This is a genomic window from Rhizobium sp. RSm-3 (assembly GCF_001854685.1).
Lineage (GTDB): Bacteria > Pseudomonadota > Alphaproteobacteria > Rhizobiales > Rhizobiaceae > Rhizobium > Rhizobium ecuadorense.
The window spans coordinates 1-56,933 of the sequence record NZ_MAWZ01000009.1; the positions used below are offsets into that span (position 1 = coordinate 1).

50 protein-coding genes (1 of these 50 running past the window's edge) are annotated in these 56,933 nt (G+C 63.4%); 14 read left to right on the forward strand and 36 right to left on the reverse strand.

What is annotated here, in order from left to right:
* From BBJ66_RS11225 to BBJ66_RS11250, 6 genes are all read right to left on the reverse strand, one after another.
* Positions 1-541, reverse strand: a 541-nt coding sequence (locus tag BBJ66_RS11225) for a helix-turn-helix domain-containing protein (protein ID WP_145926487.1), incomplete at its 3' end; no start/stop codon positions are given.
* 275 nt (positions 542-816) lie between these two features.
* Positions 817-2,034, reverse strand: coding sequence for a methyltransferase family protein (locus BBJ66_RS11230; protein WP_071086995.1), 1,218 nt, complete (start codon positions 2,032-2,034; stop codon positions 817-819).
* A 14-nt stretch (positions 2,035-2,048) separates the two neighbouring features.
* Complete coding sequence (locus BBJ66_RS34735) at positions 2,049-2,384, reverse strand: hypothetical protein (RefSeq protein WP_161492674.1); 336 nt, start codon at positions 2,382-2,384, stop codon at positions 2,049-2,051.
* A gap of 24 nt (positions 2,385-2,408) precedes the next feature.
* Entirely contained in the window at positions 2,409-4,991 is a 2,583-nt protein-coding gene (locus BBJ66_RS11240; protein WP_071086997.1) for a caspase family protein, read from the reverse strand.
* A 245-nt stretch (positions 4,992-5,236) separates the two neighbouring features.
* Positions 5,237-6,514 carry an L-fuconate dehydratase gene (locus tag BBJ66_RS11245; RefSeq protein ID WP_071086999.1) on the reverse strand — a complete coding sequence of 426 codons (1,278 nt, stop codon included), beginning with the start codon at positions 6,512-6,514 and terminating at the stop codon, positions 5,237-5,239.
* A 67-nt stretch (positions 6,515-6,581) separates the two neighbouring features.
* Positions 6,582-7,316: an SDR family oxidoreductase gene (locus BBJ66_RS11250; RefSeq protein ID WP_049736303.1), complete on the reverse strand. Its 735-nt coding sequence runs from the start codon at positions 7,314-7,316 to the stop codon at positions 6,582-6,584.
* 301 nt (positions 7,317-7,617) lie between these two features.
* Between BBJ66_RS11250 and BBJ66_RS11255 the strand changes: the two genes are divergently transcribed.
* From BBJ66_RS11255 to BBJ66_RS11265, 3 genes are all read left to right on the forward strand, one after another.
* Positions 7,618-8,403 (forward strand): IclR family transcriptional regulator, encoded by a 786-nt coding sequence (locus tag BBJ66_RS11255; RefSeq protein WP_071087001.1) that lies wholly within the window; start codon positions 7,618-7,620, stop codon positions 8,401-8,403.
* A 77-nt stretch (positions 8,404-8,480) separates the two neighbouring features.
* Entirely contained in the window at positions 8,481-9,317 is an 837-nt protein-coding gene (locus BBJ66_RS11260; RefSeq protein ID WP_071087003.1) for an amidohydrolase family protein, read from the forward strand.
* Between the two features lie 203 nt (positions 9,318-9,520).
* A complete protein-coding gene (locus BBJ66_RS11265) occupies positions 9,521-9,925 on the forward strand; it encodes a helix-turn-helix domain-containing protein (RefSeq protein ID WP_003563605.1) in 405 nt (134 codons plus the stop codon).
* Between the two features lie 184 nt (positions 9,926-10,109).
* Here the strand turns inward: BBJ66_RS11265 and BBJ66_RS11270 are convergent, their stop codons facing one another.
* From BBJ66_RS11270 to BBJ66_RS11325, 13 genes are all read right to left on the reverse strand, one after another.
* Complete coding sequence (locus tag BBJ66_RS11270) at positions 10,110-10,376, reverse strand: hypothetical protein (RefSeq protein WP_049736306.1); 267 nt, start codon at positions 10,374-10,376, stop codon at positions 10,110-10,112.
* A gap of 66 nt (positions 10,377-10,442) precedes the next feature.
* Positions 10,443-11,186, reverse strand: a complete 744-nt coding sequence (locus BBJ66_RS11275; protein ID WP_049736307.1) for a TfuA-like protein — start codon at positions 11,184-11,186, stop codon at positions 10,443-10,445.
* Positions 11,183-12,547: a YcaO-like family protein gene (locus BBJ66_RS11280; RefSeq protein WP_244511654.1), complete on the reverse strand. Its 1,365-nt coding sequence runs from the start codon at positions 12,545-12,547 to the stop codon at positions 11,183-11,185. The genes BBJ66_RS11275 and BBJ66_RS11280 overlap by 4 nt, the downstream gene beginning before the upstream one ends.
* A 13-nt stretch (positions 12,548-12,560) precedes the next feature.
* Positions 12,561-12,704, reverse strand: a complete 144-nt coding sequence (locus BBJ66_RS34935; RefSeq protein ID WP_167347838.1) for a hypothetical protein — start codon at positions 12,702-12,704, stop codon at positions 12,561-12,563.
* 102 nt (positions 12,705-12,806) lie between these two features.
* Positions 12,807-14,759: a BTAD domain-containing putative transcriptional regulator gene (locus BBJ66_RS11285; RefSeq protein WP_071087007.1), complete on the reverse strand. Its 1,953-nt coding sequence runs from the start codon at positions 14,757-14,759 to the stop codon at positions 12,807-12,809.
* 304 nt (positions 14,760-15,063) lie between these two features.
* Entirely contained in the window at positions 15,064-15,984 is a 921-nt protein-coding gene (gene nadC, locus BBJ66_RS11290; protein WP_184341520.1) for a carboxylating nicotinate-nucleotide diphosphorylase, read from the reverse strand.
* Positions 15,962-17,497, reverse strand: coding sequence for an L-aspartate oxidase (locus BBJ66_RS11295; protein ID WP_071087011.1), 1,536 nt, complete (start codon positions 17,495-17,497; stop codon positions 15,962-15,964). Before BBJ66_RS11295 ends, nadC begins: the two co-directional genes overlap by 23 nt.
* On the reverse strand, positions 17,494-18,465 hold the full coding sequence (nadA, locus tag BBJ66_RS11300) for a quinolinate synthase NadA (RefSeq protein ID WP_049736312.1): 972 nt from the start codon (positions 18,463-18,465) through the stop codon (positions 17,494-17,496). Before nadA ends, BBJ66_RS11295 begins: the two co-directional genes overlap by 4 nt.
* A 69-nt stretch (positions 18,466-18,534) precedes the next feature.
* A complete protein-coding gene (locus tag BBJ66_RS11305) occupies positions 18,535-19,464 on the reverse strand; it encodes an NUDIX hydrolase (RefSeq protein ID WP_190238083.1) in 930 nt (309 codons plus the stop codon).
* A 120-nt stretch (positions 19,465-19,584) separates the two neighbouring features.
* Positions 19,585-20,397, reverse strand: coding sequence for a 3-methyl-2-oxobutanoate hydroxymethyltransferase (locus BBJ66_RS11310; RefSeq protein WP_071087015.1), 813 nt, complete (start codon positions 20,395-20,397; stop codon positions 19,585-19,587).
* A 29-nt stretch (positions 20,398-20,426) separates the two neighbouring features.
* Entirely contained in the window at positions 20,427-21,650 is a 1,224-nt protein-coding gene (locus BBJ66_RS11315; RefSeq protein WP_071087017.1) for an NAD(P)/FAD-dependent oxidoreductase, read from the reverse strand.
* Positions 21,651-21,661: 11 nt separating this feature from the next.
* Positions 21,662-21,976 (reverse strand): MocE family 2Fe-2S type ferredoxin, encoded by a 315-nt coding sequence (locus tag BBJ66_RS11320; RefSeq protein ID WP_049736316.1) that lies wholly within the window; start codon positions 21,974-21,976, stop codon positions 21,662-21,664.
* Between the two features lie 39 nt (positions 21,977-22,015).
* The gene (locus BBJ66_RS11325) at positions 22,016-23,104 is read right to left on the reverse strand and encodes a fatty acid desaturase family protein (protein ID WP_071087019.1); all 1,089 of its coding nucleotides are present in this window, start codon (positions 23,102-23,104) and stop codon (positions 22,016-22,018) included.
* A 131-nt stretch (positions 23,105-23,235) separates the two neighbouring features.
* On the opposite strand from BBJ66_RS11325, the gene BBJ66_RS11330 reads away from it, so the two are divergent.
* Together BBJ66_RS11330 and BBJ66_RS11335 are read left to right on the forward strand one after the other, a co-directional pair.
* On the forward strand, positions 23,236-24,264 hold the full coding sequence (locus tag BBJ66_RS11330; RefSeq protein ID WP_071087021.1) for a LacI family DNA-binding transcriptional regulator: 1,029 nt from the start codon (positions 23,236-23,238) through the stop codon (positions 24,262-24,264).
* A 163-nt stretch (positions 24,265-24,427) separates the two neighbouring features.
* Positions 24,428-25,240: a TIM barrel protein gene (locus BBJ66_RS11335; protein WP_071087023.1), complete on the forward strand. Its 813-nt coding sequence runs from the start codon at positions 24,428-24,430 to the stop codon at positions 25,238-25,240.
* A 232-nt stretch (positions 25,241-25,472) separates the two neighbouring features.
* Here the strand turns inward: BBJ66_RS11335 and cobM are convergent, their stop codons facing one another.
* On the reverse strand, positions 25,473-26,231 hold the full coding sequence (gene cobM, locus BBJ66_RS11340; protein WP_071087025.1) for a precorrin-4 C(11)-methyltransferase: 759 nt from the start codon (positions 26,229-26,231) through the stop codon (positions 25,473-25,475).
* Positions 26,232-26,235: 4 nt separating this feature from the next.
* Positions 26,236-27,468 carry a precorrin-6y C5,15-methyltransferase (decarboxylating) subunit CbiE gene (gene cbiE / locus BBJ66_RS11345; RefSeq protein ID WP_071087027.1) on the reverse strand — a complete coding sequence of 411 codons (1,233 nt, stop codon included), beginning with the start codon at positions 27,466-27,468 and terminating at the stop codon, positions 26,236-26,238.
* On the opposite strand from cbiE, the gene BBJ66_RS11350 reads away from it, so the two are divergent.
* Positions 27,467-28,237 (forward strand): cobalt-precorrin-6A reductase, encoded by a 771-nt coding sequence (locus BBJ66_RS11350; protein WP_071087029.1) that lies wholly within the window; start codon positions 27,467-27,469, stop codon positions 28,235-28,237. The two genes, cbiE and BBJ66_RS11350, sit on opposite strands and share 2 nt — an antisense overlap.
* Here BBJ66_RS11350 and BBJ66_RS11355 read toward each other — a convergent pair.
* The 5 genes from BBJ66_RS11355 to cobF all read right to left on the reverse strand — a co-directional run bounded on the left by BBJ66_RS11355 (position 28,201) and on the right by cobF (position 32,545).
* The gene (locus BBJ66_RS11355; RefSeq protein ID WP_049736322.1) at positions 28,201-28,965 is read right to left on the reverse strand and encodes a precorrin-3B C(17)-methyltransferase; all 765 of its coding nucleotides are present in this window, start codon (positions 28,963-28,965) and stop codon (positions 28,201-28,203) included. The two genes, BBJ66_RS11350 and BBJ66_RS11355, sit on opposite strands and share 37 nt — an antisense overlap.
* Entirely contained in the window at positions 28,962-29,696 is a 735-nt protein-coding gene (locus BBJ66_RS11360; protein ID WP_049736323.1) for a precorrin-2 C(20)-methyltransferase, read from the reverse strand. The genes BBJ66_RS11355 and BBJ66_RS11360 overlap by 4 nt, the downstream gene beginning before the upstream one ends.
* Entirely contained in the window at positions 29,693-30,325 is a 633-nt protein-coding gene (locus BBJ66_RS11365; RefSeq protein WP_071087031.1) for a precorrin-8X methylmutase, read from the reverse strand. Before BBJ66_RS11365 ends, BBJ66_RS11360 begins: the two co-directional genes overlap by 4 nt.
* A 2-nt stretch (positions 30,326-30,327) precedes the next feature.
* Complete coding sequence (gene cobG / locus BBJ66_RS11370; protein WP_049736325.1) at positions 30,328-31,710, reverse strand: precorrin-3B synthase; 1,383 nt, start codon at positions 31,708-31,710, stop codon at positions 30,328-30,330.
* 70 nt (positions 31,711-31,780) lie between these two features.
* Positions 31,781-32,545 (reverse strand): precorrin-6A synthase (deacetylating), encoded by a 765-nt coding sequence (gene cobF, locus BBJ66_RS11375; RefSeq protein WP_049736326.1) that lies wholly within the window; start codon positions 32,543-32,545, stop codon positions 31,781-31,783.
* Between the two features lie 201 nt (positions 32,546-32,746).
* Here cobF and repA point away from each other — a divergent pair, with 201 nt between their 5' ends.
* From repA to BBJ66_RS11395, 4 genes are all read left to right on the forward strand, one after another.
* The gene (repA, locus tag BBJ66_RS11380; RefSeq protein WP_049736327.1) at positions 32,747-33,943 is read left to right on the forward strand and encodes a plasmid partitioning protein RepA; all 1,197 of its coding nucleotides are present in this window, start codon (positions 32,747-32,749) and stop codon (positions 33,941-33,943) included.
* Positions 33,940-34,935, forward strand: coding sequence for a plasmid partitioning protein RepB (repB, locus tag BBJ66_RS11385; protein ID WP_071087033.1), 996 nt, complete (start codon positions 33,940-33,942; stop codon positions 34,933-34,935). Before repA ends, repB begins: the two co-directional genes overlap by 4 nt.
* Before the next feature lie 154 nt (positions 34,936-35,089).
* Positions 35,090-36,304, forward strand: a complete 1,215-nt coding sequence (gene repC / locus BBJ66_RS11390) for a plasmid replication protein RepC (RefSeq protein ID WP_071087035.1) — start codon at positions 35,090-35,092, stop codon at positions 36,302-36,304.
* Between the two features lie 179 nt (positions 36,305-36,483).
* Positions 36,484-37,617: an RHE_PE00001 family protein gene (locus tag BBJ66_RS11395; protein WP_049736330.1), complete on the forward strand. Its 1,134-nt coding sequence runs from the start codon at positions 36,484-36,486 to the stop codon at positions 37,615-37,617.
* A 179-nt stretch (positions 37,618-37,796) separates the two neighbouring features.
* Here BBJ66_RS11395 and BBJ66_RS11400 read toward each other — a convergent pair whose 3' ends face one another.
* From BBJ66_RS11400 to BBJ66_RS11410, 3 genes are read right to left on the reverse strand one after another with little or no spacing between them, the layout of a single operon-like run.
* Positions 37,797-38,507 (reverse strand): Bax inhibitor-1/YccA family protein, encoded by a 711-nt coding sequence (locus BBJ66_RS11400; protein ID WP_049736331.1) that lies wholly within the window; start codon positions 38,505-38,507, stop codon positions 37,797-37,799.
* Positions 38,508-38,527: 20 nt separating this feature from the next.
* Positions 38,528-39,295, reverse strand: coding sequence for an anti-sigma factor family protein (locus tag BBJ66_RS11405; RefSeq protein WP_049736332.1), 768 nt, complete (start codon positions 39,293-39,295; stop codon positions 38,528-38,530).
* Entirely contained in the window at positions 39,282-39,821 is a 540-nt protein-coding gene (locus tag BBJ66_RS11410; protein WP_071087036.1) for a sigma-70 family RNA polymerase sigma factor, read from the reverse strand. The genes BBJ66_RS11405 and BBJ66_RS11410 overlap by 14 nt, the downstream gene beginning before the upstream one ends.
* A 153-nt stretch (positions 39,822-39,974) precedes the next feature.
* Here BBJ66_RS11410 and BBJ66_RS11415 point away from each other — a divergent pair, with 153 nt between their 5' ends.
* Positions 39,975-40,256, forward strand: a complete 282-nt coding sequence (locus tag BBJ66_RS11415; protein WP_049736334.1) for a hypothetical protein — start codon at positions 39,975-39,977, stop codon at positions 40,254-40,256.
* Positions 40,257-40,284: 28 nt separating this feature from the next.
* Here the strand turns inward: BBJ66_RS11415 and cueR are convergent, their stop codons facing one another.
* The 5 genes from cueR to BBJ66_RS11440 all read right to left on the reverse strand — a co-directional run bounded on the left by cueR (position 40,285) and on the right by BBJ66_RS11440 (position 53,656).
* Positions 40,285-40,674 (reverse strand): Cu(I)-responsive transcriptional regulator, encoded by a 390-nt coding sequence (gene cueR / locus BBJ66_RS11420; RefSeq protein ID WP_071087038.1) that lies wholly within the window; start codon positions 40,672-40,674, stop codon positions 40,285-40,287.
* 9 nt (positions 40,675-40,683) lie between these two features.
* Complete coding sequence (locus tag BBJ66_RS11425; RefSeq protein WP_071087040.1) at positions 40,684-43,209, reverse strand: heavy metal translocating P-type ATPase; 2,526 nt, start codon at positions 43,207-43,209, stop codon at positions 40,684-40,686.
* Positions 43,210-43,329: 120 nt separating this feature from the next.
* Positions 43,330-45,939 (reverse strand): malto-oligosyltrehalose synthase, encoded by a 2,610-nt coding sequence (treY, locus tag BBJ66_RS11430; RefSeq protein WP_071087042.1) that lies wholly within the window; start codon positions 45,937-45,939, stop codon positions 43,330-43,332.
* 167 nt (positions 45,940-46,106) lie between these two features.
* Entirely contained in the window at positions 46,107-48,188 is a 2,082-nt protein-coding gene (pbpC, locus tag BBJ66_RS11435; RefSeq protein WP_071087044.1) for a penicillin-binding protein 1C, read from the reverse strand.
* Entirely contained in the window at positions 48,185-53,656 is a 5,472-nt protein-coding gene (locus BBJ66_RS11440) for an alpha-2-macroglobulin family protein (protein WP_071087046.1), read from the reverse strand. Before BBJ66_RS11440 ends, pbpC begins: the two co-directional genes overlap by 4 nt.
* Before the next feature lie 208 nt (positions 53,657-53,864).
* Between BBJ66_RS11440 and msrA the strand changes: the two genes are divergently transcribed.
* Positions 53,865-54,572 carry a peptide-methionine (S)-S-oxide reductase MsrA gene (gene msrA, locus BBJ66_RS11445; RefSeq protein WP_049736340.1) on the forward strand — a complete coding sequence of 236 codons (708 nt, stop codon included), beginning with the start codon at positions 53,865-53,867 and terminating at the stop codon, positions 54,570-54,572.
* A gap of 7 nt (positions 54,573-54,579) precedes the next feature.
* Here the strand turns inward: msrA and BBJ66_RS11450 are convergent, their stop codons facing one another.
* On the reverse strand, positions 54,580-55,119 hold the full coding sequence (locus BBJ66_RS11450; protein WP_071087048.1) for a L,D-transpeptidase family protein: 540 nt from the start codon (positions 55,117-55,119) through the stop codon (positions 54,580-54,582).
* A gap of 262 nt (positions 55,120-55,381) precedes the next feature.
* Between BBJ66_RS11450 and BBJ66_RS11455 the strand changes: the two genes are divergently transcribed.
* Positions 55,382-55,822, forward strand: coding sequence for a response regulator (locus tag BBJ66_RS11455; RefSeq protein ID WP_049736342.1), 441 nt, complete (start codon positions 55,382-55,384; stop codon positions 55,820-55,822).
* Positions 55,823-55,848: 26 nt separating this feature from the next.
* On the opposite strand, the gene BBJ66_RS11460 is transcribed toward BBJ66_RS11455, so the two are convergent.
* The gene (locus BBJ66_RS11460) at positions 55,849-56,589 is read right to left on the reverse strand and encodes a TetR/AcrR family transcriptional regulator (RefSeq protein ID WP_083335548.1); all 741 of its coding nucleotides are present in this window, start codon (positions 56,587-56,589) and stop codon (positions 55,849-55,851) included.
* Positions 56,590-56,759: 170 nt separating this feature from the next.
* Between BBJ66_RS11460 and BBJ66_RS11465 the strand changes: the two genes are divergently transcribed.
* Positions 56,760-56,933, forward strand: the beginning of a protein-coding gene (locus BBJ66_RS11465) for a multidrug effflux MFS transporter (RefSeq protein ID WP_071087051.1). It continues 1,026 nt past the right edge of the window; the window shows 174 of its 1,200 coding nt (coding positions 1-174); its start codon is at positions 56,760-56,762; its stop codon lies beyond the right edge, outside the window.

Genomic DNA, 56,933 nt, shown 5'->3' on the forward strand with positions numbered 1-56,933 from the left:
TGCGCACATCGATCAGAAACCGGCTGTAGCTGTCGCTGATCGTCAGCGGATCGATGCGCTGCTGGTCGCGGGTGCGGAACCAGCCCTTGAAGTCCACGCTCCATTCATCATTGGCTTGTCTTGCCTCGCTGAACGGGCGACCCTGATCCAGGGCCCTGCGCCGCCGCCTGGAAGTCTCCACAAGACCTGCCCGTTTGAGGATGTCGCCGATCGTCGAGGCCGCCGGCCAAGATGTCTGCGCCGACTGGCGCCGCAACAATGCCAAAAGCTTGCGCGGCCCCATATGCGGAAACCGCTGACGCAGCGCAATCACCTGATCGACAAGGGCTGCCGGCGTGCGATGTGGGCACGAAACCGTACCGTGCGAGCGGTCGACAAACCAGTCTTCCGCACCGCTCATCTGCCGCTTGCGCCAGGCGTAAAATGTCTCCCGGCTCACACCGTAACGACGGCAAAGATCACTCACACTCCAATGCCCCGAAACATAGTCCGACAGCATCCGAACACGTTCTTCCATGCGACAAGTCTCCACAAATGGCATCGGAAGCCCTCCCTCCGATGCACTATGACTTGTCAACCATCAACCCGGTTCATTCTGTCAGGGATCTGCCCGGGCTGTACCCATGGCTGCCCCTCACCCTAACCCTCTCCCCGTAAAACGGGGAGAGGGGACGTGCCCCACGAGACGTTGGTGAGGGACGGAGAGGCTGCGGCATACACCCTTCTCCCCGTAAAACGGGGAGAAGGTGCCGGCAGGCGGATGAGGGGCCGACCTCGCAGATCGTCTGCCTCCCCTGCCCTACATCCTATGCCTTTTCAGACGCGTGGCGCGGTCGGCGCCAGACGACGCTTCGCCATCGCCAGAAGCCCATTTGCGGCGACGGTCTCGGCGTAGTCCCGATAGGCGGGATCTTGGCTGAGCATGCGCTCTTCGGCCTGCGCGCGCAGCAGATAGATCAGGCTGACGATCGCCAGCATGCCGGCCCGCGCCAGTCCTTCGGTAAGGCCGCTGGCGATGAAGCTCGGGGTCGCAAACAGCCACCAGGAGATGTTCTTCGAGACATAGGCCGGATGTTTGATGAAGCGGTAGGGGCCTGAGGTGATGATGCCGCGATGCGTCAGGTTGGAAAATCGCGGCCCGAAGGCAATGGTCGCCCAGACGTAGATTACGGCGCAGAACAGCGTCGCAACGCTCCAGAGGATGTAGACCACCGATCCCTCCTGGATCACGCTTTCCCAACCCGGCCCGTCGCCATAGGGCACGAAGGCATGCGAAATCGCCGGGAAGAACGGCTCATAACAGATGAGGCAGACGAGCCAGCCGAGCGCCGTCGTCTCCGTCGCCCTGACATGCCATCCGAACAGTTTGAAGGTGGCGATGTAGCCGCCGGCAGCCAGGATGACGTCGAGAAGCAGGACAAGCCGCAGCAGGCCTTCGAACCAGGCGGCTGAAAGTGGGGCAAACAGCCAGGCGGGCTTTTCGGCAAGGTCGGAAAGCGCGGCTATGCCGCTGGAAAACATCAGCACGAGGAAGAAGCATTTGATCGCCAGCAGGCGCAATGCGAACAGCACGTCCGCTTCGCGAAAATCCTGCATCAGCACCGCACGCCCGACCTGATGGAGATAATCGTCGGGCTCGTCGGCGACGCGATCGGTGACCGCGACATAGAGAATGGTGGCGCCGGCAAGGGTGATGGAGATGGGGATGGTGGTATGGCGGGCCTCGATGAACCATTGGATCGCCGACGACTGCGTGAAAAACGGAAAGACGGAACAGGCGATGACGACCGCACCCAAAAGCGCGGCAATGCCGACAAACTTGGTCCCGATGCGCCGCCAGAAGAGGGCCGAAGCTTCGTTCCGCCTCTGTCTCGACGCCCAGCCCACTCGGGCGGCCGGCATGCCATCAACGACGATCCAAACCAAGAGAAGGCAGAACAGCGCAAGCGCCATCGCCTTGCCGGGTTCAAGGAGCAGATAGTTCGAGAGCGCAATGCCGGCGACGCCTCCGATAAGGGTCGCAGCTTGAATCATGAAGGATCCTGCCCCTACCAGGATGGGCCGCCGCTCGAAGAGTTGCCCGAGCTAGAAGAACTGCCGGAACTCGATGAGCCGCCGCCCATGCCGCCGGAACCGGAGCCGGAATTCGAACCGGAGTCATTGCCTGAACGGCCGAAAGCCGTCTCATTGCTCTTTGCAACAACTTTCTTGACGGTGGGCGTTGTTTTCCTGGTCGGCGTGGCGTTCGGGGTATTCCTAATCGGCTCTTCATTGGCGAACAGCGTCTTGGCGCCTGGGTCGAACACACAACTCTGCAGGATTGCGGCTGAGCCGGCGATGAAGGTAGAGCACAATAGGACACGAATGATGAGCTTGCTTTTCATGTAGGGCGCCCCCGGATCGCCGTTTCAGAAGAGATCGTACCTCGGATTTCGTTTTACCCATGTCGCCTTGGCGAGCTTGACTAGCCTGTCATCGATCGACTTGGATTTTGGAATTGTTTTTTGCTCCTGAGCGGTCAGCTCGGCGGTAAAGGCGGCCTCCGCGTTCTTTTTCGCAGCATTGGGCAGCTTCTTGAGTTCCGCCAAAGCCTGGTTCTTCGGATCGCCGCTGCCCGGCATATTGATGGCGGTCGCCAGCGCAAAATAACGCGCCGCGGTCGCAAGGCCGTCCGCCTCCGCTCCTTCTTGCTTCGCCAGAACGGCGCGGTCGAGAGCACCCCAATAGTCGCCGCGTTCGGCGCCCATCTCCAGCCACTTCACAGCTTGCGTCTTGTCTGCGGCAACGCCAACACCGTCACGATACATGCGCCCGAGGTTTGTCGGGGCATGAGGCTGTCCGCCTTCTGCAGCCCGGGTGAAAAGGTCAAGTGCCTTGGTAAGGTCCTGAGGGGCACCTTTTCCAAAGCGATAGACCAGGGCAAGATTGTTCAGCGAGTAGATGTCGTTCCGTTCGGCGCCGGCCTCATAGAAACGAATACCGCGCTCAGGGTCGGCCGGAACGTTGACTCCGTTCAGGAAGATGTAGCCGAGTTCGTTCATCGCATAGGTATGGCCGAGATCGGCGGCCTGCAGCATCAGGCGCAATCCCAGCTGCTGATCGGCCTTGGTGCCGCGGCCGTGGTAGAGGGCTTTGCCGTAGCTGTGCAGGGCAAAGGGATCGCCCTTGGCCGCGCCGGCCTTGGCGATCTCGCTGGCCTTGGCTGCATCGCGCGGAACGGAGGCGCCGAACTCGTAAAGTCTTGACAGTTCCTGGATAGCCCGCACATGCCCGGCATCCACCGCCTTCTTGATCGTCGCGAAAGCGGCCTTGGTGTCGCGGTTGGCAAGCTGGGCGCGGCCGAGCTGGTAGACGAAGCGCGCCACCTCGGGATAGGCCTTTATCGCCTCGCTGCAGGCCGGCAGCGCCTCGTCGGGGTCGATCTCGTTCGGCAGTTTGCCCGCAGTCACGCCCTGCAGGTCGAGGGGTGCTGCGGCTGCGCTGTCGCAGGCGTCGAGCACCGGCTTGAAGGTGACGGTCGCCGGCGGCAGGTTGTCGTTGGCGGCCTGTAGCGTCAGGGCGAACGGCTGGTTTTCCGTGCCGATCTGCGGCTCGTAGGAAAGGCCAGGAATATCGGCTGCCTCAAGCACGTGGCCGAGGCCGATCACCCGGTCTCCGGCGCGCAGCGTGCCCTTGTCGGGCAAGGCCACGACCTTGAAGGTCATCTCCGCCGCCGATGCCGGAACGACCGGCAGGCTGGCCGCGACCGGGCCGACGCCGATCGTGGTGCTCACGTCGCGCGGCAGCGTTTTCAGATAGGCATCGGCATCGGCAAGCCGCACCTGCTTTTGCTGTTCGAGCTGGGCGAGCTTGGCGCCGGCATCCGCCGCCACGGTGATCGCGACGACGCCCTGCGTCGCCTGACCATAAGGATCGCTGACGCTATAGCCGATCAGGCCGACAGTTCCGGCGGCGACACCCGAGGAATCATAAGTCAGCGCCGTCAGCGCCGCGGCCGGCAGCTTGGCGCCCTGCTCGACCGGTTTGCCGTCGAAGCTGAGCTTGCCGGTCTGTGGGAGCTGGTTGAGGGTGACGAGCAGCGTCGAGCCGGTCTCGTCATGCGGCGGGGCGATCGGCAGCTTGGTGGCGGCAGCCCCTTCCGGCACGCTCACCTGCTGCATCGCTTCGACGCTCGGCGGCGGCGGCGCCGGGATGAAATAGAAGCTGTCCATCAACGAGGAGTTTTCCCAGGGAACCTGCTTGCCGCCGGTCATGGCGATCACATCGCGACGGACATCGGTCAGCACCTGGCGGATTTCCTTGTTCGGTTCGCTGGCGCGTTTGATGAAGGATTCGGAATAGGGGCTGAGCGCCCCGGCGCCATCGAGCGCCACCTGGCCCGGTTCTGTTGAGAAGGCGATCAGGCTGCCGAGATCGCTGTCGATGCGGGCAAGGCCGCGGGTGGCGCCGACCGGTTCGAGCTTTTCCGCCATCCAGAATTTCTGGGCATTGAAGGGATTGTTGCGGCAGGCATCGAGGAAGATCAGCTGCACCCGCGAATTCTGCTTGAGATGGTTGAGGATGAGGTCGAGCGGCATGGTCTGCGTCTCGACGTCATAGGGCGTCTCCAGCGTTGCATCGACCGGCACGATGAAATTCTGCCCGCCCACCTGGATGCCGTGGCCAGAATAATATATCAGGCCGGCCTCGGCATTGCTGGTCGAACGCAGGAAGCGGCGCACCGTATCCTCGAGCCCGATGCGGTCGACATTGACGCCGATCGTCACGTCGAAACCGGCCGAGCGCAGCGTGTTGGCGACCTCTTCGACATCATTGGCGGGATTGGGAAGCGAGGGCAGCGTCTTATAGACCGAGTTGCCGATGACGAGCGCGACGCGGCGGCCGTTTTCACCTTCCGTGATGGCGGCATATGCGGTGGCCGTCGACAGCAGTATTGCTGCGATGGTCAGCAGATAGGCGCACAGTCTCCTGATGTGGTGAAACTTGGGCATGGCTCGATCGCAAACATTCTATTGTTTAAGTTCAATAAAATTTGCTGGCCTGCTGGTGCTGGGCCCCCTCCGCATTCACCCTTTGAAAATATTCCTCACCGCTAAAAAAAGCAAGCTTCGCCCGCCTCCAAGTGAATTGGAGCAGTCCCGTCAGATTGGAAGCCCGTCGGCTGCGGGAAAGACTGTCGGCATCAGGAAATTATCCTGCGGCCGGCAGCGGATACGTCAGCGCGGGCGAAGTTTTCTTAGCCTGGAAACGTATAGTTGCTGATCGAGGCCGGTTTCATCTCGATCGAGAAGCCCGGCAGGCTGGGCGGCATGTAGGCGGCGTTCTCGATCCGGCAGGGGTCGAGGAAATGCTCGTGCAGGTGGTCGACATATTCGATGACGCGGCCTTCCTTGGTGCCCGATACTGCGACGTAATCGATCATCGACAGATGCTGCACATATTCGCAGAGGCCGACGCCGCCGGCATGCGGCCAGACCGGCAGGCCGAACTTGGCGGCGATCAGCAGCACGGAGAGAACCTCGTTCAGCCCGCCCATGCGGCAGGAATCGATCTGGACGATGTCGATCGCGCCTTCGGCGATGAACTGCTTGAACATGATGCGGTTCTGGCACATCTCGCCGGTCGCGACCTTCACCGGCGCAATCGCCTGGCGGATCTTGCGGTGGCCGGCGACGTCGTCGGGGCTTGTGGGTTCCTCGATGAAGAAGGGCTTGGCCGGGGCAAGCGCCTTGACCCAGTCGATCGCCTGGCCGACATCCCAGACCTGGTTGGCGTCGATCATCAGATAACGGTCGGGACCGATCACCTCGCGGGCGATCCTCAGACGGCGGATATCGTCTTCCAGGTCGCGGCCGACCTTCATCTTGATATGGTTGAAGCCGGCGTCGATCGCTTCCTTGCAGAGGCGGCGCAGCTTTTCGTCTTCATAGCCTAGCCAGCCGGCCGAGGTGGTATAGCAGGCATAACCCTCCTTTTCGAGGATGGCGATGCGTTCGGCCTTGCCGGCTTCGGCGCGCTTCAGGATCTCGACCGCCTCCTCACGCGTCAGCACATCGGTGAGATAGCGGTAGTCGACGATATCGGCGATCTCCTCAGGCGACATCTCGGCGACGAGGCGCCAGACCGGTTTTCCCGCCTGTTTGGCAAGCAGATCCCAGACGGCGTTGACGACCGCGCCGGTCGCCAGATGGATGGCGCCCTTCTCCGGGCCGATCCAGCGCAACTGGCTGTCGCTCGTCAGATGCCGCCAGAATTTGCCGGGATGGGCGAGCACTTCGGCAAGATCGGTGCCGACGACGAGATGGCGCATCGCCTCGATCGCCATGCAGCAGATGTCGTTACCGCGGCCGATGGTGAAGGTCAGGCCGTGGCCGGCAAGGCCGGGCGCATCGGTATCGAGAATGACGTAGGCGGCCGAATAGTCCGGATCGGGGTTCATCGCATCCGATCCATCCAGGCTCTGCGAGGTGGGAAAGCGGAGATCGAAGACACGAAGGTCGGTGATGCGGGTCATGGTTGTTCTCCCAAATTGCAATAGCCGGATGGCCGGCAGGGCTGCCGGCCGGCTTCCTTGGCCGAAATCAGATCGTCCAGCCGCCGTCGATGGCGATCGCCTGGCCCGACGTATAGGTGGCGCCGGCCAGATAGACGGCGAGATCGGCGATCTCCTCAGGTGAGCCGAGCCGGCCCATCGGCTGGCGGGCGATGAAGGCGGCGCGGGCCGCGTCATAATCGCCCTGGGCGCGCATGCGGTCCTGCAGCGACGGGCTTTCCACCGTGCCCGGGCAGATGGCGTTGCAGCGGATGCCCTCGGCGACATAATCGGCGGCAACGGATTTGGTCAGCCCGATGACCGCCGCCTTGGTGACGCCATAGGCGAAGCGGTTCGGGACGCCCTTGATGCTGGAGGCGACCGAGGCCATGTTGATGATCGACCCGTCCTTGCGCTCCCGCATGCCGGGCAGCACGGCGCGGATGGTGCGGATCATCGCCTTGACGTTGAGGTCGAGGGCAAATTCGAAATCGGAATCCTTCATCTCCAGGATCGAGCCGGCGTGAACGAAGCCGGCGCAGTTGAACAGCACGTCGACAGCGCCGATGTCGGCGACGAGAGCCTTGACCGCATCTTCTTCGAGCACGTTCAGCTGATGAGTGGACACCCCGGTTTCTGCTGCAAGCGTCGCCAGTGCGCCGGTATTGATGTCGGTCGCGTGGACCTTGGCGCCGACCGCGGCAAAGGCTATCGCCGTCGCCCGGCCGATGCCCTGGCCGGCGGCGGTGATGAGAACGGTCTTGCCGGAAAGTCTGTTTGTCATGTCACGGGCCTCTTCTGGAATTGTCTGTGCCGAACGATCGAATGCAGTTTCATGTCTTGGCGAAGGCTCGGGCATTCACCCTTTTCTATTTTGCGCGCTGTGGCTGCCCTCCGGCAAGATGGCGCTGGCAAGCCTGCCGTGTTTTCCGCGTGCGATTTCTCACCCAATGTCAAGCTGCGTCTTCAGTGATGATTTGTCTGTTTATAGACAAACAGACGATTAGCCAAGGGTCAAGCGCAAACTTTTCCTTTTCCGGCTGCGGTTCTGCGTATATGCAGGATGATATTCACAGGAGGAAGGAATGGAGACCGACGAGTCAGACCGCTACCGCGCTCCTGCGCTCGACAAGGGCCTCGATATCCTGGAATTGCTCGCCGGCGTCGACAGCGGCCTCACTCAGGCCGATATCGCCAAGCGGCTCGACCGCAGCCCCAATGAATTCTACCGCATGCTCGACCGCCTGGTGCGTCGCGGCTACGTCACCCGGCTGGACGGCGACCGCTATTCGCTGACGCTGAAGCTCTTCGGTCTGGCGCAACTGCACACCCCGGTGCGCCGACTCGCCTCCTACGCCACGCCGCTGATGCGCGATCTCGCCCAGCGCTCGCGCCAGGCCAATCACCTCGCCGTTTTCGATCGCGGCGCGGCTGTCGTCATCGCCCAGCAGGAGGCGCCGGACTATTGGGGCTTCTCGATCCGCATCGGCGCCCATATCAGCCTGTTCGACACCGGTTCTGGGCATGTGCTGCTCGCCTTCCGCAGCCCGGAGGAGCGGGAGATGATGATCTCCGAACATGTGCGCAGCCGCGCGGAGATAGAACTCGGCCCCGATTTCTACGATCGTCTCGACCAGATCCGCGAGCGCGGCTACGAGATGATGGCTAGCGCCCAGACCTCCGGCGTCTATAATCTCTCCGCACCGGTCCTCGGGCCGGACGGGCGCTGCATCGCCGCCCTCACCTGCCCCTTCATCGCGCTCGTCAATGCGCCGGCAGCACCCGATATCAGCCAGGCGATCATGCTGGTGCAAAAGACCGCCAACCAGCTTTCGCTGCTGGCCGGCGCCGACGTCGTAAGCCCTGCCTGAACGGGCGGCAATTTCTATTTGAACAATCCATTCACCGGGGATAGCTTGCGGCACAGCCTGGCTTGGAGGAGAAAAGCGTGCTCATCGACACCCATCTGCACATTATCGATCGCTCGGCACTGCCCTATCCCTGGCTTTCCCAGGTGCCCGATCTCGATCGTGATTTTCTCTATGAGACCTATGCGGCCGAGGCGCGGCGCTGCGGCATCACCACGGCCCTGCACATGGAGGTCGATGTCGATCCCGCCGCCATGCAGGGCGAGACCGACCACATTGCCGGCATCGCGGGGAAGACAGGCAGCCTGATTGCCGGCGCCATCGTCTCCTGCCGGCCGGAGGAAGAAGACTTTGCCGCCTATCTCGAACGGCAAAAGGCCGATCGCTTCGTCAAGGGATTCCGCCGCGTGCTGCATGTCGTGCCCGACGACGTGTCGGAAGGCGCCTTGTTCCGCGAAAACATCCGCCGCATCGGCGGCAGCGGCCTGACCTTCGACCTTTGCACATTGCCGCACCAGGCCGGCCGCGTCACGGCCCTCATCGATCTCGCGCCGGATGTGCAGTTCGTACTCGACCATTGCGGCGTGCCCGATATCCGCTCCGGTGCCTTCGAGCCGTGGAAGGCCGGCATATCGGAGATCGCCCGGCGGTCGAACGTCGTCTGCAAGGTTTCCGGCGTCGTTGCCTATGCCGATGCCAGGACATGGACGGCGCAGACGCTGCAGCCCTATATCGAACACGTGATTGCAAATTTCGGCTGGGATCGCGTCGTCTGGGGCAGCGACTGGCCGGTCTGCACGCTCGGCGGCGGCTTGTCCACCTGGGTCGCCGCGACCCATGCCGTGCTCTCCGGCAGCAGCGAGGCGGAGCGGTCCAAGCTGCTTTTCGCCAATGCACAGCGTCTTTGGGCGCTTTGAGGTCACGAAATCACATGATGTGCTGTGCCTAATAAAAGTGCTACTTTGGCATGTCTTTTGCTTCTGTAAGGATGAAGCGACGCGGTGTTTCGGTTTGGGACGACTTACCACCAGGCAATTGCTAGCTTTAGCCATCTCAGGTAAAAGTTGTCAGACACGGATTTGGCGAATACTTCTAATCCGGTGTCCTCAGGAGGGAAAAAATGAAAGAAGAACCGCATTCCGTCGATGTTCACGTCGGAAAGACCATCCGTATCCAGCGTTTGTTGAGGAAAGTTTCTCAGACGGAACTGGGCGATCGGGTTGGTGTAACGTTCCAGCAGATCCAGAAATACGAAAAGGGTTCGAACCGCGTTTCCGCCAGCATGCTGGTTGAAATCGCCGGCGCGCTGAAGGTCGACGTCAGGACGTTTTTCGACGATCTGTCGACCCCCGATACGGCCAACGACAACCCTGCTCCCAGCGAGGAATTCATCATCTCGCGCGAAGGCGTGCTGCTCAATGCGGCGTTCTTTTCGATCAAGAACGAAGCTCTTCGCAAGAAGATCCTGAAGCTCGTCCAAGCGATCGCGCATACCGAACAGCTGGAAGGCGACGCGGCAGAATAACACTCCTGATCTTCACGCGGTCCGGGCAAGCCGCATGATGATCGATCGGTGATCGGGGGTGGCGATCGTGGTCGATAGTATCGACCGGGGACCGATCGCGACCACTGGCTATCGATCGGGATCGATCAGGGATCGATTGAGATCAATCAGGGATTGATCGGGATCAATCAGGGATCGATCGGGATCAGTGGCGATCGATCAGGATCAGATTCTCGCTGGCATCCTTCATTGCGATCTTGGCTTTGCTGCCGAGCAGTTTTTCGAGATTGACGTCTAGCTCCCTGTCGGGATCTATGCCGTCCCAATCGATGGCGACCTGCAGCAGCGCCATGTTCGTCAGGTGCATCAGATTACGCAGCTGAAGCTTTTCAGCCTCCTCCTTGGCCGCCGACAGCAGCCGGAAGATCCTTGCGTATTCGCTGCCTGTACCTTCGTTGCGTTGTTCAAACATCGGTCCCGCCCCTTTGGCCGTGAAACCCTACGATTCCATCACCACTGCATCTTTCCGCCGTGACCGTTATTCAAGCGTTACAGCAACCGCATTGCGCGTGACTTCGGCGTGCAGCAGCTCCCAATGCGAGGTTGCGGCAAAGCGCCAGTCACGGTTGACGGGCAGGAATTCGTCCCGGCGCAGCCAATCCAGCACCAGCCGGGCGTCGCTGCGCTTGCGCTCGACGCGATGCTGGCGGACAGCGGCGAGGATCTGGTCGCGGCGCGGCTTGCGGAAATGGCACTCGTCGACGACCTTGGCATAGGTGCGCTCGGAAAAATGCAGGAAACGGCCGGCAAGCAGCAGTTTCTTGCGCTCGCCTGACGAGATCTCGCCACCGGCAAAAAGCGCATCAACGGTCGGCTCGAAATCGACCCAGGGCACCGAAAGCGGCAGCCAGCCGAGCGCCTGCGGCGCATGCACCAGCGCGACGGCTTCGTCGTCGAGCAGCCGCCCGGCCTCGTAATCTTCGAAGATCGAGCCAAGCCCGACCATGCCGAAGGGCGCGCATTCGGCCGCCCGCAACGCGCCCATGCTGGCGCCGCCGGCAACGGCGACATCATGCTCGAGCGCGAACAGAATTTCCTTGTGCCAGACCGAGGGCAGGTCGCCGAAATAACCGTCGACGAGGCCGATGGCGGTGGCGCCGTCGTGAACGGCCTTCAGGATGTCGCCGCAGGCGGCCGGCGGCCGGAAATCGATGCGGGGGGACATGGCTCTCGCCGCCGCGAGATCGCTGCCAAGGCTCGGGCCGACGAACAGCACCTTCATGACTGGGCTCCTCTCATCGTGTTGACCGCCCGCATGCCGAGCTGGATGTACTGGCCCGAGATATCGACCTCCAGGCCCGGCACGATCACCCTGACGACGGAGACGGGCAGGACCCGATGCGCAAACGGCACGACGACGATCTGCTCGATGCCGGTTGCCGCCAGCCGGCCGGCAATCTGGCCGATGGTGTCCTGGATCGTCGCCGCGCGGGGATGGCGGGCCTGGAACGGGCGCATCCGGCCGTCGCCCTCGCAGAGCTCGACCACCTGCTGCATCGCCTCGCTCCGGTCGAGCCGCTGATAGACGCGCGGCGAAAAATCGTCGCGGCTGCCGGCAATCGCGGTCAGCCGGCTCTGCGCCGCTTCGGTGATGGCGCGCAGCGCGGCGCGCACGGGGTCGGGATGGCAGCCGCAGCCGCCGCAGACATGGGCCCAGCGCGCATCGACGCGGTCGGAAAGATTGCCGGGCATGATGACGGCGAGAAAGGCAGGCACGCCGATATCGGTGGTCATGTCGAGCAGCAGCAGCCGCATGCCGGCGCGGGTGATCCGATCGGTCATGATATCGATGACCGCATCGCCGAAGCAGGCGGGGTCGATGCGGCTTTCCTTCAGCCGCTGTGGCGATTTCAGCTGGGTCAGGGCCCAGGCGTCGCGTTCCACCAGTTCGCAAAGCCCATGCAGGACCGCTTCGGACGGCGTGTTGCCGGAGGCGAGCCCGTCGCTCGACTGCTCGAAGCCCGGCGGCCGCTCGCCGCGGTGGTCGAGGCCGACGAGCCACCAGGGCACGAAGACGCTGCTGCCGGAAAGAATGTCGAGCCCGGAGCACCAGGGAATGAGGCCTGTGCCGATCTCGTCGGGTGCGCAGCGTGCGACATTGTCGAGATCGATCATGGCGGCATGTTCGGCCCGGATGCCCTCGACCGTCGCCAGCGTCAGGTCGGCGGGTGGGATTTCGGCGATCCGCGTCTCGATCGCTTCCATGGCGGCCGAGGTCATGGCGGCGTCATTGTCGATGCCCTTGCCCTGAAAGACCGAGAGCGTATGGCTGTTCGGCCGCGTGGCGAAAGCGACAGGGATGTTCAGGACGTCGAGCGCGGTCAACAGGCCGACGCGGGTAATGCCGAATTCGCGCAGATGCGGCCTGATGGCTGCAAGGGTCTGCGCCGGCGTGACGGCGCGGTCATGATACTCGCTGACGCCGGCCGATGATCGTTCGAGGTCATCGGCGAGCGTTTCGAGAGCATTTCCGTTTTTCTTCGGATCACGAAAATGCTCTGTTTCTTTGTTTTCACACAATCCCGGACGCAAAACCACTTCACATTTTTGCTGGAATTGCTCTAGATCGGCGAAAGCGGACATACCAATCTCGCCCTTAACGGAACCTCAGCGCGTGCGTCAGGCTTTCGAGCGCATTGGCGGAAACGTTGAGTTCGTCCTGTTTCATCGCTGCTCTGGCGGCTGCAGAGAAGCGCAGGGACTGGGTCTGAACTGCAGTGCTTTCAGCATTCGTCTTCATGTTCCATCTCCGATTGGTTGGGCAGCGCGCTGCCGTTAACCATCAGAGGGAAACATTGCCTGCGTCATTTAAGCGTTACAGGCTTCGTTAAAAGGCGGTCTATCAGGGAAGACCGGCCAGTTGCAGGCCCTTTATCAGCGGTTCGGTAAAGGCGGGATCGCGATCGGGGACGAAATGACGGATGTCCTCGCTGCGGAAATCGGGGAAGTTGTCCAGAACCGTTCTGGCGTAGCTGTGGGCCTTGCCGGTATTGCCCGACATGGCATGCGAGGCGGCGAGCAGGCGGGCGGTCGCCTGTTTCGTCTTTACCGGTTCCAGCGCGTCGATCGCCTTTTCATATTCCTCGCGCATGAAGTGGATGCCGCCGAGGTTCCAGTAATAATAGTCCGGCGGCAGCGGATTGAGCTTGAAGGCTGCACGGCTGAGCTCCAGCGCCCGGTCGAAATCGCCGTCATGGGAAAGTGCGTCGGAGAAATCGGCGAGAATATCGGCATCGTTGGGATTGAGATCCTGTGCCTGCTGGAAATATTCGAGGCTTTCGTCGAAGCGGCGCCGATAAAGCGCGACAAAACCGAGCTCGCGATAGGCCCGGCCGCTGTTCGGGTCGGACTGCTGTGCCTGCCGGGCGGCGCCGTTCGCCTCATCGAGCAGGTCGGTGTCGCGCATCCCGCGGATCAGCCATTCCATGCCGAGTGCCCGCGACACACCGGCATGGGCGGCGGAGAAATGCTCATAACGATTGAGCGAGGATTTGAACCATTTTCGCGCCTGGCGCAGATGCTGCAGGTCGGTCTGGGCGATCAGCCGCTTGCCTTCCAGGTAAAGGCGATAGGCGGAGGCCGGCGCCTCGCCGATCGGCATCGCCAGTTCGTGGCGCTCGATCGTGTCGGCGAGCGAGGAGACGATCCGCCGCGTCAGATGCGCGAAGGATTCGCTGATCTTCTGCATCACCAGCGGCAGTTCCAGCGCCCAGATCACTTCGGACGTCGTCGTCCGCGTCAGCCGGCAGGTGGCAAAGACGTCCTCGTCGCGGCCCTGGATGGTGACATAAACCGCATAGTCGAAGCTGAGGTCGAGCGGGCCGGACACGGCACGTGCCGGATCGATCGAGCGGCTGAGGATTTCGAGGCTCGTATGCGCCGCGATCACCTTGAAGCCGCGCTGCTGGCTGAGGCCGATGGTGACGTCTTCGAGAAGCGCTCTGCCGACACGCTCCATCAGCGGATCGGTGAAGATGCTTTCCGGCGGCAGGATGATGATGCGCGGCTGGCCGAGGAGATCGCCAAACACTCCAGGCACAGGCGGGCGCTCCGACGCGGCTGCCTGTGCCGCCGGAATCAGGCCGAGTTCGCGGGCGAGTGCTGTGGTGCTTTCCTCCGGCTCGGTGTCGAACTCGTCTTTCAGCTGGCTCTTGCATTTCAGATAGGCCTGGCGGGCCGCAGCCGGATCGTTCATCCTGACATGGGTGCGCATCAGGGCGCGATAGGCCGTCTCACTGGCAGGATCGAGTTCCAGCAGGCGCCTGGCAAGCGCGACCTGCTCGTCATCGGACCTGTCTTCCGATGTTTCGATCAGCCGCGTCAGATGGGTCGAGCGCCATTCGTCGATCCGCTGGCGTTCAAAGGTCAGCCAGTCCTCGGCACCCTGCGTCGGCGATTTGGCGCCTTCCAGCAGTTCGCCGTTCAGCATATCGCTGTCTTCGGGGGCGAGCGGCCCTTTCTGTTTCAGGATATGAACGTCGACCTCCCAGCCATCCGCAAGCCCGATATGGGTTCGGGTCGCGGCAAGCAGCGGCGGAAGGTCGGCGGGAATGCTCTGCTCGATGCGCGACAGCAGCTGGCGCAGGCTGCCTGCCCGTTTTTCCGGCAGTTCCGACTGCCAGAGCTGTCGCCTGACGGTTTCGCGGTCGAGTTCGAGATTGGCTTCGGCGGCGAGCATGGCGAGGAGAAAATAAGACTTCTCCGGCAAAGGGAGTTCCCTCCCCGTTGCCAGCAGCCTCGGTCTTCCGAGCAGGCACAGCCTGTTCTTCGACATCAGTCCGGATCTCCGTTGCATCCCGGTTCTCACCCCTGAAAGCCATGGCGCGCAAACGTAGCGGTCGCGAAAACACGTTAGAGCTATAAGAGCGCCGCGCATAGCGGTTTTTGCTATAAAGAGAAGAAGTTTCAGCGAATATTTGCATTTTCGCGTGCCGCTCGCCGAGAAGATGCTTCGCCAACACTTGCCGATTAAGGTGCTGTGGACCTTCTCCGGCGAGGAGTTGTTTGAGCCGCGGCTGGCCTTCATAGCCAGCAGAGTAGAACAGGATGATTTTAGGCCGGATCGGAGTAAAATCTGAATCCTGTTCTAAATTAAATAGTTAGAGCATCTGCGCAACCCGTTTCGGGCTTGTTTCCGCCGCGGCCGCCTCGACGAAATCGAGCCCGATGTCCAGTACCGGGGCGCTATGCGTCAGCCAGCCGACGGAAATGAGGTCGACGCCGGAGGCGGCGATTGCGGCGGCCGTTGCCGGCGTGACCCGGCCGGAGGCCTCGGTGATCGCCCGGTCGGCGACGATGGCGACGGCCTGGCGCAGCTGATCCGGCGTCATATTGTCGAGCAGAACGGCGTCGACGCCGGTCTCCATCGCTTCGCGCAGCTGGTCGAGCGTGTCCACTTCGACCTCGATCTTCACCAGATGACCGATGCCGGCGCGTGCCCGGCGGATCGCCTCGGTGACGCCGCCTGCAATGGCGACGTGATTGTCCTTGATCAGCACCGCGTCATGGAGCGCGAACCGGTGGTTCATGCCGCCGCCGGCCCGCACCGCATATTTCTCCAGCGCTCTCAGCCCCGGCGTCGTCTTGCGGGTGCAGGCAACGGAGGCTTTGGTGCCGCGGATGGCGGCGGCAATCTCTGCCGTGACCGTCGCGATGCCGGAGAGATGGCCGAGGAAATTCAGCGCGGTGCGCTCGCCCGTCAGCAGACCGCGGGATGGACCTTCGATGGTGGCGATCACGTCGCCGGGCTTGACCGCGTCACCGTCCTGGAGATGGCGGCGCAGGGTGATCTCGGGATCGACGAGGGCGAAGGCGAGTTCGGCCGCATCCAGACCGGCGATGACGCCCGGCTGGCGGGCGGCCATCACCACCGTCGAGCGGTGATCGTGGGGGATGACCGAGGCCGAGGTGATATCGCCGGCAAGGCCGAGATCTTCGAGCAGGGCTGCCCGGACCAAGGGTTCGACGATCAGGCGCGGAAGCGGGACGAGGTTCATCTCAGGCACTCCTGGCAAGGGCATAGGGCACGCGGGCGATCTCCAGCGCTTGGGAAAGGCGCATGCGGCAGCGCTCGGCAGCGCCGAGCTTCAGCGGAAAATCGGTGCGGGCATGGGCGCCGCGCGATTCCGTCCGCAGGCTGGCAAAGACGGCGATCAGCAGCGCGACGATAGCGGGATCGGCGGCAGGGCCGTCGCCTTCGGCAAACGGCAGCAAGGCGGCGATCGCGCCCTCAACGGCGCCGGCATTGCGCAGCACGCCGAGATGGCGCGAGACGATCGGCCGGACGAGCGATGCATCGGCGGGCGCCGGCAGTCTATCGGCGAAGATGGTGCCGACAGCGCGCGCTGGCATGGCCGAGATGTCGCGCGCCGCCCGCATGCCCATCACCGCCGCCTCCAGCAGCGAATTGCTGGCAAGCCGGTTGGCGCCATGCAGGCCGGTCGAAGCCGCTTCGCCGGCGACCCAGAGACCGGCAACCGAGCTGCGGCCGTTCGCATCGGTGGCGACGCCGCCCATGTGATAGTGAACGGCCGGGCGCACCGGAATGAGGTCGTTCGCCGGATCGATGCCGGCCTCGCCGCAAAGGGCTGCGATGACGGGAAAGCGTGCGGCAAAGCGGCTGCCGAGTGCCGCGCGGGCATCGAGGAAGACGCGGCCGCCGCGGGCGATTTCGGCGCTGATGGCGCGTGCCACCACATCGCGCGGCGCAAGTTCGGCGCCCGGGATGCGGGCCATGAAGCGTTCGCCGCGTTCGTTGACCAGCAAGGCCCCCTCGCCGCGCACTGCTTCGCTGACCAGCGCCAAGGGCCGGCGGCGGGAATCGAGCGCAGTCGGATGGAACTGGACGAATTCCATGTCAGTGAGATCGGCACCGGCTCTTGCCGCGAGCGCGATGCCCTGGCCGAAATTGCCCGTCGGATTGGTGGTCGCGTCGAAAAGGCCGCCGATGCCGCCGGTGGCGAGCACCAGTTCTGATGTCGGCAGGATGGCGGCGCCATTCACGGTCGCGCAGAGCAGGCCGGCGACATGCTCGCCCTCCATCAAGATCCGCCGCGCCTCAAAGCCTTCGAGCACGGTGACGGACGGTGTCTGCTTCACCGCCCGCACCAGGGCGGCGACGATCGCCGCTCCCGAACCATCGCCTTCGGCATGGACGATGCGGCGGCGGCTATGGGCGGCCTCCAGCCCGAGCGAAAGTTCGCCCGCGGCATTGCGGTCGAAACGCACGCCGGCTTGCTCCAGCGCTGCGATCGCCGCCGGTGCTTCGGCAATGATGCCGGCGGCAACCGAGGGATCGCAGAGGCCGTCACCGGCGGCGAGCGTGTCGGCAAGGTGCAGTTCGGCGCTGTCGTCGGCGCCCATGCCGGCGGCGATGCCGCCCTGCGCCCAGGCGCTCGACGTCTCCGTGCCAAGGGCGGCGCGGGTGACGATGACGGAAGGTTTCGGCGCCAGCGTCAGTGCGGTCATCAGCCCGGCAAGGCCGCTGCCGACGATCACCGTGCGGCCGGCGAGATTGTGGAGAGCCTCGGTCATATCGCCAGCATCCTTTCGACGGCGCGGCGCGCGGCCACGGCAATCGCCGGATCGACCGTCACTTCATGGCGGTTTTCCTCAAGCGCTCCGCGAATATTGGCCAGCGTGATCCGCTTCATATGCGGGCAGAGATTGCAGGGGCGAATGAACTCGACGTCAGGATGGTGCACGGCGACATTGTCGCTCATCGAACACTCGGTGAGCAGCACGACGCGCGCTGGCTTCCGGCTGCCGACATAATCCGACATCACCGCGGTCGAGCCGGCGAAATCGGCTTCGGCCACCACCTCGGGCGGGCATTCGGGATGGGCGAGCACCGTTACGCCGGGATGGTTTTCGCGCAGCTGGCGCACGTCGTCGGCGGTAAAGAGTTCGTGCACCTCGCAATGTCCGTGCCAGGCGATGATCTCGACATCGGTCTCGCGGGCGACGTTGCGCGCCAGGTATTCGTCCGGGATCATCAGCACTTTGGGAACGCCGAGCGATTCCACCACCTGCTTGGCATTGCCAGAGGTGCAGCAGATGTCGGAGGCGGCCTTCACCGCGGCCGAGGTGTTGACATAGGTGATGATGGGCACGCCGGGATGGGCTTGGCGCAAGAGCGCGATATCTTCAGGCGTGATCGAATCCGCCAGCGAACAGCCGGCACCGAGATCCGGGATCAGCACGGTTTTCTCAGGATTGAGCAGCTTGGCGGTCTCGGCCATGAAATGCACGCCGGCCAGCACGATCACGTCGGCATCGACTTCGATCGCCTTGCGGGCGAGCGCCAGGCTGTCGCCGACGATATCGGCGACGCCATGAAAGATCTCGGGCGTCTGGTAGTTATGCGCGAGGATGACGGCGTTGCGGCGGCGCTTGAGCTCAAGGATGGCGTCGACATCGTTTTCGAAGGTCATCCATTCGGCTTTGGGAATGACGCGGCTGACGCGCTCATAGAGCGAGGATGCGGAAACAGGGTGATTCATGACCGGCTCCTAATTATGCTCCATTTGAGCATATCATGGGCAAATAGATATTCTCACCATGAGCATATGTCAATTGCGGGAGAGCGGTAATTTCGTTCCGGCGAGCGCGCGTTCTTCGAGCACGGTATGGCGGAAGCGGAAGAGCTTGGCCGGCCGGCCGCCGGTTTCGCTTTCCGTGCCGCCGGTTTCCTCGACCAGTTCCTGCTGTTCGATCAGGCGGCGGAAATTCTGCTTGTGCAGCGTCAGCCCCGCGAGTGCCTCGATGGTGCGCTGCAGCTGCAAGAGCGTGAAACTTTCGGGCATCAGTTCGAAGACGACGGGGCGGTATTTGATCTTGGCGCGCAGCCTGGCGATGCCTGTGGCCAGAATCCGGCGGTGATCGGCAAACATCGCCCGGCCGAGATTGGCTTCGGCGATGCACCCGGCTTCGGCGACCAGCCCCGCTTCATAGAGCAGTTCGTAGCGCTGCAAGGCGAGATCCTCGTTCCAGCCGCCGCCGTCGAGGCCGAAGGTGAAATCCGCCCGGCGATGACGATGGTCGCGCCTGAAAGGATCGACATCCGCCCAATCCCGCAGGCGCGTCATGATCTCATCCAGCACCGCCGGGCGGCCCTGCCGATGGTCTTCCCAGGGAAAATATTCGTACCAGCCGTGCCAGCCCGGCCGGCCGGCGCCCGACTGTTCGTTGACGAGACCGAGATAGCTGATCGAGATCGTCCGCCCGCCCGGGATGTCGTTGTTCCGGTCGCGGTCGGCGAAAGTATAGAGCTGTTCGAGATAGCCGACGGGGTGCTCGGTCTGCTCCTGCACCCATTCGCGCAGGCCCGATTGCAGGGTGCGATGGCCCATTTCGAAGGGGCCGGACGGCAGCGCATTGCCGGAGCGGATGGTCATCACACGCGGCTCGTCGCCCGTCACCGCGACGAGCACCGCAATCAATTCCGCATGCGCAAAGCCGATCGTCACAGGGGACCGAATACTCCGTTCCGAATGGGTCATTCCTGACACAGGCGGGAGCGGAAGCCAATGGTAGGTTCCCCCTTCTCCCCAGCGGGGAGACGATGCCGGCAGGCAGATGAGGGGTGAGCGAAGCGAAGGCAAAGAATAGGTGGGACTACTTCAACGATTCCCCGTCTCGGTCGCCAACCGATCCAGGAAAGCCTTCAATTCCGCTTCGTCGATGCCGACGAGATGGCGTTTTTCCGGGTAGGCGCCGGTGCGAACATCCTCGGCGAATTCGGTGAAGGCGGCGATGCGTTCGCGCTGCAGCCGGTCGTGTTCGGTGGCGAAATTGCGATAGACCTTGGCATGGCGGGGATAGTGGTCGCGATTGGCGCCGAGCACGTCGTCGGCGAAGAGATACTGGGCGTCGCAGCCGCTGCCGGCGCCCATGGAGATCATCAGCATCGAGGTATTGCTGCTGATGGCGGCGGCGACATCGCCCGGCACGACTTCGATTTCGGCGGCAAAGGCGCCGGCCTCTTCCAGCGCCTTGGTCTGCCGCCAGATCTCGGCCGCGCTCGCCGCCGTCTTGCCGACGGCGCGGAAGCCGCCGGTCCAGGTCGCCTTCGAGGGGATCAGCCCGAGATGGCCGCAGACCGGAATGCCTTCGTCGCGCAGGCGCCGGATCGTCTGCAGGCTGGCGGCGCAATAGACCGCATCGCCGCCGGCCTTCAGCGCCGCAAAGGCCGCGCGCAGATAATCTTCGGCCGAGACAAGATCGCCATATTCCAGACCCGGAATGGCAAAGGGCGTCGGCGCGATCTCGCGAAAGACCGGGCCGAGCAGCGAAGGCGGCACCGAGACGATGTCGATCCCGGCCTTTTCGGCCGCTTCCGCCTCCTCCAGTGAGGTGACGCGCAGCATGGTGAGCTGGCGCTTGCCCTTTTCCGCCAGCAGGTCGGCGACGGTCGCGCGCTTGTGTTTCTTCATCGTCATTTCCTTTGAGGATATCGGGCGGCTCAGGCGGCCAGCAGGGATTTCAGTTTGATGTCGCTGGCGGCGAGCGCCGCCGGGTCGGGATGGGCGCGCGCTGCGATCAGCATTTCGGCGAGGCGGATATCGCGCGCCACCGCGTTGCCCGGGCCGATGCCGCTGGCGGCGATCAATCGTCCGTCGGCATCGAGATGGAACAGAATGAAGGCGCCGGGTCCGAGGTCGCGGCGCCGATGCGTGACGGCGCCTTCGGCAAGGCCTGCTATCTGCAGCGTCAGATCGTATTGATCCGACCAGAACCACGGCACGGATGAAACGGCTTCGTCGCGGCCGAGCAAGTTGGCCGCGGCCAATGTGCCCTGCTCCTGGGCGTTGCGCCAGGATTCCAGCCGCACCCGGCGGCCGCCATAGACCGGCAACGGAAAGGAGCAGCAATCGCCGGCGGCAAAAACATCCGGCGCCGAGGTCCTGAGATAGCTGTCGACGGCAATGCCGTTTTCGAGTGCAAGCCCCGCTTTTTCGGCGATTTCGACATTCGGCCGCGCGCCGATGCCGACAAGGGCGAGATCGGCTTCGATCGCCTCGCCGGCCGACAACCGGATCACGGCCTTTCCGCCTTCCTCGCTCAGCCTCTCGATCGAGATGCCGCAGCGGATATCGACGCCCTCGGCGCGGTGGCGCTCGGTCAGCAGGTGCGCGATTTCCTCAGGCACACCGCGCTTCAGCACCCGTTCCAGCCCCTCGATGACGGTGACCTCGGCGCCGAGAAGGCGGGCGGTCGCCGCCAGTTCCAGGCCGATGAAGCCGCCGCCGATGATGGCGATATGCTTCCCCGGCCGCATGGTCTTGCGCAGTGCCGTCGCATCATGATGCGTCCTCAGCGAGCGAATAAAGGTGGTGCCGTCCGGGACGCCGGGGAACGAACGCGCGGCGGCACCCGTCGCCAGCAGAAGCCTGTCATAGGAAAGCGTCGTCCCGTCGGAAAGCGTGACGGTTCTCGATGCCGCGTCGAACTCCTTCGCCTCCAGGCCGGTCAGCAGCCGGATGCGGCTTTCGGCGTATTTTTCCGCCGCAGCGATGAATTTCGGATCGCTTGCATCGGAACCCGCCTTCGAAAGCGGCGGCCGTTCATAGGGATGAAGGGGTTCGGCGCCGACAAGCGTTATTTCGCCGTCAAAACCCCTTTCCCGCAGGGCGAAAGCGGCGCGCGCACCGCATTCGCCGGCACCCAAGATAACGAAATGGGCCACATCAGCCTCCGTCAGACCGAGATGAAGACGCTGCCGCCTTCGACCTTCACAGGATAGGTCTTGAGATTGACGCAGACCGGCGCGCCCTTGGCTTCGCCCGTCTTGTAGTTGAAACGGCCGTTATGCTTCGGGCATTCGATGATCTCCTCCATGACGAGCCCGTCGGCGAGATGGATATGTTCATGCGTGCAGAGCCCGTCGGTCGCGAAGAATTCGTCGTCGGGGCTGCGGTAGACAGCAAAGGTGCGCCCCCCATGATCGAAGCGGATGACATCCTCTTCGTCGATCTCGTCCTTGCCGCAGACTTCGATCCAGTTTCCGCTCATCTCATCCTCCCTCGATTGTGATTATTGCCTTGATCGTGATTATTGCGCAGCCGGAGCCAGCTCATTGTGGAACTCTTCGCGATAGGGCCGCGCGGTGGCCGGCAGTTCGCGCTTCAGGAAATAATCCTCGTTGCGCAGCTGGCGCAGGAAGGCCGGGATCATCTCGCGATAACCGGAGAGGATCGACGGGTTTGCCGCCGGCAGGTCGTGCTTGATCATCGCGTGCAGTCTGGGCAGCGCGTGGTAGGGCACCATCGGGAACATGTGATGTTCGACGTGGTAGTTCATGTTCCAGTAGATGAAGCGGCTGATCGGGTTCATATAGACCGTGCGGCTGTTCAGCCGGTGGTCGATGACGTTGTCGGCCAGGCCGCCATGCTGCAAAAGCCCGGTCAGCACATGGTGCCAGGCGCCGTAGAGGCGCGGCAGGCCGATCAGCATCAGCGGCAGGATCGAACCCGTGGCGAGTGCTGCGGCGATCGTGGCGACATAGATCGCCAGCCAGATGCGGGCGATGCGGATCGCCTTCGGCTGCTCCATCTCCGGAATGAAGGTCTTTTCCGCCGCGCCGATGATGCCGGCGGCATTGCGCAGCATGTCGATAACAGCATGCCAGACATCGAGGATGCCGAAGAAATTGAGGACCAGCCGGACGAGGTCGGGCGGGCGCATGACGGCGATCTCGGGATCGCGGCCGACGATGACGGTATCGGTGTGATGGCGCGTGTGGCTCCAGCGCCAGGTCACCGGATTGCGCATGATCATGAAGCAGGCGATCTGGTAGACGGCATCGTTCATCCAGCGCGTCTTGAAGGCGGTGCCGTGGCCGCATTCGTGCCAGCGGCTGTCGGAGGCCGAGCCATAGAGCACGCCATAGGCGAGGAAGAAGGGCAGTGCGATCCACGCGCCCCAGAAATAGATGCCGAGCCCGGCAAGGACTACCATGCTGCCGAGCCAGATGACGGTGTCACGGATACCAGGCGCATCCGAGCGCTGCATCAGCGCCTTCATCTCCTTGCGTGGAATATCCGTGTGGTACCACTGTGCTGCCGCCAGTCCCGTCTCGACGGCGATGCGGCCGCTTTCGCCGAGCAGGTCATAGTCGCGTTTCTTTGCCTGGATCGTCATCATCGCCTCCCGTTATGCCGTTGCCGAGAGAATAGGTTGACTTCGGAAGAGGCTCAATGCAGGCTTGATGCAATCTATCAAAAGCCATCATGAATAGCTCGCATTCATGATCGAATCCATCAGGAACGCCGATGCGCCGTCCGACCATATCCGATCTCGCCCGCGCCTCCGGCGTCAGCGTCGCCACCGTCGATCGCGTCTTGAACGGCCGCCACCGCGTTCGCGAGGAAACGGCGCGGCGGGTCTATGATGCGGCCCAGTCGATCGGCTATCACGCCGTCGGCCTCATCCGGCAACGTGTCTTCGAGGATTTGCCGCAATATAAGCTGGCCTTCTTGCTGCAAAAGCCGATGCAGCCCTTCTATCAGGCTTTTGCTCGCGAGATCGAAGTGGCGGCGCGCGCCGTGACCACCGCCCGTCTCCAGATCCAGATCGACTATCCCTCCGCTTCGACACCGGCGGCGATCGTCGAGAAACTCAGGGCTCTCGGCGCCCGCAATCAGGCCATCGCTCTCGTCGCTCCAGACTATCCTGCGGTGACGGCGGCAATTGAGGAACTGAGGGAAAGAGACATTCCCGTCTTTTCACTGCTTTCCGACTTCGCCTCAGGGGTGCGCAATGCCTATATTGGCGTCAACAACCGCAAGGTCGGCCGGACCGCCGCCTGGGTGATTGCCAAGACTGCCCGTGTGCCGGGCAAGGTCGCCTGTTTCGTCGGCAGCCACCGTTTTCACGGACATGAGCTGCGCGAGATCGGTTTTCGTTCCTATTTTCGTGAAAACGCGCCGGAATTCGACGTCATCGATACATTGATTAACCTGGATACTCCGGAGATCACTCATGAGGCAACGCTGACACTGTTAGAGAAATATCCCGATCTCGTCGGCCTTTATGTCTGCGGCGGCGGCATGGAGGGCGCGATCTCGGCGATCCGTGAGGAAAGTCTCGGCGGCAAGATCGTCCTCGTGGTCAACGAGCTGACGCCCGACAGCAAAGCGGGGCTTGCCGACGATATCGTCGCCATGGCGATCGGCACGCCCCTGCCCGCCCTGTGCAAGGAGCTGATGGCACTGATGACGAGTGCGATCGAAAACAGCGAAACGGCCGTTCCAGGCCAGTTCTTCCTGCCCTTCGATATTCATATCTCGGAGAACATTTGAGAAATGATGGGATTCTATCATTTCGGCTGAAATTCTTTCAGCAATGAAAGCGGGCGACGGCGATGGCCGATGGATTGCCGCAGGAATTCCGATAGAGATTCGCGGGCCCATTCACGAGGAACTGCTCCGCTTATGTCGCGGAGACGAGGAGGAACTATCCGTCATGACTTCGATCCGCTTTGCGCTCAACCATATGGCCGCACCGTCGCTCGCCATCGATGATTTCTTCGCGCTGGCAAAGTCGCTCGGCATCGACGCGGTCGAGATCCGCAACGATCTTTCCGGCAATGCCATTCTCGACGGCACCAAACCGGAAGCGATCAAGGACGCGGCCAGCCGCCACGGCCTGACGATCATCTCGATCAACGCCCTGCAGCGTTTCAACGAGTGGAATGTCGCAAGGGCCGCTGAAGCGCAGGAACAGATCGATTACGCCAGCGCTTGCGGCGCCAAGGCGCTCGTCCTCGTTCCGAAGAACGACGGCACCGGCTGCGCCGACGGCGAGCGCCAGGCCAATCTGCGCCAGTCGCTGACGGCGCTGAAGCCGATGCTCGATAAAGCCGGCATCACAGGCCTCGTCGAGCCGCTCGGTTTCGAGATCTGCTCGCTACGTTCGAAGACCGAGGCGGCCGAGGCGATCCGGGAACTCGGCGCGCAATCGACCTTCAAGCTCGTCCACGACACCTTCCACCATCACCTTGCCGGCGAAGCCGCGACCTTCCCGGAGCTTGCCGGCCTGGTGCACATTTCCGGCGTCAGCAACCCCTCTGTTTCCGTTGCCGATATGCGCGATTCCCATCGTGTGCTCGTCGACGGCGACGACCGGCTCGACAATGCCGGGCAGATCAAGGCGCTGCTGCAGGCGGGCTATCAGGGCCCCTTTTCCTTCGAGCCCTTTGCGGCGGAAGTGCACGCCGTGAAGGACCCGGCCGGCGCGCTTCGCGCCAGCATGGATTATCTCACCGCACGGGTTTGAGACAAAGTCTCCTCCGTCATGCTCGGCCTTGTGCCGAGCATCTGACCACTGCTGTTGGTTGACAGGAAAACATTTCTTTTCAGATGCTTAATTGGACCGGCGCAGATCCTCGGCACAAGGCCGAGGATGACGCCGCGGGTTTTGCAGCGCTTGTCAACAAACCGAGGGCGAGCAGGCTCGCCTGTTATTGAGCTCCGAGAGGTCGCGCCACCAGCGCGGCCAGTTTTTGAAATTATTCCCGTCCTCGGAACCGGCGCTGATAGGCGGGGTCGTAGAGTGAGCTCTCGCGGAAATCCTCTGCCGCAAGCGACGGGCCGACGAAGATGATCGCCGTGCGTTCGATCGGCTCGGCCACAACCTTCGCCTCGATATCGGAAAGCGTGCCGCGCAGGATGCGTTCGTCCGGCCAGGAGGCCTTGACGACGATCGCCACCGGGCAGTCGGCGCCATAAAGCGGCGTCAATTCCTCTACCACCTGCTTCAGCGCGTGGATTGCCAGATGGATCGAAAGCGTGGCGCCCGTCGCGCCGAATTTCGCCAGGGTCTCGTCGTTCGGCATCGGTGACGCCCGGCCGGAAACGCGGGTGAGCACCAGGCTTTGGGCCACTGACGGGATCGTCAACTCACGCCCGAGCGCCGAGGCGGCCGCCGCAAAGGCCGGCACACCCGGCGTCATCGTATAGGCGATACCGTGTTTCTCGAGCCGGCGCACCTGCTCGGCGACGGCACTCCAGACCGAGAGATCGCCGGAATGCAGCCGAGCGACATCCTGGCCGGCCGCTGCGGCGCTCAGATATTCCGCCTCGATCTCGTCGAGCGACATCGGCGCGGTATCGACGATACGCGCATCCGGCGGGCAATATTGCAGCAGTTCGGGCGAGACGATCGAGCCGGCATAGAGGCAGACCGGGCATCTAGCGATGAGATCGCGGCCACGCACCGTGATCAGATCTGCAGCCCCTGGTCCCGCGCCGATGAAATGCACCGTCATTCCGTCATCCTTTCGTCCAGCGCCACTGCGTCACCGGCATGGCCGGCCGCCAGCCACTCATGCCGCCGATGGGCAAGGCGCGTGATATTTCGATCCGTGTGAGAAAGCCGCCGCGTTTTGTGTGTTCTGCGAGCAGCACGGCTTCCATCTCCAGCGTCACGGCATTGGCGACGAGCCGCCCTCCCCGCTTCAGCGCGGCGATCGCGGCATCGATGACGCCGGGCTCGCTGCCGCCGCCGCCGAGGAAGATCGCGTCCGGTTCCGGCAGGCTTGCCAGCGCGCCGGGTGCTGCGCCTTCGACGATGGCGAGATGCGGCACGCCGAAGGCGGATGCGTTGCGGGCGACGCGCGCGGCCCGCTCCGGTGATTGTTCGATGGCGATTGCCTTCAGCGACGGATCGGCCAGCATCCATTCGATGCCGATCGATCCCGAACCCGCGCCGATATCCCAGAGCAGCTCACCGTGATGCGGCGCGAGCGCGGACAGCGTCATCGCCCGGACCTCGCGTTTGGTGATCTGTCCGTCATGCTCGAACAACGCATCTTCGAGCCCGGCGACGAAAGGCAGAATACGCGCCCCCTCCCCTGCCGTGATTTCCAGCGCGCAGACGTTCAGGGAATCGATGTCCGTGAGATTAAAATCCGCGGCCAGGGCATGTCTCCGCCGTTCCCGTGCGCCGCCTAGCGCCTCGAGCACGGTAAGCTGCGACTGACCGAAACCATGGGCGGCAAGCAGGGCCGCCAGATCGCCCGGGCCCTTCTCGTCCGAGGTCAGCGCGATGATGCGCCGCCCAGCATGCAGATGCGGCCGGATCAGGTCGATCGGCCTGCCATGCAGCGAAATCGTCGCGACGTCCTGCAACGGCCAGCCAAGGCGCGAGGCGGCAAGGCTGAAGGCCGAGGACGCGGGGATGGTGCGCATTTCTTCTGCCGCCACATGGCGGGAAAGCGTTGCGCCGACGCCGTAAAGAAACGGGTCGCCGGAGGCGAGCACGACGACGGGCGTGCCGCGCCTTTGGAGGATGGCATCGACCGAGCGCTCGAACGGGCTCTGCCAGGAAAACCTCTCGCCCGATATCAGCGATGCGGCAAGCGCATGGTGCCGTATCCCGCCGAAGACGGCGGGCGCGGTGGCGATCAGCTCCCTCGCCTCTTCGCCAAGCCCTTCTGGACCATCTTCGCCGATGCCGATAATAGTCAGCCAGCGCGGGCCTGAAGCAGGAGAGAGATCAGACATGGGCAGACCTGGCATTCTGATCCTCGGCGGCACCAGCGAAGCGCGCCTGCTCGCCGAGGCGCTCGCGGCGCGGGGAAATGGCGATATTCTTCTGTCGCTGGCCGGCCGCACTGAAAAACCGGCCGCGCAGCCGGTTCCGGTTCGCAGCGGCGGTTTCGGTGGCGCTGCGGCGCTGGCCGATTTTCTGAAGGCCGGCGGATATGATCTGCTGATCGATGCCACGCATCCCTTCGCCGAGCGCATTTCCGCCAATGCCGCCTTTGCCGCCGAGACCACCGGCATCGCCGCGATCGCTTTGCGCCGTTCCGAATGGCAGCGCTTGCCGGGCGATCGCTGGCGGGGGGTGCGGAGCATTCCGGCCGCCATCGCGGCGCTCGGCCCCTCCCCTCGCCGGGTCTTGCTGGCGACGGGCCGGCAGGGCGCCCATCATGCGGAGGCGGCGCCGCAGCATTTCTATCTCATCCGCAGCGTCGATCCCGTCGAGCCGCCGCTGGCGCTTGTCGATGTCGACTATGTGATTGATCGCGGCCCCTTCCCGCTGGAGGGCGAATGCGCCTTGCTGAAGCAGCACCGGATCAACGCCATTATTGCCAAGAACAGCGGTGGCGCCGCCACCTATGCGAAGATCGAGGCGGCCCGCCTGCTCGGCATCGAGGTGATGATGGTGGCGCGCGCGCCGGCCTCCACGGTCAAGACGGTCGACACTGTCGAGGCGGCGCTGGCGGCGATCGATCACCTCTTCCCCCCTGCCATGAAACGCGGGGTATAGACGAGGTCCGGCCGGCCGGGCCGCGCGACAATCCGCGTTTCGGCTGAGCCGATGATGACGCAGGTCGCCATATCGGCGATCGACGCGTCCGCCTGCGACAGCGGCTGCACGACGATACGCTCGTCCGGCCGCCCGGCCGCCCGCCCGAAAATAACCGGTGTCGTTGCCGGCAGATGATCGCGCAACAGCTTGAAGGCCTCGCCGAGCTGCCAGGGCCGCGCCCGGCTGATCGGATTGTAGAGGGCGATGACGAAACCGGCCTTGGCTGCGAGTTCGAGGCGGTTTTCTATTATATTCCAAGGCTTTAGATTGTCGGAGAGCGAGATGGCGCAGAAATCGTGGCCAAGCGGCGCCCCGGCTCTCGCCGCCACCGCCAGCATCGCGGTGATGCCGGGCAGGATGGTGAGGTCGACGGCGCGCCAGGCTGCCGGCCCGTTCTCGATCGCCTCACAGACGGCGGCGGCCATGGCGAAGACACCGGGGTCGCCGCCGGAGACGACGCAGACTTTCGCGCCATCCGCCGCCATGGAAAGGGCCGCCCCTGCCCTGTCGAGTTCCTCGCGATTGTCGGAGGCATGCCGCAGCTGATCGTTGCGGAGCTGCAGCCGGTCGAGATAGGGGCCGTAACCGAAGAAATCCGTTGCCGCGTCGACGGCAGCCAGCGCTTCCGGCGTCATCTGCTCGGGATTGCCGGGACCGGTGCCGATCACGAAAAGCCGGCCGCTCATCGGCTGCCCTCCCAGCCGGGCACAAGGACCAGCGAAAAATACGGCGCATCGCCTTCAGTCTTGTCGGCGAGCTTTTCCATCGCCGCATTCGCCATGGTGCCGCGCTCGACATAGACGGCTTCCGCAAGCCGGCCCGCCGCCGCCAAGGCCCGGCGGATCTTCGGCAGATTACGGCCGACCTTCATGATGACGGCGGCTTGTGTATCGGCAAGGCGGCGAGTCAGCTCGGCCTCGGCCATCGTACCGGGCAGTACGGAAAGCACGTCGTCGCCCTGGACGATCGGCATGCCGGCGAGGGACCAGCAGCCGGACATGGCGCTGATGCCGGGGATCACTTCCGTCGGATAGCGCTGGGAAAGCCTGACATGCAGGTGCATATAGGAGCCGTAGAACAGCGGATCGCCTTCGCTGAGCACGGCGACGCTCAGGCCGGCCTCGAGGTGGCCGGCGACGGTTTCGGCAGACCGGTCGTAGAACTGGGTGATCAGGCTCTGATAGCGCTCGTCGTTCTTATCGATCTCGGTGGTGACGGGATAATAGAGCGGCAGCAGCGTCACGCCGGATTTCAGCAGCGGCTCGACGATCGCCTTGCCGTTGCCGCCCCTGCCCTGCTTGGCGAAATAGGCGATGACGTCGGCGCCTTCGATGGCGCGAACGGCTTTGAGGGTCAAAAGCTCCGGATCGCCGGGACCGGTGCCGACGCCGATGAGACGGCCTGTCGTCGTCGTCATAGGCCCGGCCTCGCCAGCGCGTTGATCGCCGCCGCCGTCATGGCGCTACCGCCGAGCCGGCCGCGCACGATGGCGAAGGGGACGCCGTAAGAATTCTCCACCAGCGCATCCTTCGATTCCGCCGCGCCGACAAATCCCACCGGCATGCCGAGGATCGCTGCGGGTTTCGGGGCGCCGTCGCGCAGGAGTTCGAGCAGGCGGAAGAGTGCCGTCGGCGCATTGCCGATCGCGACAATGCTGCCGCCGAGCCGGTCGAGCCAGAGATGCATGGCGGCGGCCGAGCGCGTATTGCCGATCTCGCGCGCCAGTTCCGGCGTGGCGGGATCGCGCAGCGTGCAGATCACCTCGTTCAGCGCCGGCAGCCGCGCCCGGGTCACGCCCTGGGAGACCATTTCCGCATCGCAGAAGATCGGCGCCCCGGCCTTCAGCGCGTCGCGCGCAGCCGTGACGACATCGGCGGAGAACAGGAAATGCTCCGCCGCTTCGACCAGCCCGCAAGCATGGATCATGCGCACGGCGATGTCGGCCTGATCTTCGGTGAAGCGCGAAAGATCGGCCTCAGTGCGGATGATCGCAAAGGAACGCTCGTAGATCGCGTCGCCGCTGCGGATATAATCGTAGTCTGGCATTCTTAATCCTGTCGCAGCGCCTTCGAAACGCCGGTTGTGCCCAGCCGTGTAAGGCAGGCGGCAGCCGATTCGCCAGCGCCTCTGTTGTCTTCGATGGACCGGGCGAGCCTCTCTATAGCGAAATCGATCCGACCGCCAGCGATCCGTTCGTCCGGCCGATCCGCGGCAAGCCCGCTGAGGATGAGGTCGTAACCTTCAGCCGTGCCCGTCAGCGTCAGCGCCGGCCGGGCATGCGCGCAGCCCTTGGCGCAGCCGGAGAGATGCAGCGTCAGCGAACCGTCGAAGAGGGCAGGTGCCGCGGCCAGGATGCGGCGCGCCAGAGCGCGTGTTTCGTAGAAGGCGGAACCGCAGGCGCCGGCGCCGGCGCAGGCGGCGATATGCTCGGCATTCTCGCCGGCTTGGGCGCTGAAGCCACATTGGGCCGCCGCGGTCTGCACGGCCGGCGCCGCCTCTGCGGCAAGCCCGAGCAGGAAGAAACCGCGGCCGGGCGCCAGCCGGATCTCGGCTGCGCCATGGGCCGCAGCGAGATCGAGCAGGGCAATCAGATCGGCTGCGCGCATCTGCCCGAATTCCGGCCGGACGCCGAGCACGGTTTTGCCGTCCGCCAGTCTGTGCAGGCCGGCAAGCGGCCTCTTGACCACGCCGGACGGAAGGGGTCGAGGTTCGCTGATGGCGGGAAAGCGTGCCCGCAGAAGCGCCGGGTCGATATCCCGTGCCCGGCTGCCCTGCCCGAGCTTTGCCAGCAGGCTCAGAACCTCGCCCACGGCAGAGACCGCCGCTTCCGCAGGGCCAACCACAATCGGCGTTGCAGTTTCGCTATCGCCGTTGATGGCGACAAGCCACTGCGTCTGGGATGACGCGACGAGACGGATATCGGCTGTAAGTGCCGACAAGCCGAAGGCTCCGCGGCCGTCGACGACGATCGACAGTTTCGGCGCAAGCCGCGGCGAAGCGAGGAGATCCTGAAGCTTGCCGCGCAAAGACAGCTCCATTGCGGTGGGATCGCTCACCTCTTCCGGGTCGATGCCGTGCAGCGGCGATATCTCGATCGCCGGTCCGTCCGGCACGGTAATGCCGGCGGCATCGATATCGGAGGCGAGCTGTGCGACGGTCTCGGCCTGCAGCCCGCGGATTTGCAGATTTCCGCGTGCGGTGATCTCGAGAATGCCGTTTCCGTGTGCCGCGGCTGCGCGAGCCAGTGTTGTGAATTGCGGCAGCGTCAACGCGCCGCCGGCCGGTCGCAGCCGCACCAGCAGGCCGTCGCCGGTCGCCATCGGCGCGGCGAGGGCGGGGCAGGCGCCGCGCGAGCGCGTCTTCGCCGCCGCGCGGCGCTGCAACTCCGTCTCGCCTCTCCTGTCGATCGCCTTGACGCTGTCGATGCCCATTCTCAATCCTCTGTCCGTTTCTTACATGATCGCGGCGGACGCGGCAAAACATGGGAAACGGTTGGTCCCGCTATTCCTCGAAATCCCGCCCCTTGCGCAGAAGATAGATGTCCATGATCCAGCCGTGCCGCTGCCTGGCCTCGCTCCTGAGTGTCAGAATGTCGGCCGCGATATCGCCGAGCCGCCCGGATCTGACGATCTCATCCTCCGTGCCGAGATAGGCGCCCCAGAAGATCTCGGCATCGGGATCGTCGATCTTGGCAAAGGCCTGTTCACCGTCGAGCATGACGACCGTGGTGGGCGCCTGCAGCCCGTCGCGCGCCAGCCTGCGCCCGGTGGTGATCTCGATCGGTTTGCCGACGAGGTTGACCGGGATTTTGTGACTGGCGGCCAGGGCCTGGATGCTGGTGATGCCGGGAACGACGCTGTAGTCGAAATCCACGCCGCCGTCCTGCCGCACACGTTCGATGATGCGGATCGTGCTGTCGTAGAGACTGGGATCGCCCCAGACGAGAAAGGCACCGCGGCCGTCATCGGCGAGGCCGTCGATCAGCTCTTTATAGATGAGGGCGATCTCGCCATGCCAGGCGTCGACGCTTTGCGTGTAGCTTCTGTCCGCCGTCCGCCTTTGCGGCACCGCGAATTCTGAGATCCGGATCCCCGGCCGGGTGACATATCGCTCGCAGATTTCGCGACGGATCTCCGCGAGCTCTTCCTTGCCAGTCCCTTTGACCGGCAGGAAAATCACCTCGGCTGAATTCATCGCGTTTATTGCCTGTATGGTGACATGCTCCGGGTTGCCCGTGCCGATGCCGATGATATGGATGTGCTTCAAGCCGATACTCCCTTGAGTCCCGGCGGTCTTGCCGAAAAAGCCGGTTCGCCGCAAGGGCGATGGCGAAGAGTTGGCCGCGGCCAACCGGGCCGGAATGGGCTGCTGGCCCCTATTGTTGCCGGAAATCCCGAATCGTGTCACTTTCGATACGCTTTTTGGCGCTATGTTGACAGAAAAGCGCATCGAAAAGGATTGGGTGTTTTGGACAACATTAGCGTATCGACGACAGATGTGCGGATCGAGCGGCATGCGAACCAGCTTTCGCGGCAATTGAAGCTTCTCCGCGACAAGCTGTTTCCGCCGCTCGCGCAGAAGACGCTGCGGACATTTTCTTCAGGCGAGGCCGCCCAGATGATCGGCGTGTCCGACGGCTATCTTCGCCAGCTTTCCCTGGATGGCAAGGGGCCGCAGCCGGAGCTTTCCCAGAATGGCCGGCGCTCCTATACGCTCGGCCAGATCAATGAATTGCGCCAATATATGGCGAAGCTAAAGCCGAAGGATGCGCTCAGCTATCTTCCCTGGCGGCGTCCCGGCGAGAAGTTGCAGACGGTTGCCGTCACCAATTTCAAGGGCGGCTCGGCCAAGACGACGACGACGCTTTATCTGGCGCAGTATCTGGCGTTGGCCGGTTACCGGGTGCTTGCCATCGATCTCGATCCGCAGGCCTCGCTCTCCTCCATGCTGGGTGTCCAGCCCGAATTCGATCTTTCCGATGGCGATACGCTCTATGGCGCCATTCGCTACGATGCCGGCCGCAAGCCGTTGAAGGACATCGTCCGCAAGACCTATTTCGACGGGCTCGATCTGGTGCCGGGCAATCTCGAACTGATGGAATTCGAGCATGAAACGCCGCGGGCGCTCAATGACCGGCAGAAGCCGGCCGAGCTGTTCTTCCGCCGCGTCGGCGTGGCAATCGCCGAGGTCGAGGCCAATTACGACGTCGTGGTGATCGACTGCCCACCGCAGCTCGGTTATCTCACTCTTGGTGCGGTCTGCGCGGCAACGTCGCTGCTCATCACCATCCATCCGCAGATGGTCGATGTCGCCTCCATGTCGCAATTCCTGCTGATGACCTCGGATCTGCTGTCTGTGGTCCGCAAGGCCGGCGGCGACCTGCAGCACGACTTCATCAAATATGTCGTCACCCGTCACGAACCTTTCGACGCGCCGCAGTCGCAGATCGTTGCGCTGCTGCGCAGCCTGTTCGGCGACGACGTCTTGACGGCAACCATTCTCAAATCGACGGCGATCGCCGATGCCGGCCTGACCAAGCAGACGCTGTTCGAAATCGAAAAGGGGCAGGTGCGTCGCTCGACCTACGATCGGGCGCTGGAATCGGTCAATGCCGCCAATAGCGAGGTTCTCGCCGGCATTCACAAAGCCTGGGGCCGGCCATGAGCAGACGCGATCGCCTGAAAGGTCTTTTCGACGATACGGCGCAGGAGTTGGCCGCGGCCAACTACGAAGAACCGTCTTCGCGCGGCGCGGCAGGGCCGGTCCGGACGATGGCACTGACGCTCGGGCGCATGGAGGAAGAGAGCAGGGCGATGCAGGAGGCCTTGCTCTCAGGCGAACGCATCGTCGAGCTCGATCCCGATCTGATCGATTCCTCCTTCGTCCGCGACCGCCTCGCCGACCAGCCACTCGATATCGACGACGAGCTGGTGCAGTCGATCGCCGAAAACGGCCAGGAAGTGCCGGTTCTCGTTCGTCGCCATCCCGACGATGAGAGCCGCTACCAGATCGCCTACGGCCATCGCCGCCTGCAGGCCGTCAAGCTGCTCGGGCGCAAGGTGCAGGCGATCGTCCGCCAACTTGACGATACCGATGTTGTCATCGCTCAGGGCATCGAAAATTCGGCGCGCCGCAACCTTTCCTACATCGAGCGCGCTGTCTTTGCCCTCAATCTCGAGATCAAGGGCTTTGAGCGTCCGATCATTATGAAGGCGCTGTCGACCGATAAGACCGAGCTGTCGAAGCTGCTCTCCGTCGCCAAGGCCATCCCGGCCGAGATCGTCAGGTCGGTGGGTGCTGCCCCCGGCATCGGGCGCCGCAAATGGATGGCGCTTGCCCAGGACTGGAACGGGATGACGGCGGTGCGGCTTGCCAAGCTCGTCGGCTCGGAAAAGTTCATGGCGGAGGAGAGCGATCGCCGTTTTGAGCTTCTGGTTGCCGAGCTCGCCCGGAAAGAGGCGAAGCCCGAAGCCACGGAATATGACTGGAAGCCGAAGAGCGGCGGCAAGATTGCCGGCCGAATCAAGAGCGCCGGCAATTCCTTCACGATCGCGTTGAAGACCGGCGATGCGCCGGATTTCGGCGCTTACATTTCACGCCGTCTCGATGAGCTATACGAAGCTTATCGGGCCGGAAGGTTGCAAGCAGGAGAGTAGGCCGCAAAAGAAAAAAGCCTCCGAACGTTGCCGTCGCGGAAGCCTTTCTCATATCTGGACAATCTGAGAATCGCACTTCCTCGAATCACTGTCAAGCATCTTCGGCATCCTTTTGGGTGGTAGGTTTCTTTTGCCTTGAAAAAAGGTGAGGGACATGGAGCCTCAATATGTATCGACGCCCTTTGGGCGGCGATCGATGACGCTTGGCATGCTGGCAAGCCAGGAAAGTGCCAGCAAGGTCGAACCGGACGCATCGGTCGATAAGTGGAAGATCTTTCGCGCGCTCTGCGAAGCAAAGGACATGGTCGGCGTATCCGATCGTGCGCTCGCCGTTCTCAACGCGCTGTTGACCTTCTATCCGAAGAACGAGATTGCCGAGGCCAACGGCTTCGTCGTCTTTCCCTCGAACGAGCAGTTGTCGCTGCGCACGCACGGGATGGCCGGAACGACGCTGCGGCGGAACCTGGCGATGCTGGTGGAGGCCGGGCTGATCATCCGGCGCGATAGCCCGAACGGCAAACGTTTTGCCCGCCGCAACGGCGAGGGCGGGCTCGGAGAGGCCTTCGGCTTCAGCCTGGCGCCACTGGTGGCGCGTGCAGGCGAGATCGAGGCACAGGCGGCTCAGGTGCTCGCCGGCAAGCTCGAATGGAAGCGCCTGCGGGAGCGGCTGACCCTCTGCCGGCGCGACATCAGCAAACTCATCGAGATCGCCCTGGAAGAGAAAATCGCCGGTGAATGGATCGAGATGCAGACGCATTTCAATCTGCTGTCGGCAAGCCTGCCGCGCCGCCCGTCGGCCGCCGAGATGGAACATCTGCTGAGCGATCTCGAAGCTTTCCGCGAGTTGATCGTCAAGACGCTGGAATTGAAGACGAAAACAGAAAAATCAGACGCCAATGACAGCCAAAACGGTCGGCACATACAGAATTCAAACCCACACCCTACATCTGAACTTGAACCAGGCTTCGAACCGAAGCAGGGCGTAAAGCCGGAGGAAGAACCGCGGCCGTGGCGGGAGCCGCCAAAATCCTTCCCCCTTGCCATGGTGCTGCAGGCCTGCCCGGAGGTCGTCGCTTATGGGCCGGGCGGCGGGATCGGCAGCTGGCGGGATCTGATGGCCGCGGCCGTCATCGTCCGTTCGATGCTGGGCGTCAGTCCGAGCGCCTATCAGCTGGCCTGCGATGTCATGGGGCCGGAAAACGCCGCCACGGTGATCGCCTGCATCCTGGAAAGGGGCGGACATATCAACTCAGCCGGCGGCTATCTGCGTGATCTGACACGGCGGGCCGAGCGCGGCGAGTTCTCGCTTGGGCCGATGCTGATGGCGCTGATGCGGGCCAATGGTCCGATAGCGCGGAAAACCGGGTGAACGGCCATGAAAAAGCTTCGCGCCAGCTGCGACAACTAGAAGCTAAGCGGCGGCTTGCTCAGCCGTCTCGATCGCTTCCTTCCCTGGCCTTTTGTTGAAATGCGCCGTTAACCATGTCATAGATGGCGGAAAGAAACATCTGTTTTGCTTCCATTTGTGAAAAACCGTAAAGCTTAACAATGCGCTACGAACTCGACAATGCGATGCTTCAAACTCTGCTTCCATCCTTTGCCGCAGCAGAGGATGCGCTGGCCCGACTGGACGAACGGGTGGTGCGTTCGCCGGTCGGTGAGGGCTTTGCCGAACGCAGTCATTTCTTCGATGCCGCCGGCGCGCTGTGGGTTGCCGGCGAACTCGTACATGTCGAGGATCTGGTTTTGCACGATGCGCATATGGACAGCCGGGCGCCCAGCCACGAGTTGACGATCGCCCATTCCGTGCTGCGGGCCCGCCGGCGCATCTGGACCGGCGAACCGGCCTGGGCGCTTGGCGCCTCGGGGCTTGCGACGCTGACGGCGACGCTCGGGGAAGGGGAGGGGACAGTGCCGGAGGCCAAGAGCCCTGCGGTTTCGCTCGAGACCGACGAAGAAAGCAGGGAAGAAGACGGGCCGCTCGCTGCCGAGATGGCGGAGATCGACGCGCTTCTTGCCCGCTCGCAAAAACTGCTCGACATCCACACCGGCAAGCTACCGGCAAGCGAGACGGCCGTCGCCCCCCCGGCGAGGCGCAATGACGATCCGCTCGGCTTGCTGGGCGATGACGAATGGGATGAGGAACAGCGGCTTGCCGAGTGGCGCGGCCTGTTGCCATTGGCCGACAGCTTGCCGCCGGTGCTCGGCGCGATCATTCTTTTCGAAGCCTGGGAAAGGATCGAGCCGTTGCGGCGTCAGCACTGGCTCGGCGGTCTTCTGGTCGCAGGGCATCTCCGCGCCCGCGGCAAGGTCGCCTCACATCTCTTTTCTTTTTATGGTGGGCTGAAGCTGGTGCGCCATGAACGTCGCCGAGCGCGCGATCGGGCAACGCGGCTGCAGGCCTTCCTGGAGGCGATGCATCTGGGGGCTGCCGCCGGTCTCAAGGAACTCGACCGGCTGTCGCTGGCCCGCACGCAGATGGAGCTGCGCTTTCGCGGCCGCCGTTCGAACAGCAGCCTGCCGGACCTTGCCGATTTCATCCTGTCACGACCGATGGTCTCGGCGGCGATGATCGCCCGCCATCTGCGCATTACCCCGCGCGGCGCGCTGAACCTCGTCAACGAGATCGGCATTCGTGAAATCACCGGCCGCGGCCGCTACCGCGCCTGGGGCATCATCTGAAAATAGAAACGGCCGGAGTGATCCGGCCGTTCTGGCTCTGTTTTTATCCATGTCGTTATCCCGGAACCGCTGCACACTTGCGGGCGACATGTATTTAAAGTGAACACCCGATCTACCATCCTGTCACGGAGTGCAGACCGGGTGCTCTTGCGCTTCCTTTGCCCCCGGAAGCGCGATCCCTATTCCCGCTCGCCCGTGAAGTTGAGCAGAAGCTGGAAGATGTTGACGAAGTTCAGGTAGAGCGACAGAGCGCCGAAGACGGCGAGCTTCTGGTTTGATTCCTGATCGTAGTTTTCCGAATACTGTTCCTTGATGTTCTGCGTGTCGTAGGCGGTGAGGCCGACGAAGACGACGATGCCGATCACCGAGACGGCGAACTGCAGCGCGGACGAACCCAGGAAGATGTTGACGATGCTGGCGATGACAACGCCGATGAGGCCCATCATCAGGAACGAGCCCATGCGCGAGAGGTCACGCTTCGTCACATAGCCGTAAAGGCTGGTGGCGCCGAACATCGTGGCGGTGATGAAGAAGGTCCGCGCAATGCTCATCCCGGTGAAGACCAGGAAGACGGAGGCGAGCGACAGGCCCATCACGGCGCAGAAGGCCCAGAAGGTGATCTGGGCGGTGCTGGCCGACATCGTCTGGATGCGGAACGAGAAGAAGAAGACGAAGGCGAGCGGCGCCAGCATCACCACCCACTTCAGCGGCGAGCCGAAGATCGGCACGTAGAGGGCCGGCGTCGAGCCGACGACGAAGGCGACGAGGCCGGTGATAACAAGGCCGAGAGCCATGTAATTGTAGACGCGCAGCATATGCTGGCGCAGGCCTTCGTCGAAGACGGCCTGGGAGCCGGCCACGGCGCCGTAGCGGGAATTGATCGGGTTCATGCTGATCTCCTCGGTTTGAACTAATAGAGCGAGCGGGCGAGCCGTTCGGCCGCCTGATCGAGATTGAGACCGCTTTCGTCGGCGATCAGCGCATAGGCGACCTCGCCGATCTGCCAATAGGCGGCTTCTGCTTTCTCAAGCGCGAGATGGCTGACCGGCTTGACCTCGAAAGCGCCGGGGCGGACGGCGAACAGCGACAGCCGCTTTCCATCAGACTGCTCGATCGCCATTTCGACACTGGGGCCGAATTCGGACGGGAAGATCTGCACGTCGGCGACCTTCCAATCCCCAGGCAGTTCCGGCATCACGATCGCGGTGGCGGCGCGAATATCGTCGGCGCTGTAGGTGGCCGGCGTCTGCGGCGGCATCGATTGGCGTAGCGCGGCGGTCTGATAGGCGCGGACGGCATCCTCGACATAGGCGGGTGCCGGCACCGATGCCGATACCTCGGTTGCCGAGAAGGCGCCGAAGGAATTATGCGCCACCCAGCCGGCGGTGACCAGAATACCGACAGCGGCAATGCGCTGCATGGAATGGAAGATGCGGCCATAGGAAAGACCGCGTTCCAGCCGGCGGGCGGCATCGCGGGTCTCGGGGCGACCGAAGGCGCTTTCGCCGGCAAGCGCCAGGCGCAGCTCGCCCTTGACGCTGAGGTCGGCCATGACCTTGGCGGCAATCGCCGGATGGCCGGAAAGATAGGATTCCACCTGGATGCGGCGGGCGACATCGAGCTCGCCATCCACATAGGCGTCGAGATCGGCATCGAGGATCGGATCAGTTGCTTTCATTGCCGTCTCCCCCGATCAGTCTCAGATGCGACTTGCGCGGCGTCTTCTCCTCGAATTCGCGCAGTTGGGCGCGGGCGCGGGAGATGCGCGACATCAGCGTCCCCACCGGAATGCCGAGCGCGTTGGCGGCTTCCTGGTAGGAAAGGTCTTCGATCGCCACCAGATGCAGCGCCTCGCGCTGTTCCTCCGGCAGGTCGAAAAAGGCGTCGCGCACCTGCTGCAGGCGCACGGCATGTTCCTGGCCGGCCGGCAGCGACTGCTCGGCCCCGACAGCCGCCTCGTCATGGCGGCGCGTCAGCGACCGGTTCTGGCGCAGACGGTCGACATGAGCATTGTGCAGGATGGAGAGCAGCCAGGTGCGCAGATTGCCGCCGCTGCGGAAACTCTTTTTCTTCTCGAGCGCCCGCACCAGCGCATCATGCACCAGATCCTCCGCCTCGTCCGAATTGCGCACCAGCGAGCGAGCATAGCGCCTCAGCGCTGCAAGCTGTCCGATGACGTCGAAGGGGCGGTCTTTGCGTTCCATGATTGAGTATACGCAAGCGCGGCCGATTTTATTCCCGGCGGCGGAAAAAAATCATACGGACCGGCGACCCCATTGCCGCGGCTCAAATCCGCGATTGTTTATGACAATTACATGACAGATCATGACGCCGCTGATTTGAGGGGAAAATTAAGAATGAAAGAAAAGAAGCGGGTCTACGAAGCTCTCGTAGACGGCGCCATGGAAGGGCTGACGGATCAGGCGCTCTATGATTTCGTCAAGGCGCGTTGTCCAAATGCCACCAGCAAGAAGATCGTCCGGGCCTCGCTTCTCGCTCTCATTGATCCTCATCTCAGGGACCGCAATATTCTCGACGTGATCTACGCCCTTGCGATCAAGCATCGGCTGGATGACGGCGAAGATGGGCTGGCTGCATCCGCGCGGGCGGCCAACCAGAACATGCCGCAGCTTTCCTGAAGCGCGACGCCTGCGTCTTCCGAGATAATCAGCCGCCGTCCGAAAGCCCTTCGAGGATCGGACAGTCCGGCCTGTCATTTCCGTGGCAGGCATGCACGAGGTGCTCCAGCGTGCGCCGCAGGTCCGAGAGCTCGCGGATCTTGCGGTCGATCTCGGCAAGCTTGGTCTCGGCGATCTCCTTGACGTCGGCGCTCGCGCGGGCTTTGTCCTCGTAGAGCGCCAGCAATTGCCGGCACTCGTCGACGGAAAAACCGAGACCGCGCGAGCGCTGCAGGAAGCGCAGCTTGTGGACATCGGTCGCGGCATAGTCGCGATAGCCATTGCCGCCCCTTTCGGGGCGGATGAGGCCGATATCCTCGTAGTAGCGAATGGTCTTCGCAGGCAGGCCGGAACGTTCCGATGCTTCGCCGATATTCATCGTCACCTCCTATAATTTTGCAAAGCGCAGTCTCAGCGCATTTGAAATCACCGAGACGGACGAGAGGCTCATCGCCGCCGCCGCGATCATCGGCGACAGCAGCAGCCCGAAGATCGGATAGAGCACGCCGGCTGCGACCGGCACGCCGAGCGCATTATAGCCGAAGGCGAAGCCGAGATTCTGGCGGATGTTGCGCATCGTCGCCTCCGCCAGCCGCCGCGCCCTGACAACGCCGGTGAGATCGCCCTTCACCAGGGTGATGCCGGCGCTTTCCATTGCAACGTCGGCGCCGGTGCCCATGGCGATGCCGACATCGGCGGCCGCGAGCGCCGGCGCATCGTTGACGCCGTCTCCGGCCATGGCGATGACGGCGCCCTTGGCGCGCAGTTCCTCGATCAGCGCGCTTTTGCCCTCCGGCAGCATATCGGCGCGGACTTCGTCGATCCCCAGGCTTTTTGCCACCGCACGCGCCGTGCGCTCGTTGTCGCCCGTCGCCATGATGATCTTCAGGCCGCTGTCATGTAGCGCCTTGATGGCCGCGGCGGTCGTCGGCTTGATCCGGTCGGCAACGGCGACGAGACCGGCAAGCGCGCCGTCGAATACGACGAACATCACCGTCTTGCCCTCACCGCGCAGGGCCTCGGTCTTCTCGGCAAGCGCCGAATGATCGATGCCGAGATCGGCAAGCATCGCCGCATTGCCGAGCGCCACCATCGTGGCGCCGGCAAGGCCCTGAACGCCCTTGCCGGTCTTGGCCTCGAAGCCGGTGACCTCGACGAAGGCGACGCCGCGCTCTTCGGCGCCGGACACGATCGCGTCGGCCAGCGGATGTTCGGAACCGCGCTCCAGGCTTGCCGCCAGCGACAGCAGCCGGTTTTCTTCGGTTCCACCGAAGGCGACGACGTCGGTGAGCTTCGGCTTGCCCTCGGTCAGCGTGCCTGTTTTGTCGACGATCAGCGTATCGACCTTGGAAAAACGCTCCAGCGCTTCGGCGTCCTTGATCAGCACGCCTTCGCCAGCCCCGCGCCCGGTTGCGATCATGATCGACATCGGCGTGGCAAGACCGAGCGCGCAGGGGCAGGCGATGATCAGAACGGCGACGGCGGCAAGCAGCGCATTGGCAAGGCTCGGTTCCGGGCCGACCGCCGCCCAGACGATAAAGGCAAGGATGGCCGCGGCGACGACCGCCGGCACGAAGAAGGCCGACACCCGGTCGACCGCGCCCTGGATCGGCGCGCGTGAGCGCTGCGCCTTGGCGACCATCTCGACGATGCGCGACAGCACCGTGTCGGCGCCGACCTTCTCGGCCGACATGACGAGGGAGCCGTTCTTGTTGATCGTGCCGCCGGTCAGTGCGTCGCCCTTCGATTTCTCCACCGGCAAGGGCTCGCCCGATATCATCGATTCGTCGACGGTCGACTGGCCCTCGAGGACGGAACCGTCCACCGGAACGCGCTCGCCGGGGCGCACACGCAGCCGGTCGCCGGCCTGGATCTCGTCCACCGGCACATCTAGCTCGCTGCCATCGGCATCGATGCGCCGCGCCGTCTTCGGCGCGAGATCGAGCAAAGCGCGGATGGCCGAGCCGGTACGCTCGCGCGCCTTCAATTCCAGCACCTGGCCGACGAAGACGAGGGCGACGATAACGGCGGCCGCCTCGAAATAGACCGGCACACCAGCACCATGGCCGCGGAAACTCATCGGGAAGATGCCGGGCGTAAGCGTGGCGACGAGGCTGTAGACATAGGCGGTGCCGACGCCGAGACCGATCAGCGTCCACATATTCGGGCTGCGGTTGACGAGGGACGCCCAGGCGCGCCGGAAAAATGGCAGGGCCGCCCACAGCACAACAGGCGTTGCCAGCAGCAGTTCGAGATAGGTCGCCTGCGGCTCGCCGATCATTTCCCTAAGCGGCAGGCCGAGCATCGGCCCCATGCCGAGGGCGAGCAGCGGCAGAGCCAGGATGGCGCTGACCCAAAGCCGTCGGGTGAAATCGACAAGTTCGGGGTTCGGGCCTTCGTCATCAGACGGAATGCCCATCGGCTCGAGCGCCATGCCGCATTTCGGGCAGTCGCCAGGCCGGTCGCTGACGACCTCCGGATGCATCGGGCAGGTATAGAGCGTACCCTTCGGCACCGGTTTTGCCGCCGGGCGTTTGCCGTCGCGATACGCTGCGGGATCGGCTTCGAACTTTGTCTTGCAAGCGGCCGAGCAGAAGTAGAATTTCTCGCCCTCGACTTTCAGAAAATGTTTCGCCGTCGAGCGATCGACGGTCATGCCGCAGACCGGATCCTTCGCGGTCAGGTACTCCTGCGGCGCGGCGGTAAACTTCGTCCGGCAGCCTTCCGAGCAGAAATGATAGAGGCGGCCGGCATGATCGAGCGAAGGCTTGCCGGCCTCTGGATCGACAATCATGCCGCAGACCGGATCACGGGTTATGACGTCGGTAGTCTTTTCCCCGCCATGGCCGCAGCAGCTGTGATCGCCGGCATGGGCGTGGCCGTGATGATGATCGTGATCGTGTTTGATATTCATGACTGTCTCCTATGCCCCAGGGGCAGTTGGAGAGACTTATCCACCTTCCAGCAACTGGAAGGTCAAGTGCCAATTTTGACGAGGCAGATTTTTCGAAGCCTTGTTGTCTCGGCCCAATCCTCAGATCGGGCTGATCAGCCCGACCGGCTGGCTGCCGAGCAGGGCGGCGACAGCAATGCTGCCGCCGGGTTCGATCGTCTTTCCGGTCACCAGGTCCGCTTTCAGCCCGTGAAGAGGGGAGGGGACGGCGATCGCCGTATCCTCCCAGAATTCCGGGCCGGCAAAGAGCACGCCCGGGTCGAGCCAGCCGAACATCAGCCGGGGTGCGGCGACGATAGCGAAATTATCCTTGTGCACCCGGGCAAAAGCCAGCACGTGCTCGCGCCGGCCGCCGGTCACCTTCAGCGGCAGATAGTCGCCTCTGGCAAAGAGCGCGGGTTGCCGCTGGCGCAGCTGCAGGCTGATCGCGATGATGCGCTGCTTCAATGCTGCCGCCTGAAGCTTGACGATCGGCCCGGCGTCATCAAGCCAGGCGGCCAGCAGCGCATGATCGATCGGCCGGCGGTTATCGGGATCGACGAGGCTGAAATCGAAACCCTCGGAGCCCTGGTAGATGTCGGGAATGCCGGGCGCCGTCAGCTTGAGCAGCGTCTGCGACAGGCTGTTGAGGTAACCCGCCGCGATGAAGGGCTGCAGCACCCTTTCGAAATCCTCGAGGAAGGCATCGTTTTCGGGTGGAACCAGCGCCGCCGCATAGGCCGTCACCGCTTCTTCGTAAGCGGCATCCTGTTCGATCCAGCCGGTGTGGAGTTTAGCCTCGCGCACCGCCTTGACCGCGTAATCGGTGAAGCGCGCGCGAAGGCCTTCCGTCTGCGCCCTATCGAAATCCTCCGGCCAGACGCCGGCCAGAGCCTGGTAAAGCATCCATTCGACATTCGGCTCCGGTGCCGCACCATTCGGCAGGTCCGTCAGCCAGGACCAGTTCATCTCACGCCAGCGTGCCACCGCCTGCACGAAAACATCCGCGCCCTCGCTTAAGGCGTAGAGCCTGGCGCGCGCATCCTCGCCACGTTTGGTGTCGTGGGTGGCGCTGGCCGAAAGCCCATGCGGCTGCAGCCGCGCCCGCTCGGCCATGCGGCGATGGAATCCCTCCGGGCCGTCGGGCGTCTTGCCCGGTTCGCCACCGACTTCGTTTGCCGCAAGCAGCCTGTTGTAGCGGTAGAACAGCGTGTCCTCCGTCGCCTTCGCCATCACAGGCCCGCTCAGTTGCTGGAAGCGGATACGGAACTCATGGGCGGCATCCCCCTCGACCTTGCCTTCGAGAAGCTTCAGCACATGGTCGAGCCCACGCCGATCATCGAGCCGGGCCATGGCTTGCGATGCGGTCGCGGCAAGGACAGCTGAATCCTGCCACGCGAGCGGACCGCCATCGCCATAGGTGCGGTAGACGGGGAAGGCGATCAGCAGTTCGCTCAGCGCCGTGGCGATCTCGTCTCTGTTTATCTCGGGAAAGATGCCCGCGGCGATCGACACCAGCCGGCCGGTTTCGCCGGCGAAATTGCGCTCGACCATCAGCCGCTTGGCAAGCCGCCGGCCTTCCTCGAGATCGCCCGTCTCGCCGGCAAGGCTGCGATAGGCATCGTCCAATCTGCGCAGACCGCCGCCGTCGATGAAGAGTTCGCTCAGCGCCGCGATGAACTCATATCCCGTGGTACCCGCGACCGGCCAGCTCTCCGGCAGCACTTCGCCGGGTCCGAGGATCTTTTCCACGACGATATAGCTGTCCGGCCCAACCGCGTCCCTCAGCCGGTCGAGATAGGCCTTGGGTTCGGCTAACCCATCGACATGGTCGATGCGCAGGCCCTGCACCTTGCCATGGCGCACCAGCTCGATCGTCAGCCGGTGCATGTCTTCGAACACGGAGGGGTTTTCGACGCGGGTTCCCACAAGCCCGGTCACCTCGAAAAAACGGCGATAGCTCAGATGCCGTGCCGCCTCCTTCCAATGGGTAAGCCGCCAATGCTGCCCCTCATGCAGGCTTTTGAGGAAATCGCGATCGGCTGAGATATCCTCGAGCTTTTGCCGGAGCACGGCGCGGTCACCGCCTTCGAAGAGGATGTCGCGCATGGCGCGGGCAAAGTCCTCGCCTGAGGTGACGGCTGCAGCCTCCGCCATTCTCGTTGCCACCGGATCGTCGAGCCGGTTTGCGATCGCGCCGTAACTGCTGGGGTTGAGCGGCAGCAGCGTCTCGAAATAGCCGAAGGCGAAGTTGCCATGCGTTTCGTCGAGGGTGATGCGCAGCTCGCCATTGGCCAGCGCCCGCTCGAAATCCTGGCCGAGCTGCGGCAGGGTCAGAGGCTCGCTCCAGTCGATGTCGAAGTAGCCGGCATAGGCGCTCTGCCGGCCGAATGCCAGCACGTTGCGCCACCAGACATTTTCCGGCGAGGCGGCCATGTGGTTCGGGACGATGTCCAAAATCAGTCCCATGCCCGCCGCAGCCAGGCTTTCCGTCAGCCGCTCGAACCCCGCCCGGCCGCCGAGCGCCGGGTCGATCTCATTGGCGTCGATGACGTCATAGCCGTGGGTCGAGCCGCTGGCGGCGGTGAAGATCGGAGAGGTGTAGAGGTGGCTGATGCCGAGCGTCTTGAGATAGGGAACAAGGCCGCAGGCGCGATCGAAGGTCATGCCGTTGCGGAATTGTATCCGGTAGGTCGCGGTCGGAAGGGTCATGAGGCCGTCTGACGTTGGAGGGAGACCCTTTCCAACGGTTGTGTCGGGGTTTTGGTTCCCTTACAGCGCCGCGCGTCTTTTCAGATGCGCAAAGGACGCTGTACATTTTTGAATCTACGCATCGTGCTTTCCGAAAATCGATTCCGATTTTCGGAAAGCACGATGCGCTAGTCGATGAAAACGCCCACGCTTGCGGCGCGCCCGGCCGAGTCGATAACGGTCAGTTTCGAGTAGCCGCCGCCGTCGGGCAGCCATTGCTGGGTGCGTCGGCGGGAGAGGTCGGGCAACGGCCTGCCGTTGGCAAGCCAGCGGAAGGGCGCGCGGCCGCCCTGCAGTTTCAGCATCAGCGGCGACAGGTCGCCGGCGCCGGCGCCGAGATCGATATGGGCGCCCTCGGGCGGATAGACGATCTGAGGCGCGGGTTCGCGGCCGGAGGCGACGAGCAGGCCGCTGGCATTCAGCGCAAAACGCCGCTGGCTGATCGGCAGCTCGGACTGGGCAATGCGCACGGCGCCAGCGGGCGGGCGGGGCAGCGGCATCGTTGATATGCCCGATTTGGCGAAGCCTTCGAAGAGGATGGGGGCGGCGGTGCCATAGCCGGTCAAACCCGGCACGGCGCTGTTATCGGGCCGTCCGACCCAGACGCCGAGCACATAGCGCCCGTCATAGCCGACCGACCAGGCGTCGCGATAGCCGTAGCTGGTGCCAGTCTTGTAGGCGATGCCGCGCTGAGGCGCGCCGGCGGGAGGAATGACGCCGGAGAGAATATCGGCGATGTTCCAGACCGCGACCGGCTCCAGCAGCGGTTCGCCGTCGAGCTTATCAGGTGTGCCGGTGATGCCGTCGCCGAGCCTTGCCGGCTGGCCGCGATTGGCAAGCGCCGTATAAAGCTGCACCAGATCCTTGAGCGTGATGCCGACGCCGCCGAGACCGATCGCCAGCCCCGGCGTTTCGTTCGGCGGCAAAGCCGGGCGCACTTCGGCGCGGCGGAAGCGCACCAGCAGCCGCGACGGCCCGACGGCGTCAAGCAGTTTGACCGCCGGCACGTTCAGCGATAGCTGCAAGGCCTCGCGCACGGTGACGTCGCCCTGATAGCTCATATCGAAATTGCGCGGCCGGTAACCGAAGAAATCGGCCGGCCGGTCCTCGATGATCGTCTCCTGGGAGACGAGACCCTGTTCGAAGGCGAGCCCGTAGATGAAGGGCTTCAGTGTCGAGCCCGGCGAGCGGTTGACGCGAGTCATATCGATCCAGCCGGAGCGGCTGGCGTCGAAATAATCGGCCGAGCCGACCTCGCCGATAATCGCGCCGGTCTGGGCATCGGCCATCACCATGGCAAGCGACAGCTTCGGCCCGAGTTTCATCGCCGCGGCCCGGGCGACCGCTTCCAGCCCCTGCTGCACTTGCTTCTTCAAGGTCGTCTGGTGCTTGAGGACATCAGGCTGCTTGCGCAGTGCGGCTTCGGCCACATGGGCGGCCAATGCCGGCAATTGCATGCGCCGCATGGGAACAGCGGCAGCCTCGGCCCGCTCCGCCTCGCCGTCGCCGATGGCCTCGGCCACGGCGGCCCGATCGAGCACGCGCTTGCGCGCCTCTTGCGCCGCGTGGAGATTGCGGTCCGGCCGGCGCCGTTCCGGCAGCTGCGGCAGAGCGACGAGCAGGGCAGCTTCAGCGACGGTCAGGCGGCGCGGCTCCTTGCCGAAATAGGCAAGGCTTGCGGCGCGCACGCCTTCCAGATTGCCGCCATAGGGCGCATGGGTGAGATAAAGGTCGAGGATCTGCTCCTTCGACAGCCGCCGCTCGATCTGCACGGCACGCGCCAGCTGCAACAGTTTTGCCGAAAGCGAACGTCCGGCGCGCGGCTCGATCAGCCGCGCCACCTGCATCGACAGCGTCGACGCACCGGAAACGATGCGGCCGTTGCGGATGAATTGCGTGGCTGCCCGCCCGAGCGCCCAGGCATCGACGCCGCCGTGATCGTAGAAACGCTGATCCTCATAAGCGATCAGCATGCGCAGGAATTGCGGATCGACGTCGGCAACTCCAGTCTTCAGCCGCCAGCGCCCTTCCGAAGTCGCAAAGGCGCGCAGCAATTGTCCATCGGCATCGAGCACCTCGGCGGAGACCACATCCGCTTTGTCGAGCGGCGGCGGAAAGGCTTTGTCGGCGGCATCGAGCGCGAGGAGACCTGCGCCGGCAAGAAGGATGCCGGCGGCGGACCCGATCGCAAACTTGCGCCACAGCCTCATTGTTGTGCCGCCACGACCTCCATCTTGCCGGTCGCGGTGCGGGCCGAGAGCTCCGGACGGTACATGTCCTCGACGCTTGCGGCCGGATGATCGTAGGTGCCGGGAGTGACGGCGCGCACGACATAGGCGACGTTGAATTCGCGGTTATCGTCCGCCGCGCGGTTGAAGGCGGCGACGAAGCGATCGTAACGGAATTCGGTATGGGCGGTGGAAATCTCGCCGATCCAGTCGAAATTCGTCATCTGGGCGCTGTCGACGAGGTTCGGATTGTCGATCTCGAAACCGGCCGGCAGCAGGTCGGTGATGACGATGCGCGACGGCCAGTCATTGCTTTCGCGCACATGGATGACAACGACGTAGCGTTCGTTCTGCTTGGCTTCGCTGACATTCGCCTCTTCGCCGTCGAGCGTGTAATAGCTGCGCTCGATGAGGAAGCCGTCGCCGCCGGCCGGCAGCGGCACGGTCGGGGCGGCAACGGTGGTGACAATGGCCGAGACCGTGTCGCTCGTCTGGTTGGTCAGCGTCAGCGGATGGTCGGCGAGCGCATCGCCGGTCATGCGTGCCATATAGGCGCCGGTGTGGGCCGCGCCGTTGACGTCGACCTTCAACCCGTCATCGCCGCCCTGGATGGCGCGGGCGGCAAGCAGCATCCAGGCTTCTTCCTGGGTGCTCTTGTATTTGCTACGGCCCCATTCCTTGGCGACGGCCTTGGCGAGATCCGGGACGACGGGCGGCACCGGCCGGCTTTCGGCGGCGAGCGCCAGGATCGCCGCGCCATCGCGCAGGATCGTGCCGTAATCGGTGCGCGACAGGTTCACCCGCGACACCATCGATTGCTGCGACATCTGCAGGGCGTCGAGGAAAAGGTTCTTCGAACGCTGGGCATCGCCGTAGAGCGCCAGTGCTGCGGCGATATGCGCCTTGGCAAGCGGCGTCGGGAAGTCGTTGATCATCGTATCGGCATAATAACGCAGATCGCTGATCGCCGCCTTCTTGTTGCGGGCAAGGACATAGATGGCATAGGCGATCTGGTCGCCCTGGCCCTTGATGTCGGTGGTGTAGGAGAGCGTGTTCTGCAGGTTTTCGAGCGCCTGCACGAAGGCCCTTTCCGGCACGTCGTATTTCATTTCGCGCGCCCGCGTCAGGAAATCGGTGACGTAGGAATCCAGCCAGACGTCGCCCGAATCCGGTCCCCAGAGGCCGAAGCTGCCGGCCGAGGCCTGGTAGGAAAGCACGCGGTAGATCGCATCCTGCACGCGCTTGCGCACGTCGTCGTCGTTTGCGATGCCGGCCTGCTTCGACACCTCGGCGAGGTATAGCAGCGGCAGCGCCCGGCTGGTGGTCTGCTCGGCGCAACCGAAGGGATAGCGGTCGAGCGTCATCAGCAGCGCCGGAATGTCGAAGGCGGCGGAACGGGTGACGTTGACGCTGATCGAAGCGCCGGGCAGCACGCTGTCGGCCAGCAGGTTCTTGTCGACGGTGAGCTTGGCCCCGGGCTTCAGCGCCAGCACCCTGCGTTCGGTGATCGGCAGGGATGACGGGCGCACCGGCACGTCGACGCTCTGGTCGAGCGACAGGCCGGAAGCGTCCGAAAGGTTGATCGAAACGCTGCCGGCGCCCGGCTGTTTGCCGATGAGCGACAGCGTCAGCTCGGATTTCGCCCCGGCTTCGAGGCGGATCGTCTGCGCGGCGGAGGCTTGTTCGATTCCGACCGCGTCATTGCCGGTCAGCTGCAGCTTGTAATCGCCGGCCGGCGCATCGGTGTTGGCGATGTCGAGGCGCAGATTGGCCCGGTCGCCTGGGGCGAGGAATTTCGGCAGGCTGGCGGTGACGACGACCGGATCACGGATGATGACATCCTTGACGCCGTGGCCGACACCGGTCTTCGACCATGCCACAGCCATGACGCGCGCCGTGCCGTTGAATTGCGGAATATCGAAGGAGACGTTGGCCTTGCCTTCGGCATCGAGCTTCACCGGCCCGGAGAAGAAGGCAACGAGTTTCTGTGTCGGCGGGCTTGACTGCAGCGCAATGGCGCCGCCGTCGCCGCCGGTCCTGAGCTTGCCGGTCGCACCCAGCGAACCGTCGATCAAGCGGCCATAAAGATCGCGGATTTCGAGGCCGAGCTGCCGCTGGCCGAAATACCAATCCTCCGGGTTCGGCGGTTCGTAGCGCGTCAGGTTGAGAATGCCGACATCGACGGCGGCTACCGTGACATAGGCATCCTCATTGGCGCCGGCACCCGCCACCTGCAGGCCGATATCCAACGGTCCGCGCGGCAGCATCTTTTCCGGCGTGTCGAGCTTGACCTGCAGTGCACGCTGTTCGGGATCGACCTTCAGCCATTTGATGCCGATCGAGCGCATCGGCATGTGGCTGTCCTGCGCGTCGCCGGGGCGGAAGAGTGTCGCGGTCACATAGGCACCGGCGCCCCAGTCCGCGGTGACGGGGATTTCGACCTCGCCGCCGGTCTCGCCGATCGCGGCATTCTGCACGGCGACGAGCTTTTCGGTTCCTGATGTCACCATCAGCTCGCCGCCGTAGCGCGAGGTGACCTTCAGCTTGGCGGTGTCGCCGATCTTGTAGCTGTCCTTGTCGAGGGCGATCTCAAGGCCATCAGGTGTTTCGGTCGAGGTCGAGGTGACGAACCAGCCGGCGTCGAATTCGACGCTGGAGGTCGGGCCGTCGGCATCCGGGCTTTCCACTTCGAGGCGATAGCGGCCCCATTTCACCGGCACGGAGATCCTGCCGCCGTCCATCGTCGCGTCGACGCTGCCGTTGGCAACCTGCTCGGCGGTATAGACCGGCTCGTATTTCCACGCCGTTCCCTCGCGATACCATTGGTACTCGCGGTTGAGGCTGTAGAATTTCCAGCGCAGGCCCTTGGTCTCCTGCTTCTGTCCGTTGGCATCGACGCCGATCACCGTGAAGTTGGCGATCGAGTTCTCCGGCAGCTCGTCGGAAAATTCCGGCTTGATGCCGATCGCGGCGCGGTCGCTCTTCACCGGAAGCACCAGCGAGCGCTCGATGGCGCGGCCGCCCGCTTCCTGCATTCTCACATAGACGGTGGCATTGAGCAGCTGTGTCGTTGCCGGCAGGTCGCCGACGGTCAGATCGGTCGTAGCTTCGCCGTTCTCGTCGAGTTCCGGCAGACCGTCGATCGGCAGGCGGGAATCTTCGTTCGCTTCTTCGTCGGCGAGCCCGAACAGGAAGCCCTTATAGGCGGCGCTCTCACGCGTCGGCTTGACGACGACGTCGCCTTCAAGCGTCAGGCCGACCGCCGGAGCGCCATAGAGATACTTGCCGGAAATGGTGATATGCGCCGGCGTATCCGGGCCGATTTCCTTGGCCTCGGTCTTGATTTCCATGTCGGTGCGATCCGGCACGAAATCGTCGACCAGGAAGCTCTTGCTGGCGATCGCGCTGCCCTTGGGATCGGTATAGATGTTCATCGTCCAGGTGCCGCGCATGGCGTTTTCCTGGGTGGCGAAATCGACGGAATAACCGCCGAGATTGCTGGTCTGGCTGACGATCCGCCGGTCTTCGACGCCATCGGGACGGCTGAAGATAAAGGTGAGCGGCAGGTTCTCGATGGCGTTGCCGTCGGTGTCGCGGGCAAGCGCCTGCGCATGCACCGTTTCGCCGGCGCGGTAGATGCCGCGTTCGGTGAAGGTCAGGACGTCGATCGCGCCGGGTGCGGCACGGCCGGTGACGCCGCGGTCGGAGAGGTCGAAGCCGGCTCGTGTCATGTCGAGGAAAACGTAGTCCGAGGTGCCGTTCCTGGCGGTGATGACGGCGGGCGTCAGCGCCGCCGTGCCGCGGATGAGGCCGGCAGTGAAGGTGGCGCGGCCGTTTTCGTCCGTGGTCGCGGTGCCGAGCACTTCATTGTTCTTGGCGAGAAGCTGCAGCTCGACGCCTGATATCGGCTTTGCCGAGGCGAGCGAACGGGTAAAGACATTGAGGCCGTCGGTGCCGGCATAGGTGGTGACGCCGATATCGGAGACCAGGAACCATTGCGTCGCCTGCGAATCCCACTCCTGCGCCGGGCCGTTCGGCGCCGTTGCCGTCATGACGTAGATGCCGGGCTTGCGCTCCGGCAGCGCCTCATCGACCGGGAAGCTGGTGACGATGTCCTTGTTGAGCTCGTTGGCGATGTCGATCGAGCCCTGCCAGACGAGCTCGCCGTTCTGATCCTGGATGTTCTGGGCGCTGTAGCCGTCGAGCTGGGTCAGGAACTGCGAATTGGTCAGGAGCGGCGCGATGGCGCGATCACCGATGCGGTAGAGCTTGAGGTTGGCAGAGGCGAGGTTGACCGAGACGATCGGGATGCCGCGGCGCGCCGTCGAGGGCAGCACGAAGCTGTCGCCGGTGAAGCGCACCATCTGGCTGCGGTCCTTGATATAGACGTCGATGCTGACGGGCGCTTCGAGCGCCTCGTCGACGGATGACGGCAGGCCGGTGCGGAAGGCGATCTTGTAGGTTTCGCCATGCGTCAGTCCCTCGACGCAGATCTGCTTGTCCTTGGTTTCGAGCGCCTTTGGGGCTGCGCCGTTCAGCGTCACGAAAGGCGTATAGTCGGTGGTCTTGATCAGCGCCTCGGAGAAGGTGACGCAGGCGCGCGGCGTGGCGCTGTCGGCGTCAACCGTGTGTTCGGTGATGCGGAAGCCCTGCGTTGCCTTCAGCTGCAGATAGGCCGCCTGCACATCGTCGGAGGCAACCAGCGCCAGGCTTGCCTTGTAGGCATAGAGCGCCGGGCGGTAATTGGCGTTTCGGTCCAGGGCGTCGGCCAGCACGGCGAGCGCCTCGGCGCGCTTGGGCTTGGTGCGCGTCAGCTCGTAGCCGTTCAGCGCGTCGAGCACGGCTTGGCCGCTCGTACCGCTCTCGGCGGTACCGAGCGAAGCTGCGGCGCGGGCGGTTTCGAGCCAGAGATCGGCGTCGTCAGGGGTGATCGACAGCGCGCCGTGGAAGGACTTGAGCGCGTCGGCCAGATTGTTGCCGGTGAGATCGAGACGGGCATTGGCGGTCAGGCTGTCGGCGCCCTGGCCCTGCTGGTCGTCGGTCAGCTCGAGATTGTCCTTGAAGTCGTGGGCCTGCTGGATCAGGTCGTTTGTCAGGAAGGTCAGGCGCGGCGCGGCGCCGAGATCCGGCTCCTTCTGGGCGGTGGTTTCGACGATCTTGCCGGCAATGGCGCCGGGGAAGGCGTTCATCGTCTTGAAATCGGATTTCAGGAAACACCATTTCACCTTGGGATTGTAGGTGAAGGCCTTGCAGCTCTTGTCGCCGATGCAGGAGGTCTTGCACTGATCGAGCGAGACGTTCTGCTCGGTGCGAAGATCGAAGCCGAAGAAATCGGCGTCCTTGATCGTCTGGATGTCGCGCTTGGTCTCCGCAGCGGCTGCGGGAAAACTGGCGGCGATCGTGGAAAAAAATGCGATTGTCGCGAAAGCAAAGAACGAGCGCACGGACATAGATTCCCCCCAAGGATACAGGCGATGCTGGCTCTGACCGGCGGCACTCTCGTCACTCTACGCGAGATTGTCAACTCGACTCGCGCGCTGTTTCGTCTTCGTACAGAAGCTTTCGTCCGGCTGTCACATCGGCGTGAGTGATCGCCTTGTGATTTGCGGCTTTCACAAGGATGAGCAAGGATTTGGGCAATCGCTGGAGGTAGCACCCATGTTCATGTCTTGCCGCCGCAGGAGCCTCGCCGCACTCCTGGCCGTCACTATTTTCTCAATCTCTGCGGGTGCCGCCGGCGCTGCCGAAGATGCCGTCGTCATCCCGCCGCCTGATGTCGACGAAGCGGGCGGGTCCGGCACCGAGACCGCCATTTTCGCCGGCGGCTGTTTCTGGGGTGTGCAGGGCGTCTTCCAGCATGTCAAAGGCGTCACAAGCGCCGTCTCCGGTTATGCCGGCGGTGAAGCCAAAACGGCGCAGTACGAAACCGTCGGCACCGGTGCGACAGGTCATGCCGAATCCGTCGAGGTGAAATTCGATCCCAAAGAGGTCAGCTACGGCAGGTTGCTGCAGATCTTCTTCTCGGTGGCTCATAACCCGACGCAGCTGAATTTCCAGGGCCCGGATCAGGGCACGCAGTATCGCTCGGCGCTGTTCGTCACCGATGCCGGGCAGCGCAAGATCGCCGAGCGCTATATCGGCCAGCTCGACAAGGCGCATGTCTTCGCCCAGCCGATCGTCACCAAAGTGTCCGACGCCACCGGCTTCTATCCGGCCGAGGGCTATCATCAGGACTTCCTGACGCTCAATCCAACCTATCCCTATATCGTCTATAACGACCTGCCGAAAATCGAGAATCTGAAGTCGCTATTTCCCGCCGACTATCGCAGCCAGCCGGTCCTCGTCAGGAAAGGCTCTAAGGGCTGATTACCCGTCAGGGAAGGATGTCGATGGGGGTGTGATCGGGGACGCGAGCCCAGATATCCTGCATTTCGGCGTTGGTGACGGCAATGCAGCCATCCGTCCAATCCCACAGCCGATGGGCTTGCCGGAACAGGCCCCAGCCGTTCGGAAGCCCGTGGATCATGATATTGCTGCCGGGCGGAAAGCCATTGGATTCGGCATTGCGCCGGTCTTCAGGGCCTGGATAGGAAATATGCAGGCTGAGATGCGCCATCGACTTGGGATTGCGCCAGTCGATTTCATAACGCCCTTCCGGCGTTTTTTCGTCGCCTTCCCGTTGCTTGGGACCCGCATCGGCAGCCTGCCCCAGGGAAATCCGGTAGGTCGAGATCGGAACATCCCCTTTGAGAAGGACCATGCGCCGCTCGGATTTATAAACGCGGATGAGGTCGGCCTGTTGCGCGAGCGGGGCTTCCGGAGGCGGTGAGCCCGAGCCGATCCTTGCCATCAATTTGGTATAGGCGAACAAGCTGACGATCACGATGGCCAGGACGATGAATTTGCTTCTCACCAGAATCCTCGATCTTCAAACCTACGGAATAGTCATATCGTGTCATCGCGCCCTCATCCAGAAGTGCGCGCTCAGTCCAATTTTTGCTTCGCCGACTTCTTGTTAAGAATTTATCAACGTTAACAATACTTTAATTGAGGAAAATCGCGTTCCGCCGCGGAACATATCGTCAAGTTGCCCGTTACGACAAGGAGTTTCGAGCAGGGACAGCTGCCGGAGCGGATGCCTCTTTCGAGTTATGGCGTAAACAAGGGGATGTATCATGGCCACCAATGTCGTGCGGCGCTGGCAACGAGATGATCTCATGAGACAGAGAGTATTGATCGTCGAAGATGAATTCCTCATCGCCCTGGATCTCGGGGCGACGGTGGAAGGCATGGGCATGCAGGTGGCAGGCCTTGCGAGCGATCGCGAACAGGCGCTGCGGCTGGCGCCGCTTGCCGATATCGCCTTCGTCGACGTCAATCTCGCCGACGGCCCGACCGGGCCCGAGATCGGCCGGCGGCTGGCGCAGGAGCACGGCATTGCGGTGGTCTTCATGACCGGCAATCCGGAGGTCGTCGCCGATGGCGTCAAGGGCGCGGTCGGGGTGGTGCAGAAGCCGGTCATGCCCTCCGTCGTCCAGCAACTGGTGAATTACCTTGCCGCGCGCCGCGTCGGCATGTTCGCAGTTGTGCCCTCACAGATGACGGTCTTTGCTTAACATCAAGGGCTTGAGCGATATGCCGGTCAGCCGGCTATGGCTGCAAGCTGCGGCGGCCGGCCGGCACCATCGGTTCCCGGCCTGCCATAGGCCTTGAGAAAGGTGCGGACGGCGTTGCGCGCCGCCTTCTCAAGCTGTTCATCGGTTGGCGTACCTCCGAACAGCGTCATCATCTGCAGGTCGGCATTGGCGAGCGCCACGAACTGCCGGGCGGCGACGTCGAAATCGTCGATGACCAGCGCGCCGGTATGAGCGAGCCGCGCGAGAAGCGCGGAGAGGGCGGTGGTCAGTTTGCCCGGGCCCTGCTGACGCCAGCTTTCGAACAGGTGCGGATAGCGCTCACCCTCGGTCTGCACCAGCTTGCGCAGGAATTTTCCGTCGTGATTGCAGATGCAGTTCTTGTTGAGGCGTACGGCAAAGGCCGTCAGCCCGTCCTCCAGATTGTCGGCATTCTCGGGGAAGCCCGACAGCACGGAGAAGAGCATGGCGTTGGCGCGGTTCATGACGTCCTCGACGACGGCGACGAACAGCGTCTCTTTTTCGCGGTAGTGATTGTAGATCGTCTGGCGGGAGACGCATGCGACGGCGGCGATCTCGTCGATGCTGGCGCCGGCAAAACCCTGGCGGCAGAAAACGTCGGCGGCGGCATCGAGGATCGACATGCGCTTGGCGCATTGTCCGCGCTGTGTATGCCCTCCCATCCGGATTGCCGGTGTCATGCGATCTTTCATGACGACGAAGATAAGGCGTCTTGACGTTTTAGACAATGGCGTCTAATTTTACATCTGTGTCCAAAATTTTTGACACGCTTGCTTCCCTGAAGATATGAGCTCCCAACCTCGTCTTCGCGCGAACGATCATCATTTGAACCCTTAAGAGCCATGCGGCGGAGCGAAGATTCGGCGCCTTCGCCCGCGCTTTTACGAAAGATCACCCTATGACGGCTTCCTTCTTTCGCATCGCCCTCATTCTCGGCCTGCTCTCGGCCATCGGGCCTTTCGCCATCGACATGTATCTGCCTGCGCTGCCCTCCATCGGCCAGGACCTCCATGCCGATAACAACGTCACCCAGCTGACGCTTCTCGCTTTCTTCATCTCCTTTGCGCTTGCC

Excerpts from the sequence above, each read along its gene's own strand:
- treY (WP_071087042.1), bottom strand. The coding sequence starts at position 45,939 with ATGACCCTTCCGACCGCGACCTACCGGATACAATTCCGCAACGGCATG.
- BBJ66_RS11440 (WP_071087046.1), bottom strand. The coding sequence starts at position 53,656 with ATGTCCGTGCGCTCGTTCTTTGCTTTCGCGACAATCGCATTTTTTTCC.
- BBJ66_RS11310 (WP_071087015.1), bottom strand. The coding sequence starts at position 20,397 with ATGAAGAAACACAAGCGCGCGACCGTCGCCGACCTGCTGGCGGAAAAG.
- BBJ66_RS11335 (WP_071087023.1), top strand. The coding sequence starts at position 24,428 with ATGACTTCGATCCGCTTTGCGCTCAACCATATGGCCGCACCGTCGCTC.
- BBJ66_RS11265 (WP_003563605.1), top strand. The coding sequence starts at position 9,521 with ATGAAAGAAGAACCGCATTCCGTCGATGTTCACGTCGGAAAGACCATC.
- BBJ66_RS11245 (WP_071086999.1), bottom strand. The coding sequence starts at position 6,514 with ATGACCCGCATCACCGACCTTCGTGTCTTCGATCTCCGCTTTCCCACC.
- pbpC (WP_071087044.1), bottom strand. The coding sequence starts at position 48,188 with ATGAGGCTGTGGCGCAAGTTTGCGATCGGGTCCGCCGCCGGCATCCTT.
- BBJ66_RS11280 (WP_244511654.1), bottom strand. The coding sequence starts at position 12,547 with ATGTCCGCTTTCGCCGATCTAGAGCAATTCCAGCAAAAATGTGAAGTG.
- BBJ66_RS11320 (WP_049736316.1), bottom strand. The coding sequence starts at position 21,976 with ATGAGCGGAAACTGGATCGAAGTCTGCGGCAAGGACGAGATCGACGAA.
- BBJ66_RS11355 (WP_049736322.1), bottom strand. The coding sequence starts at position 28,965 with ATGAGCGGCCGGCTTTTCGTGATCGGCACCGGTCCCGGCAATCCCGAG.
- BBJ66_RS11240 (WP_071086997.1), bottom strand. The coding sequence starts at position 4,991 with ATGCCCAAGTTTCACCACATCAGGAGACTGTGCGCCTATCTGCTGACC.
- cobM (WP_071087025.1), bottom strand. The coding sequence starts at position 26,231 with ATGACGGTGCATTTCATCGGCGCGGGACCAGGGGCTGCAGATCTGATC.
- BBJ66_RS11415 (WP_049736334.1), top strand. The coding sequence starts at position 39,975 with ATGAAAGAAAAGAAGCGGGTCTACGAAGCTCTCGTAGACGGCGCCATG.
- nadC (WP_184341520.1), bottom strand. The coding sequence starts at position 15,984 with ATGCCCTTGCCAGGAGTGCCTGAGATGAACCTCGTCCCGCTTCCGCGC.
- BBJ66_RS11410 (WP_071087036.1), bottom strand. The coding sequence starts at position 39,821 with ATGGAACGCAAAGACCGCCCCTTCGACGTCATCGGACAGCTTGCAGCG.
- BBJ66_RS11325 (WP_071087019.1), bottom strand. The coding sequence starts at position 23,104 with ATGACGATCCAGGCAAAGAAACGCGACTATGACCTGCTCGGCGAAAGC.
- BBJ66_RS11405 (WP_049736332.1), bottom strand. The coding sequence starts at position 39,295 with ATGAAAGCAACTGATCCGATCCTCGATGCCGATCTCGACGCCTATGTG.
- BBJ66_RS34735 (WP_161492674.1), bottom strand. The coding sequence starts at position 2,384 with ATGAAAAGCAAGCTCATCATTCGTGTCCTATTGTGCTCTACCTTCATC.
- msrA (WP_049736340.1), top strand. The coding sequence starts at position 53,865 with ATGTTCATGTCTTGCCGCCGCAGGAGCCTCGCCGCACTCCTGGCCGTC.
- BBJ66_RS11395 (WP_049736330.1), top strand. The coding sequence starts at position 36,484 with ATGCGCTACGAACTCGACAATGCGATGCTTCAAACTCTGCTTCCATCC.
- BBJ66_RS11230 (WP_071086995.1), bottom strand. The coding sequence starts at position 2,034 with ATGATTCAAGCTGCGACCCTTATCGGAGGCGTCGCCGGCATTGCGCTC.
- BBJ66_RS11365 (WP_071087031.1), bottom strand. The coding sequence starts at position 30,325 with ATGCCAGACTACGATTATATCCGCAGCGGCGACGCGATCTACGAGCGT.
- repC (WP_071087035.1), top strand. The coding sequence starts at position 35,090 with ATGGAGCCTCAATATGTATCGACGCCCTTTGGGCGGCGATCGATGACG.
- BBJ66_RS11330 (WP_071087021.1), top strand. The coding sequence starts at position 23,236 with ATGCGCCGTCCGACCATATCCGATCTCGCCCGCGCCTCCGGCGTCAGC.
- cobG (WP_049736325.1), bottom strand. The coding sequence starts at position 31,710 with ATGGGCATCGACAGCGTCAAGGCGATCGACAGGAGAGGCGAGACGGAG.
- cbiE (WP_071087027.1), bottom strand. The coding sequence starts at position 27,468 with ATGTCTGATCTCTCTCCTGCTTCAGGCCCGCGCTGGCTGACTATTATC.
- BBJ66_RS11285 (WP_071087007.1), bottom strand. The coding sequence starts at position 14,759 with ATGCAACGGAGATCCGGACTGATGTCGAAGAACAGGCTGTGCCTGCTC.
- BBJ66_RS11455 (WP_049736342.1), top strand. The coding sequence starts at position 55,382 with ATGGCCACCAATGTCGTGCGGCGCTGGCAACGAGATGATCTCATGAGA.
- nadA (WP_049736312.1), bottom strand. The coding sequence starts at position 18,465 with ATGAATCACCCTGTTTCCGCATCCTCGCTCTATGAGCGCGTCAGCCGC.
- BBJ66_RS11305 (WP_190238083.1), bottom strand. The coding sequence starts at position 19,464 with ATGACCCATTCGGAACGGAGTATTCGGTCCCCTGTGACGATCGGCTTT.
- BBJ66_RS11425 (WP_071087040.1), bottom strand. The coding sequence starts at position 43,209 with ATGAATATCAAACACGATCACGATCATCATCACGGCCACGCCCATGCC.
- BBJ66_RS11360 (WP_049736323.1), bottom strand. The coding sequence starts at position 29,696 with ATGACGACGACGACAGGCCGTCTCATCGGCGTCGGCACCGGTCCCGGC.
- BBJ66_RS11400 (WP_049736331.1), bottom strand. The coding sequence starts at position 38,507 with ATGAACCCGATCAATTCCCGCTACGGCGCCGTGGCCGGCTCCCAGGCC.
- BBJ66_RS11295 (WP_071087011.1), bottom strand. The coding sequence starts at position 17,497 with ATGACCGAGGCTCTCCACAATCTCGCCGGCCGCACGGTGATCGTCGGC.
- repB (WP_071087033.1), top strand. The coding sequence starts at position 33,940 with ATGAGCAGACGCGATCGCCTGAAAGGTCTTTTCGACGATACGGCGCAG.
- BBJ66_RS11350 (WP_071087029.1), top strand. The coding sequence starts at position 27,467 with ATGGGCAGACCTGGCATTCTGATCCTCGGCGGCACCAGCGAAGCGCGC.
- BBJ66_RS34935 (WP_167347838.1), bottom strand. The coding sequence starts at position 12,704 with ATGAAGACGAATGCTGAAAGCACTGCAGTTCAGACCCAGTCCCTGCGC.
- cueR (WP_071087038.1), bottom strand. The coding sequence starts at position 40,674 with ATGAATATCGGCGAAGCATCGGAACGTTCCGGCCTGCCTGCGAAGACC.
- BBJ66_RS11270 (WP_049736306.1), bottom strand. The coding sequence starts at position 10,376 with ATGTTTGAACAACGCAACGAAGGTACAGGCAGCGAATACGCAAGGATC.
- BBJ66_RS11275 (WP_049736307.1), bottom strand. The coding sequence starts at position 11,186 with ATGAAGGTGCTGTTCGTCGGCCCGAGCCTTGGCAGCGATCTCGCGGCG.
- BBJ66_RS11255 (WP_071087001.1), top strand. The coding sequence starts at position 7,618 with ATGGAGACCGACGAGTCAGACCGCTACCGCGCTCCTGCGCTCGACAAG.
- BBJ66_RS11250 (WP_049736303.1), bottom strand. The coding sequence starts at position 7,316 with ATGACAAACAGACTTTCCGGCAAGACCGTTCTCATCACCGCCGCCGGC.